This window comes from Streptomyces sp. NPDC014991 (genome assembly GCF_043080665.1).
Lineage (GTDB): Bacteria > Actinomycetota > Actinomycetes > Streptomycetales > Streptomycetaceae > Streptomyces.
Window position 1 is genome coordinate 112,065 of record NZ_JBIBVY010000008.1, and the last position, 57,355, is coordinate 169,419.

Consider the following 57,355-nt stretch of genomic DNA (forward strand, 5'->3'; position numbering starts at 1 on the left):
GGCGGACAGCAGGTACATCGACATCACCGGCCCGCCCGCGTTGGCGACCATGGTGGTGAACCCGCCGAGGACGCCGTACGAGCGTGCTTTGACGCGGCCCGCCCGGGTGGTGACCGCGTCCGGCGCCTCAGGGGTCCCGGCCGTCCGCCGGCGCCACACCGTCACCCCGGCCATGAGCAGCAGGATCGCGCCGATCGAGGTCCCCACCACCCGGTCGTCGGCCCACACCAGGAACAGGGTGCCCGCCACCACGCCCGCCGCGACGGCCGGGAACAGCCGCCACAGCGTGGGCCAGTGCGCGTGCCGCCGGTAGGTGGCGACGGCGAGCAGGTCGCCGGCGATCAGGACGGGCAGCAGGACGCCGGTGGAGGCCCGGGCGGGCAGGACCGCCGCGAAGACCGCGAGACTGACCGTGTTGGCCCCGCTGACGGCGGTCTTGGAGAAGCCGACGAGGAGGGCGGCGGCGGCGAGCGCGGCGAACTGCCAGGCTGAGAGGTGCCAGAGAGTCATCGTGTTCATGGAGGGACCGATGCTATGCACATGCATGCGTTCCGCGTAAACCGTGTCTCGCCGGCCGGTCCCCGGGCGGGGTGACCGTGCGCTACCGGCCCGTGTACCGCGCCCGCAGTTCCCGCTTGAGCACCTTCATGCTCGGTCCGAGCGGCAGCGCGTCCGTGAACTCCACGCGCCGCGGGTACTTGTGCCGCCCGAGGTGCTGCTTGGACCACTCGGTGAGCGCGGCGGCGTCGGGCGCGGTGCCCGGTGCCGGGACGACGACGGCGCACACCTCCTCGCCGTGCAGCTCGTCGGGGAGGCCGATGACGGCGGCCTGGGCGATCTCCGGGTGGCGCATCAGGACCTCCTCGACCTCGCGCGGGTAGACGTTGTAGCCGCCGCGGATGATGACGTCCTTCTTGCGGTCGACGATCCGCAGGAAGCCCTCGTCGTCCTTGGTGCCGAGGTCGCCGGTGCGGAACCAGCCGTCCACCACGGCCTCGGCGGTGGCCTCGGGGCGGCCGAGGTAGCCGGAGAAGACGTTGTGGCCGCGGATGACGACCTCGCCCAGCTCGCCGGGCGGCAGGAGTTCGATCCGGCCCTCCAGCTCGGCGCGGGCGATCTCCACGTCGATGCCCCACAGGGGATGGCCGATCGTGCCGGCCCTGGTGCCGAACACCGGCTGGTTGACGGTGGCGGTCGGTGAGGTCTCCGACAGGCCGTACCCCTCGTAGATCTTCGCGCCGAACGCGGCCTCGAACCGCTCCAGTACGGCGACCGGCAGCGAGGCCCCGCCGGAGACGCACACGCGCAGCTCGGGCAGCCGGCCGGCGTCGGCGGCCGCCGCGGCGAGGGCGACGAACATGGTGGGCACGCCGTGGAACGTGTTCACGCCCTCCCGCACCATCAGGGCGAGGGCGCGGGCGGCGTCGAAGCGGGGCAGCAGGACGAGCGTGGCGCCCGCGCGCCAGGTGGAGTTGAGCGACACCGTCTGGCCGAATGCGTGGAAGAGCGGCAGCGCGCCGAGCGCGATGTCGTCGGCCCGGATGTCGTTGGCGTCGAAGGCGTTGACGGTCGCGTTCATCACCAGGTTGAAGTGGCTCAGCACGGCGCCCTTGGGGACGCCGGTGGTGCCGCTGGTGTAGAAGACGACCGCCGGGTCGTCGGCGGCCCGGGTGACGTACGACGGCAGCGGTTCGGCGTCGGCCGCGAGCTTGCCGAACTCCTCGCCCAGGGTGAGGGCCCGGATTCCCGCGGTGCCGGCGGCGGCGCGGCCGGTGTCCGCCTGGGCCGGGTGGACGAGCAGCAGGGTGGCCCCGCTGTCCTTCAGAACGTGCTCGACCTCTTCCGCGGAGAGCAGCAGGTGCACGGGCACGACGACCCCGCCGGCCGCGGCGATCGCGTAGTAGGCGACGGGGAAGTCGGCGGTGTTGGGGGCCATCAGGGCCACCCGGTCGCCGGGCCGTACGCCGAGCCCGGCGAGGGCACCCGCCTGGGCGAGCGCCCGCTGCCACACCTCGGCGAAGGTGAGCCGCAGGTCGCCTTCGACGAGGGCGGTCTTGCCGGGGCGGCGCCGGGCGTTCTCGGCGAGGATGGCGGCGACGGACAGGGTTGCCATGGAGTGCTGCTCCGTTTCCTTGCGGCTCGTACGACCAATCCCCTTGCGGGGCCCCCGTTGCGGGCGGTTCAGTGCCTTTCGACCAGCACCGCGCTGCCCTGCCCCACTCCCACGCACATGGTCGCGAGCCCGCGCCGCGCGCCCGTGCGCCGCATGCGGTGCAGCAGGGTGGTGAGGATGCGGGCGCCCGAGCAGCCGAGGGGATGGCCGAGGGCGATGGCGCCGCCGGTGGGGTTCACCAGGTCCGGATCGATGCCGAGCTGGTCGACGCAGGCGAGGGCCTGCGCGGCGAACGCCTCGTTGAACTCGGCCTCCTGGAGGTCGCCGGTCTCCCAGCCGGCCCGGCCCAGCACCTTGCGGGTGGCGGGGACGGGGCCGAGGCCCATCACGTCCGGGTGGACGCCGGCGGAGGCGCCCGCGACGTAGCGCCCGAGGGACTCCAGGCCCAGCTCGTTCAGGGCCTCCTCACTGACCAGCAGCAGACCGGCGGCCCCGTCGTTCATGGGTGAGGCGTTGCCGGCGGTGACGGTGCCGTCCGCGCGGAAGACCGGCCTGAGCCGGGAGAGCTTCTCCAGCGAGGTGTCCTCGCGGACGCACTCGTCCTGCTCGACCAGGAGGCCGTCCGGGCGTTCGACGGGCAGGAGTTCGTCGTCGAAGTGGCCGTTCTTGCGTGCGGCGGCGGCGAGTTGGTGGCTGCGCAGGGCGAACTCGTCCTGGCGGGCGCGGGAGATGCCGTGGCGGGCGGCGACCTCCTCGGCGGTCTCGCCCATGGCCAGGAGGCCGTGCAGTTCCTTCATGGCGGGGTTCACCAGCCGCCAGCCGAGCCGCGTGTCGTGGGTCTCGATGCGCTGGGGCAGGGCCTCGTCGGGCCGGGGCAGGACGAAGGGGGCGCGGCTCATGGACTCCGAGCCGCCCGCGATCACCACATCGGCCTCGCCCGCGGCGATGCTCCGGGCGGCGGTGGTGACCGCTTCGAGTCCGGAGGCGCACAGCCGGTTGACGGTGGCGCCGGGCACGAAGTCGGGGAGCCCTGCGAGCAGGGCGGCCATCCGGGCGACGTTGCGGTTGTCCTCTCCTGCCTGGTTGGCGGCGCCCCAGTAGACGTCGTCGATACGGGCCGGATCGAGGGCGGGCACGCCGGCCACCAGGTGGCGGATCACGGTCGCCGCAAGGTCGTCGGGGCGGACGGAGGAGAGGGCTCCGCGCAGCTTGCCGATGGGGGTGCGGCGGGCGGCCGCGAAGTGGACGGGACGCACGGCTGGGACTCCTGACCTACGACGCTGTGGATCAGCACGGACGGGTTCAGTACGCGTTAATTAGCACTGCTAGTTTTTGACTATAGACCTCCGACCGCACCGCTGGGAAGATTGCCCCGGCCTTCACCGAGCCCGCTGGAGGAGACATGCCCCACGCCCGCGAGCACCTGCTCGACGGCACGCGCGGACCTCTCGCCGTACACGAGTGGCCGCACCCGGCGCCCCGCCGCCTCGTCCTCCTGTCCCACGGGTACGGCGAGCACGCCGGTCGTCACGCGGAACTCGCCGCCGTGCTCACCGGGCACGGCGCCGCCGTCTACGCACCCGACCACGCAGGCCACGGCAGGTCGGCCGGCGAGCGGGTGCTGATCGAGGACTTCGAGGACGTGGTCACGGACGTGCACCGGGTGGCGGACCTCGCCCGGGCCGCCCACCCCGGCCTGCCGCTCGTCCTGGTCGGTCACTCCATGGGCGGCCTCGTCGCGGCCCGGTACGCCCAGCGGTACGGTGACGAGCTGAGCGCGCTGGTCCTGTCCGGGCCCGTGATCGGCACCTGGGAACTGCCGGGGCGGCTGCTGGCCCTGGACGAGATCCCGGATCTGCCGGTCAGCCCGTCCGCGCTCTCCCGGGACCCGGCCGTGGGCGCCGCGTACGCGGCCGATCCGCTGGTCTGGCACGGGCCCATGAAGCGGCCGACGCTCCAGGCGTTCACCCGGACCCTGGAGACCGTCGCCCAGGGCGGTGACGTCGGCCGGCTGCCGCTGCTGTGGCTGCACGGGGACGACGACCGGCTGGTGCCGCTGCCCGGCAGCCGGCCCGGGGTGCGGCGGCTGAGCGGCGGCCGGCTGACCGAACGGATCTTCGCCGGGGCACGGCACGAGGTGTTCCACGAGACGTGCCAGGAGGCGGTCCGCGCGGAGACGCTGGACTTCCTGGACCGGGTACTGCCTCGCTGATCAGCGCGTTTGCCCCCGGAAGAGCCGGGGCACCCGCCCTTTCGGACGTGACCGGGAACGCTGACGAAAGGGGACCGAACCATCATGACCGTGGTCAGGAGCACGCTGCCCGAGGAGGCGCTCGGCGTCGCCGGAACCGCCCTGCAGGACACCCTGGTCGACCTGCTCGGACTGTCACTGATCGGGAAGCAGGCGCACTGGAACGTCGTCGGCCCGCGCTTCCGGTCGATCCACCTCCAGCTGGACGAGGTGGTCACCACCGCCCGCGAGCACTCGGACACGGTCGCCGAACGGGCCGCCGCGCTGGGCGTGTCGCCTGACGGCCGGCCGGAGACCATCGCCGCGGCCTTCGCGCTGCCCGGCACCAAGGACGGCTGGCTGCGCGACACGGCGGTCGTGGAGCTGATGGTCGAATCGCTGGGGACGGCCGTCGACCGGCTGCGCGAGCGGATCGAAGCGACCGAGAAGGCCGACCCGGTCACCCAGGATCTGCTGATCGCCATCACGGCCGACCTGGAGAAGCAGCGCTGGATGTTCCAGGCCGAGAACCAGTCGCCCGAGCAGGGCGCCGCCGGCTAGGGTCTTCGGTCCGGATCAGGCCCGCTCCCCGACCCGGCCTGATCCGGACGAGAGGGCCCAGGCCGGGTCGGGGACCATGGCCGACGCCCCGGAACTCGACACGCTGCGGGAGCACTGGGCCGCGGAACGTCCGGGTGATGCACCACGTCGTCGTCCGGGTCGATGCCCTGACGGACCTGGAGAAGGGCCCCGCACCCGGGACCACGCCGGAGGACGCCCGCCGCGGGCACCGGCTGATGACGCCGGGCCACGACCCGCTCGAGCCGTGGGCGGGCAGCCGCCCAAGGGTGTCCGGCCGCTCCGCCCCGAGCGCACCGGGAAGCCGGCCAGGGGACGCCGAACCGCCCGTGCCGCCCGCCGTGTTGGCGCGGGCGACACCCGGCGGGCAGGTGAGCGGGGCCTGTCTGCGCCGCGCCGCGTGATCGTGTCAGACTGCTCCCCGCACGTCCCGGAACGACCACCGGGACCGGAGCGCGGAGGAGCAGCACGTGACGGGGACCGAGCCGGACATCCAGCACATCGACACCACCCGGCCGCATCCGGCGCGGGTGTACGACTGGTTCCTCGGCGGCAAGGACAACTACCCGGTCGACGAGGAACTGGCACGCCGGATCACGGCCATCGACGGGGGCGCTCCGAAGGCCGCCCGCGCGAACCGGGCGTTCATGCGCCGGACCACCCGCGCGCTGGCCGCCGAGGCGGGGATCCGCCAGTTCCTTGACATCGGCACCGGCATACCGACCGAGCCGAACCTGCACCAGATCGCGCAATCCGTCACCCCGGACGCCCGGGTGGTCTACGTGGACAACGACCCCATCGTGCTGGCCCACGCGCACGCGCTGCTGCGCGGCACCCCCGCCGGTGTGACGGAGTACGTACAGGCCGACGCCCGCGATCCGCACACCATCCTCGAACAGGCCGGCCGCGTCCTGGACTTCGACCGTCCGGTGGCCCTCTCCCTCATCGCGCTGCTGCATTTCATCGCCGACGAGGACGGCGCCCACGACCTGGTGGCCGCCCTGGTCGACGTGCTGGCGCCGGGCAGCTTCCTGGTGCTGTCGAACATGACCGCCGACTTCGATCCGGAGAACGTCCGCACGGGCATCGCGGCCTACGCGGCGGGCGGTGTGACTCTGGTCGCCCGCTCGCACGCCGAGGTGGGCGCCTTCTTCCGGGGGCTGGACCTGCTGGAGCCCGGGATCGTGTCCGTGGCGGAGTGGCGCCCGGAGGAGGAACCCCAGGAGCGGATCTCGCTGTACGGCGGGGTCGCACGGAAGCCCTGACGGCCACGCACCGGCGCCCGGGCCCGGCGCTGCGCGTACGCGTGCCGGGCCGCGGGCCGGGGCTACAGTCCGAGGACGCGGGCGATGGTGCGCAGTACGCCGTCGTCGTTGTTGGACGGGGCCAGGTGGCGGGCCCGGCGGATCACCTCGGGGTGGGCTCCCGCCATGGCGAAGGACCAGTCGGCGGCGTCGAGCATCTCCAGGTCGTTGAGGTAGTCGCCGAACACCATGGTCTGCGCGGGGCTGATGCCGAGCGCGCGCTGGAGACCGCGCAGGGCCGTGCCCTTGTTGGCGGTGCGGTTCATGACGTCCACCCAGTGTTCGCCGGAGACGACGACCTGGTGGGTGGCGGCGAACCCGGCGAGGGCCGGGGCGGTGGTGTGCTCGGCGGGGCCGAAGTCGAACAGCGCCACCTTGATCAGGTCGTCGTCGACGGCGGTGACGTCGTCCACGATCCGGTGTTCGGCGTAGTACGTGCGCACCTCGGCGAGGAACGCCTCGTCGGTCCGCTCCACGTACGCCGCCCGCTTGCCGCAGACGACCGCGCCGACGTCCGCGCCGCCCGCGACCAGCCGCCGTACCGTCCGGGCGACCGCGGCGGCGACGGACCGGTCCAGCGGGTCGGAACTCAGCTCCACGCCGTCACGGACCACGTACGTGCCGTTCTCCGCGATGAACACCATGCCGTCGGCGACGTCGGCGAACTGCCGGGCCAGCGTCGCGTACTGACGGCCGCTGGCCGGGCTGAACAGCACGCCGCGGCGGCGCAGTTCGGCGAGCATCGGCCACAGCCCGCCGGGCATCCGCTTGGCGTCGTCCAGCAGCGTGCCGTCCATGTCGGTGACGATCAGCCGGATGTCGGCGGGGCCGGCGGGCGGGCCGGACGTGTCGTACAGGGGCGCGGGCGTGGCGGGCATGTCCTGCTTTCGGTCGGTGGCCGGGCTACCGGTCCAGTGTTCCTCATGCCCAGGGCACGCCCGGAGCCGGTAGGGACCGGGTCGCACCCGTGCCCGGAACCGCCCAAGGTGCCCGTTCCCCGGCACGGGTGATCAGCGGGCGGCACAATGACGACGGGAGACCGTACGGGAGAAGGGTGGACAGGTGAGCGAGGACCACGCCCCGCCGGCCGGCGCCCACGGTAACGCCGGGTCCGCCGCCCCTTCCGGCACCCCGGAGCCGGCCGCACCGGTGCCGGGGTCCGGCACGGCCGCCGTGCGACCCTGATCCCGGCCGCGTGCGCCGCCGAGCCCGCCGAGGAGGACGTATGACGACTTTCGCCGACCCTGTGCCCGGCGGCCGTCCCGCGGATCTGCGCCGGGTCGCCGCGCTGACCGCCGGCCTGGCCGCGCGGGGCGTGCACGGCATCGTGCTGGCCTACGTCGACACGGCGGGCGTCGGCCGGGTGAAGACGATCCCGACGGCCCGGCTGGAGGCGGCCGTGTCCTGGGGCGTCGGCATGTCCCCGGTGTTCGACACGTTCCTCGCCGGCGACTCCGTCGTCACCACCGACGTCCTCGGCTCCCCCGACGGCGACCTGCGGCTCTACCCGGACCTGGACCGGCTGGTGGCGTTGGCCGGTCAGCCCGGCTGGGCGTGGGCGCCGGTGGACCGCATCACCCAGGAAGGCACCCGGCACCCCGGCTGCACCCGGACCTTCCTGCGCCGGGTCGTCACCGACGCCGCCGACCGGCACGGCCTCGTCCTCAAGGCGGCGATCGAGATCGAATGGTCGGTGGGCGCCGGCTCGGCGCCCACCGGGGAGTTCGTGCCGGCGGTCAACGGACCGGCGTACGGCGCGATTCGGCAGGTCGAGCTGAGCGACTACACCGCCGACCTGCTGGCCGCGTGCGCCGCGCAGGACGTGGACGTCGACCAGCTGCATCCCGAGTACGCGGGCGGCCAGTTCGAGATCTCGGTGGGCGCGCAGGACCCGGTGGCCGCGGCCGACCGCAGCGTGCTGGTGCGCCAGACCATCCGGGCGGTGGCCCAGCGGCACGGCCTTCGGGTGTCGTTCGCGCCCGCGGTGACCGCCGAGGGTGTCGGCAACGGCGGCCATCTGCACCTGTCCTGCTGGCGCGGCGGGGTGAACCTGCACGCGGGCGGTGACCGCCGGTACGGCATGACGGCCGAAGCGGAGTCTTTCGTCGCCGGGGTGCTCGCCCGTCTCCCCGCGCTGACGGCGGTCACCGCCCCGAGCCCGGCCAGCTATCTGCGGCTCAGACCGTCCCGGTGGGCGGGGGTGTTCACCGCCTGGGGCCGCGAGACCCGGGAGGCCGCGCTGCGAGTGATCACGGGGACGGCGGGCCACCACGCCCAGGACGCCAACCTGGAGGTCAAGCCGGTCGACCTGGCCGCCAACCCGTATCTGGCTCTCGGCTGCGTGATCGCCGCCGGACTCGACGGCATGACGGCGGGCCGCGTCCTCCCTGAGGAGATCACCGGCGACCCGGCCCGCTACGGCCCGCAGGAGGCGGCGGCCCTCGGCGTACGGCGGCTGCCGCGGTCGCTGCCGGAGGCCGCCGGGGAGTTCCGCGCGGACCCGGTGCTGCGGGCGGCGCTGGGCCCCGTACTGGCGGACGCGGTGACCGCCGTACGGCTCGGCGAGGCGGCGGCCGTCGACGGCCTCGACGACGCCCAGGTGGCGGCGGCCTACCGCTGGAGGTACTGACCATGGCCGCACCAGGACCGGTCCACGAGGCCCTCGCCGCGCTGCCGCTGGTGGACCACCACTGCCACGGCGCGGTGACGGCCGACCTGAGCGCCGGGGACTTCGAGTCCCTGCTCACCGAGGGCGACGCCTGGCCCGGCGTCTCGTCCTTCGACAGCCCCGTCGGCGTGGCCGTCCGCCGCCACTGCGCGCCCCTGCTGGACCTGCCCCGGCACGCGCCGCCCGCCGACTACCTGACCCGGCGCTCGGAGCTGGGCTGGCAGGAGGTCAACCGGCGCTTCCTGACGGCGTCCGGGGCCGGAGTGTTCTGCGTGGACACCGGCTACGCCCCGCACCCGGTCACCAGCCCCGCCGAGCTGGCCGCGGCGGCCGGCGCCACCGCCTGCGAGGTCGTACGGCTGGAACAGCTCGCCGAATCGGTGGCCGCCCGGGGCGTGGAGGCCGGCGAGTACCCTGCCGTCCTGCGCGCCACCGCCGAGGAGGCCGTGCGCCGGCCGGGCGTGGTGGCGGTGAAGTCCATCGCCGCGTACCGCACCGGCTTCGCCCTGGACCCGGAGCGTCCGGCGGACGCCGAGGTCACGCGGGCGGCCAGGCGCTGGCTGGTGGGCGGCGGCCGGCTCACCGACCCGGTGCTGGTCCGGCACCTGTTGTGGGCCGCCGTCGATCTGGGGCTGCCGCTCCAGCTGCACACCGGTTTCGGTGACGCGGACGTACGGCTGCACCGCGCCGACCCCGCGCTGCTCGCCGACTGGCTGCACCTGACCGCCGGCACGATCCCGGTGCTGCTGCTGCACTGCTGGCCGTACCAGCGCCAAGCCGCCTGGCTGGCCGCGGTGTTCGAGCAGGTGTACCTGGACGTCGGTCTCGCCCTGCACCACACCGGCCCGGCCCGCTGCCGGGCCGTGCTGGAGGAGGCGCTGGAGATCACCCCGTTCCGCAAGCTCCTGTACAGCTCGGACGCCTACGGTGTGGCCGAGTTCCACCACCTGGGCGCCCTGTGTTTCCGGCAGGGGCTCGCCGGTCTGCTCCAGGACCGTGTGGACGCCGACGAGCTGAGCCTGGCCGACGCCCTGCGCATCGCGGACTGGACGGGCCGCGACAACGCCCGCCGGCTGTACGGACCGCCCGTATCCGAACCGGCCCGCGATCCCCGCGGGCGCCCCACCCGGAAAGTATGATCAAGCAATGTCTGACATGACCGAAACCACGCCCGGCTGGCTCACCACGGACGAGCTGGAGATGGCCCGGGCCCGGATGCCGATCCTGTACGTCGAGGCCGTTCCCGTGCGCGTGGACGACAGCGGTGAAGTCACCAGCATCGGGCTGCTGCTGCGCATCGGCCAGGACGGAACGGTCAGCCGGGCCCTGGTCTCCGGCCGCGTCCTGCACCACGAGCGGGTACGGGACGCGCTGTTGCGCCATCTGGAGAAGGACCTCGGCCCGGTGGCCCTCCCCCGCGTCCCGTCCTCGCTCCAGCCCTTCACCGTCGCCGAGTACTTCCCGACGGCCGGCGTGACCCCGTACCACGACCCGCGCCAGCACGCGGTCTCCCTGGCCTACGTCGTCCCGGTGACCGGCGACTGCCGGCCCCGCCAGGACGCGCTGGACCTCGTCTGGTTCAGTCCCCAGGAGGCCGCCTCGCCGGCGGTGCAGAACGAGATGCCGGGCGGGCACGGAGCCCTGCTGAAGCAGGCGCTCGCCCATGTGGGCGTCGTGTCCTGAATTCGATCGGTGGCGGCTTCGGGAGCGCCTCCGAAGCCGCCTCCGGCCTGCCAGTGACTCTCCTGCGAGCCCGTCAGTTCGGGTCCGCTTTCTGTCGGGCCCTCCGCACGTGGGTGGTCTCGCTGTCGAGCAGGGTGCCGTCGGCGCCGGTCGGTGCGGTCTCCGGCACCGGGGTGCCGTGCTGGTCGACGAGGACGGAGTGGGCCTCGCCAGGGGCGAAGGCGTGGCGCTCGCCCCACTGCCGCAGGGTGAGGATGACAGGGAAGAGGTCGCGGCCGGTGTCGGTGAGCACGTACTCCTGGCGGCGGCCCGATGGCGCGGTGCGCTGGACGAGGATTCCGTGAGCGGTGAGCTTGCGCAGGCGATCGGTGAGGATGTTGCGGGCGATACCGGTGCGTCGCTGGAACTCGGTGAACGATCGCGCGCCGTCCATCGCGTCACGGACGACGAGGAGACTCCACCTGTCGCCGACGAGGTCGAGCGTTCGGGCGACGGGGCAGTCCGGATCGGTCCAGCCAGGGTCCGCGGCGCGCGGGGTCTTGCCCGCCATGACACCTCCCGATGAGTTGCGCATTGAAACCATTATGTCGCATGGGCAATATGGTCGCGCTCCGCTGCTGCAGGCATGAGGCCACGGCCGGTGTCGGTGAACACACGTCTCTGGCGGCGGCCGGAGGGCACGGCGCGCCGGACGAGGAGCCGGTGAGCGCGGGGCCCGCCGAGGCGACCGAGGAGGATGCTGCCGGCGGTGCCGGTACGTCGCCGGAGCCCGCCGAACGACTAGGCCCCCCGTGGCGTGGCGACGAAGGGCCGGAGCCGGCGGGTCCCACCGCCTTCGGTGCATTCCCCCGGCACCGGCCCGTGCGGCAGTGTCATCGGTACTGCCTCTCCCGCCGCTGTCCCCGGAGCGCGTGTGGACGACCTCGCCGTCGGCGCCGGGGGATTCAGCCGACGGCGGCGTCCTTACGCGTGCCCGCCTCCTCGGACCGGAGGCTCGCGCCGCCGAGGGACGGTCGCCTGTCGATCGCCCAGACGGCCAGTGCGCAGGCCGCGAATACGGCCCCGAGGAGACTGGACCCCGCCCAGCCGTGGACGCTGAAGACGGCAGTGGTCGAGGCCGCGCCGAGGGCGGAGCCGAGCGAGTAGAAGACCATGTAGCCGCCGATGACGCTGCTGATGCGGTCCGGACGCGCGGTGGTGAGCAGGTGCTGGTTGCTCACATGGACGACCTGGACCGCGAAGTCGAGAAGCACGATCCCGGCGGTGAGGAGCCACAGCGACGACGGCAGCCGCGCGATCGCTGCCCACGAGACGATCACCAGGGTGAGCGCAAGCCCGGTGACCGGTACGGCCCGTCCCGCGTCCGCCCACCGTCCGGCGCGTGCCGCGCCGAGTGCGCCGGCGAGTCCCGCGATGCCGAACAGCCCGATCCGGCTCTCGCTCAGCTGCCACGGCGCGGCCGCCAGCGGCAGGGACAGTCCGCTCCACAGAGTCCCGAACGAGGCGAACAGGAAGAAGGCGATGAGGCCGCGCGTCAGGAGGACGCGCTGCCCGAACAGTCCGCCGATCGAGGCGACGGCTCGCCTGTATCCCGCGGGCCGGCTCGGGCGCTCCTGCGACGGCAGTACGACGAGGACGAGGGCCGCGAGCCCCAGTGACACCACCGCGAGCACGGCGTAGACGCTCCGCCAGCTCCACACCTCGGCGAGTGTGCCCGTGGCGACCCGGGCACCCAGGATGCCGACGACAACGCCCGAGGTCACGACTCCGATGTTCCGTCCGCGCTCGGCGGGCAGCGAGACCGACGCGGCGTAGGCCACCGTGGTCTGCACGACGACCGCGAACACCCCGGCCGTCGCGAGCCCCGCGAACGCCACCCATGCGGCTGACGCCGAGACCGTCAGCGTCATGCCCGCCCCGGTGACCGCCAGGTGCACGGCGATGAGCCGGCGCCTGTCGACCACATCGCCGAGCGGGACCAGCAGCACCAGCCCCGCCAGGTAGCCGAACTGGCCGGTCGCGACGATCCACCCGGCCGCTCCCGGCGACAGACCCAGATCGTGGCCCATCGGCTCCAGAATCGGCTGCGCGGCATAGATGCTCGCCACTGCGACACCGCACACCACCGCGAGCAGCAACCGCCGCCAGGCGTCCATCGCACTCCCGTCCGTATCAGTAGCAAATCGCAACTGTTTTGACCGTACGACATGTCGGTTGCGATTCGCAACTCATCGGGAGGTTGCCGCGGCCGCCGAAGCTCTTCGCGCACGCCGTCCGGGAGCCGCACCGTGCTGTCGCTCGCGACTTCTGCGGCGATTCCCACCACTGGACTTGGTCGGGCCGCATCGCGTCGACCCCCGCGTGGACACAGATAAAGAGCGCTATTTATGCTTGGTACGGCCTCGCCGCCGGGTGAATCCCCCGTCGCCGGCGGCGAGGTCGTCCGTACGCGCTTCGGGGTCAGCGTCGGGAGGGACCGTACCGATGGCACGGACCTGCCACGGGTGGACCAGCGCAGGTGGGCGGAGCTGTACTTCAGGGCACTGCTTCAGACACCCGGAAGGAAGCCGGAACGGCGGCTGGCGCGATCCGTCAGCGACTCCCCCGACGGCCTCTCAGGCCATGCACCAGTTCGTGAACGCCGGCCCCTGGGACCGGTCGGCAGCGCGCCGGGGTCCGCTTTCGCTGGGTGAAGCAGGCCAGCCCGGCGGTGACGGCCTGGACACTCGCGCCCGCCTTCATCCGAAAGCGCGGCGAGCACTCCGCCGGAGTGCACAGGAGGTTCGACCCCGAGCCGCGCGGCAGGTGACGTCCCAGTCGGCCAACTCGCCGGCGCTCACCGTCCGGCAGGTGCTCGCGGACCGCAGGACCGCGGAGGGGAGCGAGCGGCAGCACGTCCTGAGCCGCCCGGTGATTTTTCCCGGTCCCTCGACGGGACGCGTCCGGCTGCGGTTGCCGGCTCAGCGAGGGCCGTCGGCCTCGGCGCGGACATGGCTGACGGATCTGGTCGACAGGCCGCTGCCCGGCCTGCTGCCGCTGATGCGGCAGCCGCGGCTTGCGACGATCGTGGTCAGCACCCTGAGCGGGGACTTCGGGCTTACGCGACTTCGAGGGCCGGTCGTTCCCCGGCCGGCGTCACCACACAACACCGGTGTCCGCCGCCTTCCCCACGCCCAGGTGCGCGCCTCCTGCTGAAGAGGAGAGGGCGCCCGGCCCGGTGCGGTGCGTGCGACTACCGGGCGGTCCATCCTCCGTCGGCCGGAATGACGGCGCCCGTGGTGAACGACGAGCGGTCCGAGCAGAGCCAGGCGGCCGTCTGAGCGATCTCGACGGGATCCGCCAGGCGCTGCTGCATGGCGCGCTCGGTGAAGGGCCCGTAGAGCGAAGGGGTGTCGGAGAGCACCTGGTCCATCAGCTCGGTCCGGGTGCTGCCGACAGCGATGGCGTTGACGCGGATGTGCTGCTTCACGTACTCGTCGGCCGCGGCCCGGCTCAGGCCGATGACGGCGTGTTTGGCGGCTATGTACGGCGCCGAGGCGCCGGTCGCGCGGACTCCGGCGACGCTCGACGTGTTCACGATGGAGCCGCCGCCGTGTTCGAGCATCACGGCTGTCTGGGCCCGCATCGCGTTCCACACGCCTCGGGCATTGACGTCCATGATGCGGTCGTACTCCTCGTCGTCCATCAGATGCATCGGAGTTCCGGTGGAGGTCCACCCCGCGTTGTTGAAGGCGGCGTCGAGGCTGCCGAACGTATCGAGCGCCGTCCGTACGGCCGCGTGCATGTCGTCGGCGCGGGTCACGTCGGCCACCACGGCGGTGGCCTGCCCACCTGCCGCGCCGATCTTGTCCACGATCTCGAGCAGCCGGTCCTCACGGCGGGCGGTCAGCACCACGCGGGCCTCCTCCTGGGCGAAGAGTTCTGCCGCCGCGGCACCGATGCCGCTGCTCGCTCCGGTGATCATGACTGTCTTGCCGTGCAGCAGGCCCCGTGCGGGCATGGTTCTCCTCAACGTGGACGTCGCGTTTCCCCTACCTGGGACAGAGCGTGTGCTCCGGTGCCGCCTCGCGCTCGGCTTTCCCCTCCGCCGTACCCACTCGTCTCACGCGAAGCGGTCCTTGTGGCCGGCCGCCCACTCGGCGAAGGTGGTCGCGGGCCTCCCCGTGAGCTGCTCGACCGTGTTCGTGGTCCGGGCCTTGGCACCTGCCAACTGCCGCTCGGCGCCGTCGACCAGAGCGTCGGCCATCGCCGGCGAGTACCGGCGCGAGTAGCTCGCGTGTGCCTCCGCACGGGAAAGCTCCCGGCAGACGATGGGGCGCCCCAGCAGTTCGGCCAGGACTGCGGACTGTTCGTGGGCCGTGAGCGACTGCGGGCCGGTGAGCTGATAGGACTGGAAGTGGTGCTTCCCATCGCCGAGGACGCGGGCGGATGCCTCGGCGATGTCCTCCGGTGCGATGCACGCGTTGCGGCTATGAGGGTGCAACGCGTAGGTGACACCGGCTCTTCGGATACTGGATGCCCAGGCCAGGGCATGTGACATGAACAAGCGTGGCTGGATCATGGTCCACGGGATGCCGCTCGCCCTGATGCCCTCCTCGTTGCCGCGCTGCCACTGGGTGACCAGGTCCTGCGCCGCGCTGTCGTGCACCGCCGCCGCGGAGAGTTTGACGATGTGCCCCACCGAGGCCTCGGCAGCCGCCCGCACGATGTTCCGGTCGTGTTCGGGGCGCGTGGGGTCGTTCGTCACGACGAAGAGGGCGTCGGCGCCGACGAACGCGTCGACGAGGCTGTCGGGGGCGTCGTAGTCGCAGGCGACGTGCGTGACGCCGGGACGCTGCGTCGTCGTGCGAGCCGTGCGACTGGCGAGGGTGATGCGATGGTGCGCCGCGAGATGCCGGACCACCAGCGGGGCGATCTGTCCGGTGGCTCCGGTGAGGACGATGTGCCGGGACGTGGTCACGGTGGTGGTCATGAGGCGGGGACGCGCTCGGAGTCGACCTGGATCTCGCCGGCCACCGACTCGCAGGCGACGCTGGGCAGCAGCAGCTCCCACATGTCCTGGACGCGTTCCATGAGGTCGGCACGGTCGGTGGCGAGCTGCGAGTAGACCTGCATGCCGGTGCAGGCGCCGACGACGAACCGGGCCAGCTGGTCGGGGCTGACGGCCGCACGGAGTTCACCGTCGGACCGCGCCACGTCGAGGTGACCGCGCATGAGCGTCCGCCACTGCTCGAAGGAGGAGGCGTCGTTCATGCCGTGACTGCCCTGTTCGACGGCGAGGCGGACTCCCGCGCGCAGGATCGGGTCGCGTTTCATGCGGTCCGCCCACACCAGGGTGATGTCCACCACGCGCTGCAGCCCGGTCGACTCGAGGTGAGGTTCTATCGTCGTCGGCTGGGCGTTCATCAATGCTTCGGCCAGGCCCTGCTTCGAGCCGAAGTGGAAGTAGAGCGCGCCAAGGGTGAGCCCGGCTCGTTCCACGATCTGGGTCACTGCCGCCTTCTCGTAACCGGTCTCGTCGAAGACCTCGGCCGCGGCCAGCAGGATCCTCTGTCGGGTCCGGGCGGCTCGCTCCGCCTTCACACTTGGCACTCGTCACCGTCCTCCACAGACATAGATAACGCACTTTATGTCAGTTCCACCGCTACAGGCGGGCATCCGTTCAGAGCGAAAGTGCCGGTATGTCCAACGACTTCGGCTTCCAGGTCGCGCCGCCGGTTCCCGGCCGGCCCCCGAACGATCAAGGGCCGGTTTCGGATTACTCCGAAACCGGCCCTGATCTACGACTCTCACGAGTCGGGACGACAGGATTTGAACCTGCGACCCCTTGACCCCCAGTCAAGTGCGCTACCAAGCTGCGCCACGTCCCGATGCCGTTTGACCTGGGCTCACCCCCGGCCGAACGCGCAGGGAAACAATACCGCACTCGGATCGGTGGTCGTCGCCCCTTTCCCTGTTGACCTCAAGTCCGCTTGAGGTTGCACGATCGTCTGCATGACGATCACAACGGACGACAGCCGCACGCACGGCTACCAGGACCTGCCCCGCCTGATGGGGCTGATGACCGGCGACGAGAAGCACGGCCCGGCGGCCACCTCCACGCTCGACGTGCTGTGGGTGCTCTACGACCGCGTGCTCCGGGTCACTCCCGAGCGGCGGGACGACCCGGCCCGCGACCGCTTCCTGCTCAGCAAGGGGCACGGGCCCATGGCGTACTACGCCGTGCTGGCCGCGAAGGGGTTCGTGCCCGTGGCCTGGCTGCCGGGGTTCGGGTCGTACGACTCCCCGCTCGGGCATCACCCGGACCGGGTCCTGGTGCCCGGCGCCGAGATCGGCAGCGGGTCGCTGGGGCACGGGCTGCCCATCGCCGTGGGCACCGCACTGGGTCTGCGCGCGCAGGGCCTGCCCGGCCCGGCGGTCTGGGTGCTGATCGGGGACGCGGAGCTGGACGAGGGCAGCAACCACGAGGCGATCGCCTTCGCCGGGCCCGCCGGACTGGACCGGCTGCACACCGTGGTGATCGACAACTCCTCCGCGAGCCACGCACGGCCCGGCGGGATCGCCGCCCGGTTCGAGGCCGCGGGCTGGTCCGCGGTGAGTGTCGACGGGCGCGACCACGAGGCGCTGTACGCCGCGTTCACCGCACCGCATCCCGGCCGGCCGCACGTGGTCGTGGCCCGTGTCGAACCGAAGAACGCCTGACTTCCACCGCTCCCCCTCTTCGCCGCAAGGGAAAGGGTCCTCTGATGGACACCATGCGTGACCGTTTCGCCCCCGTCGTCTCCCGGCTGCTGGACGAGGACCCGCGGGTCGCCGTCGTCCTCGCCGAGATCGGTGCCGACGGCTTCCGGGAGACCATGCGCCGCCACCCCGACCGGGTGATCAACGTCGGCATCCGTGAACAGCTGCTGGTCGGTACGGCGGCGGGGCTGGCGCTCACCGGGCTGCGGCCCGTCGTGCACACCTTCGCGAGCTTTCTCGTGGAGCGTCCGTTCGAGCAGGTCAAGCTGGATCTTGGCCACCAGGACGTGGGGGCGGTGCTGGTGAGTGCCGCCGCCTCGTTCGACTGGCCGGCCGGAGGCTTCACGCACATGGCTCCGGGTGACGTGGCCCTCCTCGACACGCTGGACGGCTGGACCGTGCATGTTCCCGGCCATCCCGACGAGGCCGAGACGCTGCTGCGCCACGCGGTCGGCGCGGGCGACGACAAGGTGTACGTGCGCCTGTCCCTGCAGTCCAACCAGCAGGGGCGGGCCATCGACGGGCGGCACTTCCGCACCGTGCGCGAGGGGCGCTCCGGGGTGGTCGTCGCCGTCGGCCCGATGCTGGACGCCGTCCTCGCCGCCACCGAGGGCCTGGACGTGACCGTGCTCTACGCGACGACCGTACGGCCCTTCGACGCGGCCGGGCTGCGCCGGGCGACACAGGCCGCCGGCACGGACGTCGTGCTGGTCGAGCCGTACCTCGCGGGGACGTCGTCGGCAGCGGTGAGCGAGGCGCTGTCCGATGTCCCGCACCGGGTGCTCGGCCTCGGCGTGGGCCGCCGTGAACTGCGCCGCTACGGCACGGTCGAGGAGCACGTGGCCGCCCACGGGCTGGACCCGGCGAGCCTGCGCCGGCGGATCGCCGGCTACCTGGGCGCCGGCCGCACCACCGCCCGGGCCACCGGCGCGTGACGGCACGGGCGGAAGCCGCACGACCGGGCACCGGGGGCCGTCGTCTCAGCCGGCGGAGGTGTCCGCGTCGGCCCGGACCAGGTCGCGTATCGCCGGGACCGCGAGCAGGGCCGCCGCCACGACCAGGCTCACCGCGCCGGAGATCAGCAGGACGTGGCCGGCGCCCAGTGCTCCGGCCGCGGGGCCGGCGAGGGCCTGTCCGACCGGCATCATGGCGAGCGAGCCGGCCACGTCGTAGGCGTGGATGCGGTTGAGGACGTCCGCCGGGACCTGGGTCTGCACGCTGGTCGCCCACATGACACCCCAGAAGGACATCCCGGCACCGGCGACCGCGGCCCCGGCCGCCATGGCCGGTACGCCGAGTCCCGCCCCGACGGCCGCCGGGAAACCGAAGAAGGCGAACAGGGCGACTGCGCCCGCCCGGAGCATGCGGCGGGGCCGCAGCCGCAGGGCGATCAGGCCGCCGATCACCGTACCCCCGCCAAGGGCCGAGTTGACCAGGCCGTAGGCGCCCGGGCCGTGGTGCCGGACGACCTCCGTCGCCACCAGCGGGACGGCCGGACCCCATACGGCGATCATGTAGAGGCACCAGACGGCGATCACGCCCCACAGCCAGGCGCGGGCACGGAACTCCCGCCAGCCGTCGACGAGATCGGCGCGGAAGGCCCGCATGCCGGAGCCGGTGGCGGCGCGGGCGCCCGGGGGCAGCGGGGGCAGCCGGAGCAGCAGCAGGCACAGTGCGCTGACCGTGTAGGTGGCGGCGTGCGCGGCGAGGACCCCGCCGGGCGAGGCGAGGCCGACCAGGACGCCGGCGACGGCCGGACCGGCGAGCTGGGCGGTGGATTCGGCGATACGGATCGCGCCGTTCGCGCCCTGGATGTCGGCGGCGAGACGGGGCACCGTACTGGCCACGCCCGGCTGGAAGACGGCACCGGCCACGCCGTTGACGACTCCGATGGCGCAGATGTGCCACAGCACCACGTGCCCGGTGAGGAACAGGCCCGCGGCGAGCGACTGGGTGCCGAGCCGGACGAGGTCGGCACCGATCATCAGTTTCCTCGTGCTGAACCGGTCGGCGATGACCCCGCCGAAGACGACCAGTCCGGCGAACGCGGCTGTCGTGGCGGCCATGGCGAGACCGACCGCGCCCGCGCCGTAACCCTGCTCCAGCAGGCCGGTGGCGAGGGCGACGGGCAGCATGGTGTCGCCGAGGCGGGCTACGGCCCGGGCCACGAAGAACAGTGCGAAGTCCCGCGACCAGACGGCCGGGCCACCGGTCGCGGTGCCGTGCGCCTCCCGTACGGCAGCACTGCCGCGTCGTGCGTCCGTTCCCGTCATGCCCTGTGCTCCCCTCCCCCTCGTCGAGCCGTCCCGCCGTCCGGCGCCGGCGGCACCGCTCCCCCGCACCCCGGTGCCGCCCGCCCCGGTTCCGCCGCGCGGGATCACGTCGGGCCCCGGCCGCGCGCACCGGGATTCTCACTCCCCGGACAGGAGCAACTCGGGGTGGGCGTCGAGGAGTCGGGGCGGCGCGGCCTGGCGCCAGGAGTCGGCGAGGATGTCCCGCAGCTCGTCCTCGTCCTCCAGGGCGGCGAGTCTCGCTCTCACCCAGGCGAACTGCGCCTCATGGCCGGCGATCCAGAACTTCTCCGGTTCGGCCAGCACCAGTTCGGCGCGCTCCTCCTTGGGACAGCGCACGGCGATGGAGGTCTCCTCCTCGGGCAGGGTCGCGAACATCTTCCCCGCCACCCGGAAGGTGGGCATGTTCCAGGCGGTCTTCTCCGTGGTCTCCGGCAGGGACAGGGCAATGCGGCGTACGTCTTCTGCATCCGGCATGCCACGCACCGTAGCTCCTGCCACTGACAGTCACCCTCCGAGCCGCTTGTAGTACAGCGTCGTCGGCCGCAACCCGCCCGCCGGGGCGGCCGCGTAGTCGGGGATGGTGCCGGCCACCGTCCAGCCGGCCGAGCGGTACAGCTCCTCGGCGGGGCTGCCGGTCTCGGTGTCGAGGTGGAGCAGGGTGATCCCGCCGGCCACGGCCGCGTCCTCGGCGGTGGCGAGCAGCCGGCGGCCCAGTCCCCGCCCGCGCGCGGAGCGGTGCACCATCAGCTTGACGAGTTCCGCGCGGTGCCGGCTGTTCGGCTTGCCGGGGTAGGCGAGGCCGACCGTGCCGGTCACGCGGTCGGTGGGATCCACGGCCGCCCAGACGGCGAGGTGGCCCGCTTCCGTGGCGTCCGCCCGCTGCCGCCACCAGGTGACCGCCTCCGCGTGACCGAGCGGCGCGAGAAAGCCGACGGAGGCGCCGGAGGCCACGGCGTCGGCCAGCAGCGCCGCCAGATCGTCGGCCCGGTCGCGGACGCGGGCTCCGTCCCAGCGCTCCACCCTCACGGCCGCACCACCGCCAGCGCGTACCGCGCCGCGCCCGGCCCGGCGCAGCGGAACCGGGTAGCTCCGTGGACGCGCATGCGCAGGCAGTCCCCCGTGCCGAGCTGATGGACGTGGCCGCCGACGGTCACCTCCAGGGATCCCTCCAGCAGCCATAGGTGCTGTTCCAGGCCGGGGACGGGCGGGCGGTCGTACGCGATGTCCGCGCCCGCGCCGAGCCGGCCCTCGACCAGTTCGCCACGTAGTCCGGCGTGCGGCGGCGACACCGACCGGCGGACGAATGCGGAGGCGCGGTCCTCCCACACCTGCTGGTCCGCGGCCGGCACCAGTGCGGCCGGTTCCGCTTCCACCTCGCTGAGCAGCTGGGACATCGTGCGGCCGTAGACATGGCAGAGGCGGTTCAGGAGGGCGGCGGTGGGACTGGTCTCCGCCCGTTCGGCGCGGGACAGAGTGGACCGGCTCACTCCGCTGCGCTCCGCCAACTCGCCCAGTGTCCAGCCGTGTTGGGCGCGCAGCTCGGCCAGCCGGGCTCCGATGAGGTGATCGACGGCGTCCTCGGTTCTCATATCCGGGACGCTATCCCGGGAATGAGACGGGCGGGTTACGGAGTCCTCACGCCAGCGCGGCCTCGCCGAGGGCTTCCAGCACCGGGCGGATCAGCGGGTGTCCCTCGGCGCCACGGCGCACGGCGGCGAAGACCCTGCGGGTCGGGGCGACGCCGTCGACGGGCCGGACGACCACATCGGTGAGGTCCATGCCGCGCAGTGCGGAGCGCGGTACGAGGGCGACGCCGGCGTCGGCCGAGGCCAGGGCGACGACGGCACGGAAGTCGTCGGAGGAGTGTTCGAGGCGGGGCTGGAAACCGGCGCTCTCACAGGCGAGGACGACGACGTCGTGGCAGGGGTTGCCGGGGTAGGGGCCGATCCACGGGTCCTTGGCCAGGTCGGCGAGGGGAACCTCGCGGACGTCCGCCAGCCGGTGCCCCAGGGGGACGACCGCGTCGAACGGCTCGGCGTACAAAGGGACATGGGTCAGGCGGGGATCGCCGGCGGCCGGGGCGCCCCGGTACTCGACGGCGACCGCGACGTCGACCTGCCGGTCGAGGACCATGGGCAGGCTGGCGTCGCCCTCCGCGTCCTGGACCCGGATCCGGATGCCGGGTGCCGAGGCCGCGAGGCGGGCCACCGCGGGGGCCACGACCTGGGCGATGCCGGTCGCGAAGGCCGCCACGGTGACCGTGCCCGCCTCGCCCGAGCCGTAGGCGGCCAGCTCGGCCTCTGCGCGCTCCAGCTGGGCGAGGACGGCGTTGGTGTGGCTGAGCAGGATCTCACCGGCCGGGGTGAGCCGTACCCCCTTGGCGCCGCGCTCGACCAGCCGGTGGCCGGTCTCCTGCTCCAGCGCCGTCAGCTGCTGGGAGACGGCCGAGGGGGTGAGGTAGAGCGCGGCGGCCGCCGCGGTGACCGTGCGGTGGTCGGCCACCGCACGGAGGATGTGGAGCCGCCGTGCCTCGATCATGCCCCCGATTATCCCAGGGTGTCCGGCCCCCTCAGGCCTCCAGTTCGGCGCGCGCGGCGACGAACGCGTCGACCGCGCGGTCGACGTCCTGCGTGGAGTGCGCGGCGGACAGCTGGACGCGGATGCGCGCCTGGCCCTGCGGGACGACCGGGTAGGAGAAGCCGATCACGTAGACGCCGCGCTCCAGCAGCAGCTCGGCCATGCGGGCCGCCTTCGCCGCGTCACCGATCATGACGGGGGCGATGGCGTGGTCGCCGGGGAGGATGTCGAAGCCCTCCTCGGTCATCCGGCGGCGGAACAGCGCGGTGTTCTCGGCGAGGTGGACGCGCAGGTCGTCGGCCGACTCCAGGAGGTCGAGGACCTTCAGGGAGGCGGCGGCGATCACCGGGGCGAGGGTGTTGGAGAACAGGTACGGGCGGGAGCGCTGACGCAGCAGGGCGACGATCTCGGCGCGGGCGGCGACGTAACCGCCGGAGGCGCCGCCGAGGGCCTTGCCGAGGGTGCCGGTGATGATGTCGACGCGGTCCATGACGCCGTGCAGTTCTGGGGTGCCTCGGCCGGAGGGGCCGACGAAGCCGACGGCGTGCGAGTCGTCGACCATGACCATGGCGTCGTAGCGGTCGGCGAGGTCGCAGATCTCGCGCAGCGGGGCCACATAGCCGTCCATGGAGAAGACGCCGTCGGTGACGATCAGGCGGCGCCGGGCGTCGGACGCCTCCTTGAGCTTGGTCTCCAGGTCCGCGAGGTCGCGGTTGGCGTAGCGGAAGCGGCGGGCCTTAGACAGGCGGATGCCGTCGATGATGGAGGCATGGTTGAGGGCGTCGGAGATCACCGCGTCGTCCTCGCCGAGCAGGGTCTCGAAGACACCGCCGTTGGCGTCGAAGCAGGAGGAGTACAGGATCGTGTCCTCCTGGCCGAGGAACGCCGACAGCCGGGCCTCCAGCTCCTTGTGCACCTCCTGGGTGCCGCAGATGAAGCGGACGGAGGCCATGCCGTAGCCCCAGCGGTCCAGGGCCTCGTGGGCGGCGGCGATCACCTCGGGGTGGTCGGCCAGACCGAGGTAGTTGTTGGCGCAGAAGTTGAGGACCTCGCCGGGACGGCCGCCGGCGGTGACGCCGACGGTCGCGGACTGCGGGGTGCCGATGACCCGCTCGGGCTTGTGCAGCCCGGCGGCACGGATCTCGTCGAGGGTGGCGCGCAGGTCGTCGCGGACGGTGTCGAACATGGGATGCTCCTGAAGGCGCTGACGGAGAAGGGGAGTCGGGTCCTGTGCGGGCTACGCGGTCCAGTCGAGGACGACCTTGCCGCCCTTGCCGCCGGCGGCGTCGGCGAAGGCCGCCTCGAAGTCGCGGTACCCGTACCGGCCGGTGATGACGGGCGCGAGGTCCAGACCGCCCTCCAGCAGCACCGACATCGCGTACCAGGTCTCGAACATCTCCCGGCCGTAGATGCCCTTGATGGTGATCATCGAGGTGACGATCCGCGCCCAGTCGACCGGGAACTCCTGTGCGGGCAGGCCGAGCATGGCGATCCGGCCGCCGTGCGTCATGTTGGCGATCATGTCCCGCATGGCCTCGGGACGGCCGGACATCTCCAGGCCGACGTCGAAGCCCTCGCGCAGCCCAAGCTCCCGCTGTCCGTCGGCGATCGGGGTCTCGGCGACGTTCAGGGCGAGGCTGACGCCGATCTTGCGGGCCAGTTCCAGGCGCTCCTCGCTGACGTCGGTGATGACGACGTTGCGGGCGCCCGCGTGCCGGGCCACCGCGGCGGCCATCAGGCCGATGGGGCCGGCGCCGGTGATCAGGACATCCTCGCCGACCAGCGGGAAGGACAGCGCGGTGTGCACCGCGTTGCCGAACGGGTCGAAGATCGCGGCGACGTCGAGGTCGACCGGGACGCGGTGCACCCAGACGTTGGCCGCGGGCAGCGCCACGTACTCGGCGAACGCGCCGTCGCGGCCGACGCCGAGACCGACGGTGGCCCGGCACAGGTGGCGGCGTCCGGCCAGGCAGTTGCGGCACTTGCCGCACACCAGGTGGCCCTCGCCGCTGACCCGGTCGCCGATGCGGATGTCGGCCACGTCGCGCCCGGTCTCGACGACCTGCCCGACGAACTCGTGCCCGATCACGAGCGGCGTGCGGATCGCCTGCTGGGCCCAGCCGTCCCAGGCCCGGATGTGCAGGTCGGTGCCGCAGATACCGGTCCGCATGACCTTGATCAGTACGTCACCGGGGCCGATGACGGGCTCCGGTACGTCCGTCAGCCGGAGTCCCGGCTCCGCCTTCTCCTTGACCAGCGCCTTCAACGCTACGGCTCCTGTGGGTGAGGCCCGGACCGCGGGCATGCCGAAGCAGCCCGGCACCGGGTCAGAGGGGTGGAATCACCCTGCAATCTGCCGTATGTGCGGGCCGGGGTCCATCGAGCTTTTCTTAACCGCCGCCTCAGCTTTCCTTCAGGCCCCTCCCGCAACGCTTCGGATCAGAGGGGCAGGCCGTCCGCCGCGCTCCGTTCGAGGCGTACGACGAGATCGGCGGCCAGCCCCTTGATGGTCTCCAGGCCGGGCCTGCCCCAGGCGCGGGGCGCCATGTCGGCGGCGCACACGGTGCCCAGCGCCATACCGGAGCTGTCGATGAGCGGGGCTCCGAGATATGAGCGGATGCCGTACGCGTCGACGACCGGGTTGCCCGCGAACCGGGGATAGTCGCGGACGTCCTCCAGGACCAGTGCCTTGTGGCGTACCACCACATGGGGGCAGAACCCGTGGTCGCGCGGCAGCACCCGGCCGATGCGGGCCCTGCTGCCGTCCTCGCGCACCACCGGGGCGGTGGCCGGGGCGCTCAGGCCCGCGAAGAACTGGTGGTCCTGGCCGACGAAGTTCACCATGGCGTACGGCGCGCCGGTGAGCTGGGCGAGGTGCCCGGCGAAGGCGTCGAGCACAGGGTCGGGCCGGTCCCCCAGTCCGAGCCGGCGCAGGCGGTGGACGCGGGCGGGGGCCTCCTTGTCCTCGGGGGTGAGCAGCAGGCCCCGGACCGGCCGGGGCGGCTCGTAGCTCATGGCCGGGCTCCGTCGCTGTGGGCGTACCTCATATAGGGGCTCCGTAGGCGGTTGGGCGGGATCACCTGTGGGCGCCGTGGGTGGGCGCGGTCGCCGGGGCGTGGGCGAGGAGATGGCGTACGAGGGTGAGCAGGGTCTGGACGCCGGAGCTGGAGATCCGGGCGTCGCAGCGGACCACCGGCACCTGGGGGTCGAGGTCGATGGCGGAGCGCACCTCCTCGGCGTCGTAACGGAAGGAGCCGTCGAACTCGTTGACGGCGACGACGAAGGCGAGCCCGCGTTCCTCGAAGAAGTCCACGGCGGCGAAGCAGTCCTCGAGTCGCCGGGTGTCGGCGAGGACGACCGCGCCGAGCGCGCCCTCGGACAGCTCGTCCCACATGAACCAGAACCGCTCCTGGCCCGGCGTGCCGAACAGGTACAGCACGTGCTGCGGATCGAGGGTGATCCGGCCGAAGTCCATGGCGACGGTGGTCTCCATCTTGTTCTCGATGCCTTCGAGACTGTCCGTGCCGACGCTGACCGTGGTGAGCAGCTCCTCCGTGCTGAGCGGCGCGATCTCGCTGACCGCGCCCACGAAGGTCGTCTTGCCCACCCCGAACCCGCCTGCGACGAGGATCTTGAGCGCGGTGGGGAACGGGTCAGAGCTGTCGTCGTAGTCCATCGAGCACTGCCTCCAGCAGAGACCGGTCAGTGGGAGTGTGGTGGTAGGCGGGCGGCTTGGTGGTCAGCGCCCCGCAGTCGACCAGGTCCGCGAGGAGCACCTTGGTCACCACCGCGGGCAGCCGGAGCTGGGCGGCCAGCTCGGCGACCGAGACGGGTGCGCGGCACAGGTCGAGGGCCTGCGCGTGTTCGGGCCCGAGGTAGCCGAGCGGGGTGACGCCGGTGGACATCACCTGCGACATCAGGTCGAAGGCGACGCTGGGTCTGGTACGGCCGTTGCTGACCGTGAACGGCCGCACCAGGCGTCCGGCCGCGGCGTCCAGCCAGGGCCCGTCACCGGCCGCGGTCACGCTCAAGGCCTCGTCGCCGTGGGTTCGGCGGTGTGTTGCCGGGGCGCGGTCACCAGGTAGGGGCGGACGCTCTTGACCAGCATCGCCATCTCGTAGCCCAGCACCGCCGCGTCCGCCTCGCGGCCGGCGAGCACGGCGAGGCAGGTGCCGGAGCCGGCGGTGGTGACGAACAGCAGCGTGGAGTGGAGTTCGACGACGACCTGGCGGACGTCGCCGCCGTCGCCGAACCGGGCGCCCGCGCTGCGGCCGAGGGAGTACAGGCCGGAGGCCAGGGCCGCCATGTGGTCGGCGCTGTCGTGGTCGAGGCCGTGCACGGACTTCACCAGTCCGTCGCAGGACAGGAGCACCGCGCTGCTGGTGTGCGGTACGCGCTGCACGAGGCCGCTCAGCAGCCAGTCGAGGTCGGATGCTCGGGCGGTCGGCGCTTCGCTCGCCATGGTGGATCGACTCCTTGCGGTACGAAGGTGTGGGGGCGCGCTGGGGGCGGGGGTACGGCGTGCGGGGGCGGTCATCCGGCCGGCGCGCTCCCCCCGGTCCGGCCGGTGGCGCGGGTGCCGTCGGACCCGGGCACGTGGGCGTGCGGCTGAGGGGTGGGGGCCGAAGCCATGTTTTCTGACGCCACGTGCTCTGACGCCATGTGTCCTGACGCCATGTGTGCCGGGGCCAGGTGTTCGGGGACCGGGTGTTCCGGGCCTGTGTGGTGGGGGTCCGGGTGGTGCGGGCCCCGGAGTTCGGGAAGGGCGCGTGTGGGCCGGGTGGATGGCGGTGCTGGGGCCTGGGGTCGGCCGGCCGACATGGGCTCGGCATCCGGGTGGGCCGCCCCCGTGTGACCGGCACCGACGTGTCCAGCGCCTGTGTGACCGCCGCCCATGGGGCTGGCACCCACGTGGGGATCCGTACGGCGGGGACCCATGTGGCCTGACCCCATGTCGGAAGGCTCCATGGCCGGGGCCTCCACGGACGCCGGGCTCCCGTACCCCGGTCCTCTGTGACCCGGTTCCCGGTACGCCGAGTCCTCGCGCGCCGACTGCTCGTACGCCGAGTCCTCGCGCGCCGGCTCCAGGTGCTGCCGTGCCTCGGCGAGTCCGATTCCGCGCTGGAAGGCGGCCATCAGGCCGGGGTCGTGGCCGGTGACGGTGTCGGTGTCCTGGCGGGGCGCGGGGCCGCCGCGCAGCTGGGGCACGAGGTGTTCCTGGGCGCGGCGGCGGGGCAGTCGGGGTTTGCCCATGGTGCCGCGTACGGCGTCGGCGCGCGGGGTGGGCAGGATGCCGGCATGCGCCTCCACGACCGGCCGGTCCGCGGCGCCGACCCCGGGCTGGGCCTCGGCGGGAGTGGGCCGCGTCTCCTGGGCGCCGCGCACGGGAAGCGGTGCCGGGACACCGCCGTGCCGTCCGTGTCCGGCGCCCTCGGCCGTACGCCGCCCGGAACCGTTGTCGGCGTCGGACCGCCCGGCTCCGCTCTCCGCACCGCGCCGCCCGGGTCCGCGCTGGGCGTGCCGCCGCCGTCCGGTGGCCGGAGCCTGTCCGGCCCCCGCCCCGGCCCCGGACGCGCCCGCGACGGCGGAGCCACTCCCGGCGTCACCGTCCGGCCCGGCCGGGCTTCCCGCCGCGGCCGGACTTCCCGTGACGTGCGGGCTCCCTGCCCCGGCCGTGTTCCCGGCTCCGATCGCGTCCCCGGCGCCGGGCAGGGCCGCGGCAGCCGTCGTCGCCGTGCCCGCGTGTCCGGCACCGCCGTGGTCGGGAATCCCGCCACCCGGTTCGCCTCCCGGTGTCCGCACGGGCGGCTGCGGCTGTGACGGCGCTACGGCGGCCGCGCCCAGGACGGCCGGTGGGCTGCCCAGCAACGCCTGTGGGACGACGAGGACGGCCTGCACTCCGCCGTAGATGTTGGTCTGCAGCCGGACGTGGATGCCGTGCCTGCGGGCGAGTTGGGAGACGACGTAGAGGCCGATGCGGCCGTCGGCCAGCAGGCTCGCGACGTTGACCTGGTCGGGGTCGGCGAGCAGGGCGTTCATCCGGTTCTGCTCGGTGACGGGCATGCCGAGCCCACGGTCCTCGACCTCCACGGCGAGCCCGGAGGTGACGAGGTTGGCACGCAGCAGCACCTGGGTGTGCGGGGCCGAGAACACCGTGGCGTTCTCGATGAGTTCGGCGAGCAGGTGGATGACGTCGGCGACGACGTGGCCGCGCAGTTCGCCGGCGATCGGCGGGACCAGTTTCACCCGGGAGTACTGCTCGACCTCGGCGATGGCGGAGCGCAGCACCTCGGTCATGTCGACCGGGTTGCTCCACTGCCGCCGGGAGACCGCGCCGCCGAGCACGGCGAGGTTCTCGGCGTGCCGCCGGATGCGGGTGGCGAGGTGGTCGACGTGGAACAGGCCCTTGAGCAGGTCGGGATCCTCGATCTCGTTCTCGAGGTCGTCGAGGATCGAGATCTCGCGGTGCACGAGGGACTGGAGCCGGCGCGCGAGGTTGACGAAGACCTCGAGCTTCTGCTCGCTGCCCGCCTGGCTGGAGAGCTGGGCGGCGCGCACGACGGCGGTGACGGCGCCGTCGTGCGCGCGGGCCAGGTCGGCGGCGAGCAGCTCGAAGTCGTCGGCGTCCGCGGGCGGCCGGCGGCGCGGGCCGCGCTGGGGCGGGGTCTCCCCCTGGCGCAGTGCGTCGACCAGGTCGTGCAGGTCGGCCTCGCCGAGCGCAGCGGTGCGGCGCAGGGCGTCGACGCGGTCGGCGACCGAGCGGGCGGCGCGGTCGGCGGCCACGGCGGCGATGAGGATGGCGGCGACGGCCACGGTGACCGCTCCGGCGAGCACGGCCCACAGGGTGGGGCCGGTGTGCACGCCGGTGGAGCGGATGCTGAAGAGGACGGCGGCGGTGGCGCCGAGGGCGACGGCGAGGGGTGGCAGGACGGCGAGCCGCATGAGCTGGGGCCGTATGTGCGTTTCGGGCAGTGCGGGGGCGGGTCGGGCGACCGGTCGCCCGTGCCGGCCGCCCTCGCGGCGCTCGGCACGGGTGGCCGGTGCTCGGAGGTGAGACATCTGCGTCCTCGTACTGGTCCGTCGGGCTTGGGGGTGTCCTGCGGTGCGCGCTGCGGGCATGCGTCATCGCGCCGTCGGCGGCGGGACCGGGACCGGCCGCGCGTCGCCCGACGGACACTCACCGTAGTTGCCTGAGCATCATGTGCGGTGGGCAGTTGACGAAGTCCCCCGAGGAGCGTCCCGCTCTGGTATTAAGCGTCGTACGCAGGACCGATAACTCGACTGAACAACTGCCGCCGTTTCGGAAGTCGGCGAAAAGAGCCGGTCGAAAGCGGTCGGGAAAGGGAAGGTGCGGCGGAGTGGCCGCGGGGAATTTCTGCTGGGCGCGATCCGGCGGGCGCCCGCCGTCCGATGCGCTCCCCGCGCGCCGCGCGCGCTTGCGCGCAAGCGGTCTTCACCCCCACCCGATGCCACAGGCGGTGACATCATGGCCTTGGGCCGGCGGGGTGGGCCCGGACAAGCGGTTCGGGCCCCGCGGCGCACGGCCGGACGGCTGCCGCTCGGGGCCCTGGACGATGTCGCCGCTGTCTCGGGTGGATGCCTCGGCCTCGTAGCGGTACGCCGGGCTCAGCCGGTGAGTTGCCGCCGCTTGGGGGCGGATGCAGTCGACCCACGCACCACCAGCTCCGGCATGAACACGAACTCGCTGTGCGGCGCGGGCGTCCCGCCCACCTCCTCCAGCAGCGCGCGTACCGCGGCCTGGCCCATCGCGGGCACCGGCTTGCGGATCGTGGTCAGGGGCGGGTCGGTGAAGGCGATCAGGGGCGAGTCGTCGAAGCCGACGACGGAGAAGTCCCGGGGTACCTCCAGGCCGCGCTGCCGGGCGGCCCGTATCGCTCCGAGCGCCATCATGTCGCTGGCACAGACCACCGCCGTGCAGTCCCGCTCGATGAGGGCCGCAGCGGCGGCCTGGCCCCCCTCCAGGGTGTACAGCGAGTGCTGGATCAGCGTCGACTCGATCACGTCCGGCGGCAGGTTCAGCTGGTCCTCCAGCGCCCGTACGAAGCCCTCGATCTTGCGCTGCACGGGGACGAAGCGCTTGGGGCCCACGGCCAGTCCGATGCGGGTGTGGCCCAAGGAGACCAGGTGGGCCACCGCCAGTGTCGTCGCCGCACGGTCGTCGGGCGAGATGAACGGCGCCTGCACCTTCGCCGAGAAGCCGTCCACGAGGACGAACGGCACGCCCTGAGCGCGCAGGTGCCCGTAGCGCCGCATCTCGGCGGTGGTGTCCGCGTGCAGCCCGGAGACATAGATGATGCCCGCCACTGCGCGTTCCACCAGCATCTCGGTCAGTTCGTCCTCCGTGGAACCGCCGGGTGTCTGGGTGGCGAGCACCGGGGTGTAGCCCTGCCTGGTCAGCGCCTGCCCGATGACCTGCGCGAGCGCCGGGAAGATGGGGTTGTCCAGCTCCGGGGTGATGAGGCCGACCAGGCCCTCGCTGCGCTGCCGCAGCCGCAGCGGGCGCTCGTAGCCCAGCACGTCGAGGGCGGCCAGTACGCACTGCCGGGTGCCGGCGGCGACGCTCGGTTTTCCGTTGAGGACCCGGCTGACGGTCGCTTCGCTCACCCCCGCCTGCGCGGCGATGTCGGCGAGCCGTACGGTCACGGGGATGGTCTGTACCGGACGCATGTCAGGCTGCCCACCAGAGGGCACACTCCCCGGGCAGTACTGTCGTCTCGGCACCCGGTTCGACATCGGCGCTGGCCAGCAGCAGTGCGCCGGGGGTGGTCAGCGTGACGGGAGCGGCGGTGAGGTTGGCCGTGCAGACGAAGGAGCCTCGCTCGCTGTCACGACGGAAGGCCAGCACGCCCTCCGGGCTGTCCAGCCAGGTGATCTGACGGCCCGCGCCCAGTGCCGGGTACTCGCGGCGGACGGCGAGTGCGCGACGGTAGAACTCCAGGGTGGAGGCCGCGTCCCCCTCCTGGGCCTCGACGGTCAGGTGTTTCCAGTCCGCCGGCTGTGGCAGCCAGCTCGGCCCGCCGTCGACGGTGCCGAAGCCGAACGGCGGCACCTGGCCCGACCACGGGATCGGCACCCTGCAGCCGTCGCGGGTACCGTCCTGGCCCGTGTCGCGGAAGAACGCGGGGTCCTGCCGCACCTCGTCGGGCAGGTCGACGACCTCGGGCAGGCCGAGTTCCTCGCCCTGGTAGAGGTAGACCGAGCCGGGCAGCGCCAGCATCAGCAGGGTGGCCGAGCGTGCCCGCCGCAGGCCGCGCGCCGCGTCCCCTTCCGCGAGACGTGTGGTGTGGCGCACGACGTCGTGGTTGGACAGCACCCAGGTCGCCGGCGCGTGTACGGCGTTCATGGCGCGCAGCGAGCGGTCGATGACGTCACGCAGTTCGGCCGCGTTCCAACCGGTGCCCAGGAAGGCGAAGTTGAAGGCCTGGTGAAGTTCGTCCGGACGCAGGTACAGGGCGCTGCGCTCTACGGTCGGTGTCCATGCCTCGGCGACGGCGATACGCTCGCCGGCGTACTCGTCGAGGATGCGCCGCCAACTGCGGTAGACGTCGTGCACGCCGTCCTGGTCGAAGTACGGCATGGCCTGCGTGCCGAGCAGTCGGACCTGCCCGTCATGACCGACGTCCGGCAGGCCGGCGGCCTTGACCAGGCCGTGCGCCACGTCGACGCGGAAGCCGTCGACGCCGAGGTCCAGCCAGAACCGCAGGATGGAGCGGAACTCGTCGTGGACGGCGGGGTGGTCCCAGTTGAAGTCGGGCTGCTCGGGTGCGAAGAGGTGCAGGTACCACTCGCCGGGGGTGCCGTCCGGCTCGGTGACCCGGGTCCAGGCGGGGCCGCCGAAGACCGACTCCCAGTCGTTGGGAGGCAGTTCACCACCGGTGCCCTTGCCCGGACGGAAGTGGAAGCGCTCCCGGAGCGGGGAGCCGGGGCCCTCGCGCAGCGCCTGCCTGAACCACTCGTGCTGGTCGGAGCAGTGGTTGGGCACCAGGTCGACGATGACCCGCAGGCCCAGCGTGTGCGCGTCGTGGACCAGGTCGTCGGCGTCGGAGAGGGTGCCGAACATGGGGTCCACGGCCCGGTAGTCCGCGACGTCGTAGCCCCCGTCCGCCTGCGGGGACGCGTAGAACGGCGAGAGCCAGACGGCGTCCACACCGAGCTTCTTCAGGTAGGGAAGGCGTGCGCGGATGCCGGGCAGGTCGCCGATTCCGTCACCGTTGCTGTCGGCGAAACTGCGCGGATAGACCTGGTAGATCACCGCATCACGCCACCACTCCCCGCGGCGGGAGGCGGCGGTGGGGGTTTCGATCGTGACCGGGTCGGTGACGTGCTGGGTCATGGCTTCCCTTAAGGGGTGCGAGGGTAACGATGAAGGCGCTTGCCCGGTGGACAGGAGCCGGGGTCCGGCCGGTGTGCCGCCGGTCATGACTTGGTGCCGCCGGCCGTCAGGCCGGAGACGAGGCTGCGCTGCACCAGCATGAACACGAGGGCGGCCGGGATGGTGATGATGACCGCGGTGGCCGAGGTCCATGCCCAGTCGGGCCGCTGGTCCTGGGCGAAGGTGCGGATGCCGACGGCGAGCGTGTAGTGGTCGGACTGCATGAACTGCGTGGCGTAGGCGACCTCGCCCCACGCGGTGAGGAAGCTGTAGAAGGCCGTCACCGCGAGGCCCGGCTTGGCCAGCGGCACGATCAGTCGCCAGAAGGTGCCGAGGGGGGTGAGGCCGTCCACCCTGCCCGCCTCGTCTATCTCCTTGGGGATGGTGTCGAAGTAGCCCTTCATCATCCAGGCGCAGAACGGCACCGCGGTGGTCGCGTAGGCCAGGATCAGTCCGAGGTAGTTGTCGAGCAGGTGCAGCTCGGACATGAGCAGGTACAGCGGCACGATCAGCACGATGCTGGGGAACATCTGGGTGACCAGGAAGGTCCACATCAGCTGCCGGCTGCCGGGGAACCTCATCCGGGACACGGCATAGCCGGCGGTCGCGGCGAGGAAGACGCCGAGCGCCGTGGTCCCGGCCGCCACGATGACGGTGTTCAGGAACCACTGGCCCAGGTCCGAATGCGCCAGCACGTCGCCGTAGTTGTGGAGGCTGAGGTTCTTCAGCACCTCGCTCGGCTGCTGCCAGGCGTTCTTCGGGCCCAGGGAGATGAACAGGATCCACACCACGGGGAAGGCCGCGATCACGGTGGCGAGGATCAGCGTGCCGTGCAGGGCGACGGAGGCTCCGAGGCCGCGCTCCTCCCGGCCGCGCACCCTGCGGGAGCGCGAGGGCGCGGCGGCGGGGAGCGGGGCGGTGCCGCTGGGCGTGGCGGCGGTCTCATGCGTTGCTGCGGTCATGGCGATGGCTCCTTCACGCCTGCTCGGACTTCAGGGTGCTGCGGCGGTAGAAGGTCGAGAAGGCCAGCAGGAGAGCGAGGATGATGATCCCGTAGGTCGCCGCCCCCGCGTAGTCCGAGACCCCGTTGAACGCCTTGTGGAAGGCGAAGGTGACGAGGATGTCGGTGTCGCCGGTGGTGTTGTTGCCCAGCAGCAGGAAGATGACGTTGAACATGTTGAACGTCCAGATGCAGCCCAGAAGGACCACGGTGTTCGACACCGGCCGCAGTCCGGGCAGCGTGACGTTGACGAAGCGCTGCCAGGGTGAGGCGCCGTCCGTCTCGGCCGCTTCGTACAGCTCCTTGGGGATCGACTGCAGGCCACCGAGCAGGGCGACCATGTTGAAGGGGATGCCGATCCAGACGTTGACCATGATGACGGCGATCTTCTGGGACAGGGGGGTGCCGAGCCAGTTCTGCGCGGGCATGCCGAACGCCTGGATGATCTCGTTGAACACGCCGTACTGGGAGTTGAGCATCAGCCGCCACGCGAAGACGCCGATGAACGACGGTACGGCCCACGGCAGGATCAGCATCGCGCGGTAGAAGCCGCGCAGCCGCATCTTGCGGTTGAGCAGCACCGCGAGCGCCATGCCCAGACCGACTTGCAGCACGACGCAGGACACCGTCCACAAGACCGTCCACCACAGCCGCGGGTAGAAGTCGCCGTCCGCGCCGGACAGGACGTGCCAGTAGTTGTCGAGACCGACGAAGTCGTACGTGGCCGGGCGGTGGAAGGCGCCGATGGTGGTGGCGACGTTGGACTCGGTCGCGTCGGTCAGCGACTGGTAGAAGCCGTACCCCAGCGGATACAGCACCAGCAGGGTGATGACGATGGCGACCGGGGCCACCATGGCCCAGGCGTACCAGTACTTGTCCCACGCACGCCTGAGCGTCGTAACACGTGCGCGGCGTGGCTTCCGGTAGCCGCGTGCTGTCTCGTCGGGCTTTCCGGTGCTCGTTGCGGTCGTCATACTGATCGGCTCTTTCGCGGACGAAGTCGGGTGGTTCCGCAGCCCCGGGGGGAGCCCCGGTCGGGGCGGCAGCGGGGAAATCGGTCCCCCGGGGCTGCGTGTCCTTCGGTTACCGTCGGGCTGGGGTCTTTCGTTCGGATCAGGCCGGACCCGCGAGCCCGGCATCATCCGAACGAGAGGGCCTAGTGCACGCCGCGGGTCAGCCGACGGAGTAGCCGGGCAGGAGCTTCTGGAACTCCTTGGCGGTGGCGTCGAGGCCGCCCTTGACCGACTCGTCCCCCTGAAGGATCTTCACGTAGTTCTGCGCGAGGGGGGTGAAGAGCGAACCGACCTGCGGGAGAGCCACGCGCGCCCGCGCCGTCTGCTCCAGGATCGGCTTGAAGCCGGCGATCTTGGCGTCCGCGGTGACCTCACCGGTGTAGGCCGACTTGCGGGTCGGCAGGGTGCCGGTGCCCTTGGCGATCTCGATCTGGCTCTGCGTGGACGTCATGAACTGCGTGAACAGGTAGCCGGCGTCCAGGTTCCGGGAGCCCTGGTAGACCGTGAGGTTGTGACCACCGGTCGGGGCCTGCGCCTTGCCGCCGGCGCCGGCCGGGACGGAGGCGAAGCCGAGGTTGCCCTTGTCGCCCTTGAACGCCGTGCCGGTCAGGTCCTCACCCACCGACCAGGGGCCCTGGATCAGCATGGCGACCTTGCCGTCCTTGAAGGCGGCCTGCATGTTCTGGTAGGCGTTCGCGAAGTCGACCTTCATCGACGCTTCGTCGTTGATCGTCTTCGCGAGGGTGAGCGCCTTGACGGCGGCGTCGTCGCTGATGGTGATCTTCTTGGCCGACGGCTCGGCCAGGTCCGCGCCGTTGCTGTAGAGCAGCGGGAGCAGGAAGTAGGAGTCGGGGTTCAGGTAGGTACCGTAGGCCCCCGTTCTGCGCTTGATGGTCTTGGAGTCGGCGATGAACTCGTCCCAGGTGGCCGGCGGCTCGGCGATACCGGCCTTCTCCAGGAGCTTCTTGTTGTAGAGCAGGCCCAGGGTGTCGGTGACCGACGGCACGCCGTAGGTCTTGCCCTTGTACTTGGACGTGTTCAGCGGGACGGAGTTGAAGTCAGCGGTGTCCTTGAGCGCCGGGGTGCCGTCGAGCGGGGCGATGTAGCCCAGCTCGGCGTACTCGGCCATGAGGCCCACGTCGGTGCGTACGACGTCAGGGGCGCCCTTGCCGCTCTTGGCAGCCGACTTGAACTTCTGCTCGACATCGGTGAAGGGGACGTTCTGGTAGTCCACCTTGATCTTCGGGTACTTGGACTCGAACTGCTTGACCAGGGCCTTGTACGTCGGGGCTTCGGTCGCAGCGTCCGAGGTGTCCCAGTACGTGATCGTCCCGGAGATGTCCTTGGGGTCCTTGGGCTTGCTCGACGAGTCGCCGTCCGAGCCGCCGCAGGCCGAGGCGGTGAGGGCGACCAGAGTGACCGCGGCGGCGATCGACATGCCACGTCGCATATGAACTCCTTGGTATGGATGCCCGGACCATGCCTCGAGGGGGCCGGGGGGCTGTCTCTCCCAACCAGCGGCCGCCGGGCGCGAGTTGAACATAACAAGCTTGCAATCTCTTGCGAAAGACGTTGCAGGGAGATTCCCTCATGATTCCGCGAGCGTGACAATCTCGTTATCTGTGAGGACAGTTGCCGCGTCGAAGACTGCAACAGCGTGTGCACACCGGCCAGTTGATGCCCAAAGCCCCTACCTGCGGCCCTCGTACCACCTCACGGCGAGGTGATCCCTCACCGCGCGATCCCAGCCCGTCGGCAGCGGCCAGTCGGCACGCCTACCCGCAAGACGGTGGAACTGACGTACCGTCCGGCCAACGAATGAAGCTTCTTGCTGCGACTTTCAGGAGCCTTGCGGTTCCTCACGCCCTGACCTGGTCGCTTCCTCGCCCGGGAGCCGGGCATCGTCCGTCAGCGGGTGCCCCTCGCAGGGGCGAGGGGCACCCGCTGGACGCCGGTCAGGGAAGGCGGACCCCGGTGGCGGCGAGCAGCGCGCCGTCGGCGGACCGCTGCGTCGCGATGACCTGTGCGCACAGTGCGGCCGGGACACGGTCGCGGTCGCGGGGGTCGATGGTGAACGCCGGCTCGTCCGCCAGCTCCGGGTGCGCCGCTTTCTGGGCGTCCGTCAGCCTCGACGGGATCAGCCGGAGCCAGTACCCCTCGTCGGACAGCGCGCCGTCCTTGATGGTGAGGCCTCCGTGGGGGGCGTACACGAGTTGCCGGCTGGTGGAGTCCGTGGCCTTCACCTTCCACACGACCGTGTCCGTGTCGATCCACCGCGCCTTCGCCGTGCCGAGGTCCAGGTCGGGTGCGCTGCCCACCGTCGGCAGCAGGTAGTCGCTGTCACCGCTGATCAGCCAGGCCTCCTTGTCGTAGGTGCCGAAGTCCAGCGACCGGTCGGCTGCGATGTCCTTCGCGTCGTCCCTGTGGATGATGTAGCTGAGTGAGGTCGCACCGTCGGCGAGCGGCACCTCGAAGGTCACGCCGAAGGCGTCCTTCCTGGCCGGCGCGAGCGGGACCGCCCAGTCGGTGGGGTTCCTGGCGCCGGTCCAGGTGTGCAGACCCCAGCCCTCGTAGTCGCCGTCGGCGCGGTGGTAGTGGAGCACCACCTTGGTCGGGTCGGAGGGCGGATACGTGCCTTCCGGTGCCGTGTCCGCTTCGCCGTCGTCGCCCTGCCGGATCCACACCTCGCCCGTCTTCACCAGGTCGACGGTGCGCTGCGGGCCGTCCGCCGTGCCGTTCCTGGTGACCGTGTACGTCAGGCTCTTCGCGCCGTCCTCCAGCCTGACCCAGGCGAACGCGCCGTAGGCGTCCCGCCCGGTGAACTCGGCCGACCGGCCGGTGGAATCGAGCCTCCAGCCGGTGTAGTCGCCGTCCGTGCGCAGGTAGTGCACCACGGCGTAGTCGCGGTGCACGGCGCTGGGCGGCTGCGGCACCGCTGCCCGGCCCGCCGTGGTCGTGGTGAGGTCACTCGCGAGGCGGCCCGCGAGGTCGACGGCCACCGCCTTGTAGCGAAGCCGGGTGCCTTGCTGCACCGTGTCGGGCAGGTGCTGTGTGACCCGGTAAGGGGCGTGGTCGGCGGTGCCGAGGGTGTGCCACGGGCCGTTGCCGACCTGGGCGGCGAAGACGACGCGGTTCAGGCCGCCGCCGCTCACGTCCGCGGAGATGTCGACGTCCCCGGTCGCGCCCGGCGCCGGGGCCCGAAGCGTCAGGGACGGCCGGGTGGCCGGGGTTGCGAGCCGCTTCGCCGACTTCAGGACCACGGACGACAGTGGCGGGACGGTGACGGTCACCCGGGTGTCGGTGCCGCTGGTCACCGTCGCGGTGGTGCCGTACAGGCCCCGGTAGGTCATCCCGGCGGAGCCCGTGGGGATCCGCACGGTCCTCGCCCGGGTGGCGTTGTTGCACGCGACCAGGTAGTCGCGTCCGCGGCGGACGTCGGTGCGGGAGAAGGCGTACACGGAGTCCTGGGCGTAGCGCTCGGTCTGGACACCGTCGCGCAGGGCGGGGTTCTCCTTGGTGAGCCGGGAGAGCGCGGCTATCGCGCGGTACAGGGGGTGGGAGGTGTCGTACGCGTCCGAGGCGGCCGTGCGGTCGGTGCCGATCTCGTCGTCGTCCAGGTAGTCCGCGACCTTCGAGGCGAACATCGTCTGACGGGCGTCCTTGTCGCCGCCGGCTCCGGTGAACCCTTGTTCGTCACCGGCGTAGACGACCGGGTTGCCCCGCGAGAAGAACATCAGTTCGTCGGCGAAGCGGTCCCGGCGGAGTAGTTCGGCGTCACCGGCCTTCGGGTTGTCCTTGAGCAGGAAGCCGCCGAAGCGGCCCATGTCGTGGTTGCCGAGGAAGGTCACCTGCTCGTAGGCGTTCGCCTTGTCGGTGGTGTATCGGTAGTCCTGCGCGAAGACGCCGGCGAGCCGGTCGGCCGCCCGGCCCTGGGAGGCGTACTGGCGGATCGCGTCCTGCAAGGGGAAGTCGAGCGTCGCGTCGAGCCGGCCCTGCCGTACGTACGGCGAGGTGACGGACGGGTCGGAGGAGAGCGTCTCACCGAAGACGAAGAAGTTCTTCCGGCCCTTCTTCGCGGCGTACGCGTCGAGTGCCGTCGCCCACCGCGTCCAGAAGGCCATGTCGACGTTGCGGACGGTGTCGACGCGAAAGCCGTCGACACGGAAGTCCCTGACCCACTTCTCGTAGATCTTCTCCATGCCGTGCACGACTTCGGGGCGTTCGGTCCACAGGTCGTCCAGACCGGTGTGGTCGCCGTAGAGGGTGCTCTCGCCGACGAAGGTGGAGTCACCGCGGTTGTGGTACATGGCCGGGTCGTTCAGCCACGCCGGAACCTTGGCGTCCTGTTCGGCCGGGCCGACCTGCGGGGTGTAGGGGAGGCCGCGGGCGTCGACCTTCCGCATGCCCTTGCTGTCGTCGAAGGGGCGGCCCTCGGTGTCCAGGTAGGGGTAGGCGCCCTTGCTGCGGTATTCGTACGTCTTCTCGGCGTTGGTGACGGTGTCGGCCGTGTGGTTGGTGATGACGTCGAAGAAGACCTTCATCCCCTTGGCGTGGGCCTTGCGGATGAGTTCCGCGAGGTCCGCGTTGGTACCGAAGTGCGGGTCGACCCGGGTGAAGTCGGTGATCCAGTAGCCGTGGTAGCCGGCGCTCTCGCCGTTGCCCTGCACCGGTTTGTTCTTGAAGATCGGGGCCAGCCAGATCGCGGTGGTGCCGAGCCCCTTGACGTAGTCGAGTCCGTCGATCAGCCCTTTCAGGTCCCCGCCCTGGTAGAAGCCCTTGTCCGTGGGGTCGTAACCGGTGGTCGTACGATCGCCGGTCATCCCTCCCCGGTCGTCGGCGGTGGAGCCGTTGGCGAACCGGTCGGGGAGGAGGAAGTAGAACTGCTCGCGGGTCATGTCGTGCCGGGCCGGCTCCGCGGCCAGTCGGGCGTCGGACGGTGGGGCGGGTGATCGCTCCGTGGCGCTCGCCGGCTGGGCGGTGTGCAGGGCCGTGCCCAGCAGTGCGGCGGTGACGGCCACGGCGGCGGAGCGGGTGACGGTTCCCGGGAGGCGTCGGCGACGGGAGCACGCCGGTCGTCCGCCCGGGTTCGCGCGGGTGGTGGGTGATGCGGTCACAGTGCGGCTCTTTCCTTTCGTTCGGTGCGCTTCGGAGGTCGGTCGGGAGGCAGCCGCACGGTCGTCGCGCCGAGCAGAGCCCCGTCCTCTCCTCGTTGTGTGGCGATCACCTGGCGGCTCGCCCGCGCGTCGGCGACCCGGTCCCGGTCCCGCGGATCGACGGTGAAGGCCTGGTCGTCCGAGAACCGCGGAGAGGCGGCCCGTTGCGCGTCGGTCAGGTGCGCGGGAACCAGGCGCAGCCAGTGCCCCTCGTCCGACAGCGCGCCGTCCTTGACGCTGATGCCGCCGTCGGGTGCGTACACGAGCTGCTGGCTGGCGACTCCGGCACCGGTCCCCCGCCATACGACGGTGGTGTCGTCCAGCCAGGTCGCGGCCGAGACGCCGAGGTCCAGGCCGAAGGCGCCGCCGAGGGTGGGGGTGAGGTAGGCGGGATCCCCGGCCACGCGCCACACTTCGTGCCCGTAGAGCGAGAAGTCGAGGGCCTCGTCGGAGGGGACGTCCTTCTCCTCCTTCTTGTGCAGGATGTAGCTGAGCGAGTCCGTGTGACCGCTCAGCGGGACTTCGAAGAGCAGGCCGAAGGAGTCCCGGCCCGCCGGACGGATCGGGTCGTTCCACTCCGGCGGGTCCGCCGCTCCCGTCCAGGCGTGCAGGCCCCAGCCGTCGTAGTCGCCGTCGGGACGGTGGTAGTGGATGATCGCCTTCCTCGGGTCCTGCGCCGGGTACGCGTCCCCGGGCCGGGTTCCCGTCACCGCGTCACCGCCCTGCTCGGTCCACACCTCCGGCGTCGCGGTGAAGTCCAGCGTGCGCTCGGGGCCGTCGGTGACGCCGTCCTTCTCCACGGTGAAGGGGATCTCGGTGGCGCCCTTCGAGGGGGCCAGCCAGGCGAACGCTCCGTAGGCGTCCCGGCCCGTGAAGTCGGCGGTCCGGCCGTCGGCCGTCCGCAGCCGCAGACCCGCGTAGTCGCCGTCGGGCCGCCGGTAGTGGACGACGGCCCAGTGGCGTGCCGCCGTCGGTCCCGGAGCCGTGGGCGTCCGGCCGGCGGTCGTCGCGGCCAGGGCGTCGGCGGTCCGGCCGGTGCTGTCGACGACGACCGCCTTGTATCTGAGGGGCGTTCCGGCGGCGACGTCGGCGGCGATGTTCTGGGTGACCCGGTAGGGCGCGTGGTCGGCGGTGCCCAGCGTGTGCCAGGGGCCGTTGCCCACCTGGGCGGCGAACACGACCCGCTGATATCCGGGGCCGGGGACATCGGCCGAGAGCTCCACGGTTCCGTGGGCGCCCGCCGCGGGGGCATGGAGCCCGAGTGAGGGCTGGGCCGTCGGCGGGTGCGGCGGCCGTGTCGCCTCGTACACGACGGACGACAGGGCCGGGACGGTCACGGTGATCTTCCCGCCGCCATCACCGCGTAACCTCCCCGCGGCGCCGTAGAGCGCCTGGTACGGCGTGGACGCCGGGCCGGTGGTGAGGGTGACGGTCCTGTCCTCGGTGGCGTTGTTGAACGCGACCAGGTAGTCGCGTCCGCGGCGGACGTCGGTGCGGGAGAAGGCGTACACGGAGTCCTGGGCGTAGCGCTCGGTCTGGACACCGTCGCGCAGGGCGGGGTTCTCCTTGGTGAGCCGGGAGAGCGCGGCTATGGCCCGGTACAGGGGGTGGGAGGTGTCGTACGCGTCCGAGGCGGCCGTGCGGTCGGTGCCGATCTCGTCGTCGTCCAGGTAGTCCGCGACCTTCGAGGCGAACATCGTCTGACGGGCTTCCACGTCCCCGCCGGCTCCGGTGAAGCCCTGCTCGTCACCGGAGTAGACGACCGGGTTGCCCCGGGAGAGGAACATCAGCTCGTGGGCCAGGCGGTCGCGCCGCAGCAGCTCGGCGTCGTTCGCGCCGGGGTTGTCCTGGGCCAGGAAGCTGCCGATGCGCCCCATGTCGTGGCTGCCCAGGAAGGTGACCTGACTGTAGGCGTTGGTCTTGTCCGTGCTGTACCGGTAGTCCTGCGCGAAGACGTGGGCGAGGTCGTCCGCGGGCCCGCCGCGCGAGGCGAAGTTGCGGGCGGCGGCCTGGAACGGGAAGTCGAGCGTCGCGTCGAGCCGGCCCTGGGTGACATAGGGGGCGGTGATGGACGCGTCCGCCGAGAACGCCTCGGCGAAGAGGAAGAAGTGCCGGCGTCCGTGGTGCGCCGCGTACCGGCCGAGCGCGGTGGCCCACCGGGTCCAGAAGTCCATGTCGACGTTCTTGGCCGTGTCGACCCGGAAGCCGTCCACACCGAAGTCCCCGACCCACTTCTCGTAGATCTTCTCCATGCCCGCGACGACCTCGGGCCGTTCGGTCCACAGGTCGTCCATGCCCATGAAGTCGCCGTACAGGGCGCTTTCCCCGGCGAAGGTGGAGTTGCCGCGGTTGTGGTACATGGACGGGTCGTTCAGCCAGTCGGGCACCTTGCGGTCCTGCGGGTCGGTGGAGACCTGCGGGGTGTAGGGGGCGCCGGCCGCGTCCGTGCGGTGGCGGCCGGTGCTGTCGTCGAAGGGGCGGCCCTCGGTGTCCAGATACGGGTAGGCGCCCTTGCTGCGGTAGCCGTAGCGCTTCTCCGCGTAGTCGACGGTGTCCGCGGTGTGGTTGGTGATGACGTCGAAGAAGACCTTCATCCCCTTGGCGTGGGCCTTGTGGATCAGCTCCGACAGGTCGGTCTCGGTACCGAAGTGGGGGTCGACCCGGGTGAAGTCGGTGATGGCGTAGCCGTGGTAGTTGGCGGTCGCCCTGCCGTCGCGGACCGTCACCGGCTTGTTCCTGAACACCGGTGCGAGCCAGATGGCGGTGGTGCCGAGACCCTTGATGTAGTCCAGGTGGCCGATGACGCCTCTGAGGTCGCCGCCCTGGAAGAAGTCCTTGTCGGTGGGGTCGTATCCGGTGACGGTGCGGTCGCCGGTCAGGCCTCCCCGGTCGTCGGCCGTCCAGCCGTCGGCGAACCGGTCGGGCAGCAGCAGGTAGAACTGTTCCCTGCTCGCGGCCGGACGGGCCGGCTGTCGCGCGAGCCAGGTGTCCGACGGCGGTGGAGGCGGTCCGCCGGCCGCCGCCGAGGGCGCCAGTGGTGGCAGGACCGCGGTGAACAGCGCGACGGCCAGGGCGGTTGCGTGGTGTCTGGGTCTGCCGGCCACGTGAGGCGTCTCCTCGGCATCTCGGTTGCGGGCAAGGGCGGGCACCACCGTGCGGTGGGGCGCGGGACCGCCCGGCACCGGTGGGACGGGCCGGGCGGTCCTTGTCGGTGATCACCGTTCGCCGGTGATCAGGGTTCGTCGCCGGGGACGGCGGTCAGCTGCGCCAGGTGTCGTTCAGCGTGATCACACCGCTGGACGGGACGGTGGCCGTGCGGTTGGCGCCGCTCTCCCAGGTGACGTTGCCGCCGGCGTCCTTGCGGAGGTACTTGTACGCGAAGGAGGTGCCGGCGGGCAGGGACAGATCGAGCTTCCAGACGGGGTAGTTCGTGGGGTCGAGCTTGAGGGCGCTGGAGGTGTTCCAGTTACCGAGGGCGGAGTTGTCGCCGACGACGTAGATGTTCTGGCCCATCTGGGTGGTGGCGTCGACGTGGAACGACGCTCCGGTGGCCGTGTTGCCGCCGCCGTCGCTGCCGCCGTTGTCCGCGCCGCCGCTCCCGCAGGTCTTCGCCCCCAGGTGCAGGGCGAGGGCCGTGTTGGCGCCGAGGGTGGCCGTGAACTGGCCGGACGAGTTCACCGTCACTCCCTTGCCGCTCTGCACGTCGCAGTAACCGCCGGCGGGCAGGGAGGTCTGGAAGGTGCGGGTCAGTGCGGAGCCCTCGTGGTTGATGACGACGTACGCCTTGTCGCCGCGGCCGAAGGCGATCTGGTTGCCGCCGTTGTCCCACCAGTTGGTCACCGCGGTACCGGCGGCCGTGTTGCGGAACCCGACCATGCCCGCGATCTCGTCCCAGGCGTGCTGGCACTTCCAGCCGTCGCTGTAACAGGCTTTCACCTGGCCGTTGTTCGGCCCGCCGGCGTTGGTGTCGCTGAACTCGTACCCGGAGTGCACGTCGGGTGAGCCGTAGGGCCAGGCCAGCATGAAGACGTGGGCGAGGGTGTAGTTGGGGCCGTCCTTGTAGGTGAGGGTGCCGCCGTTGCGTTCGGTGTCGTGGTTGGTGACGAAGACGGACGCCTTGCCGCTGGAGACGTAGCCCCATGACTCGCCGAGGTTCTTCAGCTCGGCGAGCTTCTCGTTGTTGAAGACCCGCTTCAGGTCGTAGGCGTAGTGGAACTCCTGGACGTCGCCCGTGTTGTAGAACTCGAGCGGCTGGACCGCCTCACCCGCGGCCCCGATCGTCTCCTGCTTCCAGTACACGCCGGGGTTGGTGAGCCGGGACTTGATGTCGGCGAGGTCCTCCTCGGCGATGTGCTTGGCGCCGTCGATCCGGAAACCGTCGACGCCGAGGGAGAGCAGGTCGTTCAGGTAGCCCGCGACGGTCTTGCGGACGTACTCCTCGCCGGTGTCGAGGTCGGGCAGGCCGCCCATCTCGCAGTGCTGCACCTGCCAGCGGTTCGTGTAGTCGGTGACGGTCGTCCTGCAGTCGTCCATGTCGGCCGCGGAGTAGGTGCCGGGATAGTCGTACTTGCTGAACGCCGACCCGGCGGTGCCCGTACCGGAGGCGTTCGCCATGTGGTTGATCACGGTGTCGGCGACCACCTTGACCCCTGCCGCGTGACAGGTGTCCACCATGTTCTTGAAGGCCGAGCGGTCGCCCAGCTTGGTGCCGATCTTGTAGCTGACCGGCTGGTAGGCCGTCCACCAGGAGCTTCCCTGGATGTGTTCGTTCGGCGGGGAGACCTGGACGTACCCGTACCCGTCCGGGCCCAGCTCGTCCGTGCAGGCCGTCGCGACGGACGCGAAGTTCCATTCGAACATCACCGCGGTGACGTCCTTGCCGCCGGGCGCACTGGCCTGCGCCGGCGTCGGTGCCGTGACGGCCACAGCGGCTCCCGCCACGAGGGCGAGTGCAGCGGCCACGGTCTTTCTGGCCATGGTGTCTCCAGTTGGGGAGTGGGGTGATACCGGAGGACAGCCTCGGTTGACAACGCGCCATGCCAGGGAAGGCCGTTCGTTGATTCTTGCTGCAAGAAATTGCGGTCGAGACCGTACGACGCCGCTTGCCGCAGGTCAACCCTTCGCGGAGAAGAGGCAGTTCAACAGGCAATTGTTGAGCAGGCTCTGTGAAAATCCTTTCGCAACGACTTTCAGGGTGTTACGTTCAACGAACTCCGGCGCCCGGCCGCGGGGTTCACGCGGAACGCGTCCCCGACGCGCCCGGCCGAGCGAGCCGGAGTGTCCGCGCGGCCCCGGCAGCAATGGGCACCCCGACCGGGTGCACAGCCGGGCCGTGCGGTCGCAGGCACGGGCGTCGCGGTCGTCCCCGGACGCGTCTCGCCGGCTTCAGAGGGATTGCAGCAGCTGCTTCCACCACGACCGGTGGGTGCGGTACCAGTCCACCGTGGCGGCCAGCGCCGGCTCGAAGTCGGCCCGCGGCCGGTACCCCAGCTCCGCGGTGATCTTGCCGTGGTCCACCGCGTAACGCCGGTCATGGCCCTTGCGGTCCTCGACGTGCGTGATGCGCTCCGGCCCGGCGCCGCACCACCGGAGCAGCCGGTGCGCGAGTTCCAGATTGGTCAGCGAGGTGCCGCCGCCGATGTTGTAGATCTGCCCCGGCCGTCCCGCCGTGCGCACCAGCTCCACCGCCCTGACGTGGTCGTCCACGTGCAACCAGTCGCGCACCTGTCCGCCGTCGCCGTACACCGGCAGGTCACCGCCGGTCAGCAGGGTGGCCACGAAGCGGGGAACGACCTTCTCGGGATGCTGGTAGGGGCCGAAGTTGTTGGAACAGCGGGTCACCCGGACGTCCAGGCCGTGGGTGTGGTGGTGGGCCAGCGCGACGAGGTCGGCCGCGGCCTTCGACGCCGCGTACGGCGAGCTGGGCCTGAGCCGGTCCTCCTCTCGTGCGGCGCCCTCGGGAATCGAGCCGTAGACCTCGTCGGTGGAGATCTGGACGAACGTCCGCACCCCGTGCCGCAGCGCCGCGTCCAGCAGGGTCTGGGTGCCCACCACATTGGTGAGGGTGAACCCCGAGCCGTCCTCGATGGAGCGGTCCACGTGCGACTCCGCCGCGAAGTGGACGATCTCGTCATGCCCGGCCGCCAGCCGTCGTACCGTCGCGGCGTCGCAGACGTCACCGTGCACGAAGGTCAGGCCGGGATGACCGCCCACCGGGTCGAGGCGGGCGAGGCTGCCCGCGTAGGTGAGCTTGTCCAGAACGGTGACCGCGACGCCGGGCGGTCCCCAGGGGCCGAGCAGCGCGCGGACGTAGGCGGAACCGATGAAGCCGGCTCCGCCGGTGACGAGGATGCGTGACGTCATGAGGTGAGCTGCACCTTGCTGTGGTCGCCGATGACAAGACGATGGGCCTGGGGCGGACGGGGCGCCGCGGACACGACCGCTTCACGGCCGATGAGTGACCGCTCGATACGTGAGGCGCCCTCCACGCACGCGCCCTGGAGGAGCACCGAGAACTCGACCGCGCTGTCCTCGACCCGGCAGTCCTCGGCGATGGCCGTGTACGGGCCGACGTAGGAGTTGCTGATGACGGCACCCGCGCCGACCACCGCGGGTCCGACGATCCGCGACCCTCTGATCACGGCGCCCTCGGCGACGCGGACCCTGCCCACCAGGACACTGTGCGGATCGACCTTGCCGTCGACGCGTCCCTCCATCCTGTCCAGGACGTGCCGGTTCGCCTCCAGCAGGTCGTCCGCGCTGCCGGTGTCGCGCCACGGCCTGGTGGTGGTCTCCGCGCGCACGCGCAGACCGCGGTCGATCATCCACTGCACCGCGTGGGTGATCTCCAGCTCACCCCGCCCCGAGGGGCGGACGGCCCGTACCGCCTCGTGCACGGCGGGGGTGAAGACGTAGACGCCGACCAGGGCGAGGGCGCTGCGGGGCCGCTCGGGTTTCTCCTCCAGCCGCCGCACCACTCCTTCGTCGTCCACTTCCGCGACGCCGAAAGCGGTGGGGTCGGGCACCGGGGTGAGCAGCAACCGGGCGGCATCACCGCGGGCGGCGGCGCGCCGGACGAACCCCGTCACGCCGTCCTCCAGGTGGTTGTCCCCGAGGTACAGCAGGAAGTCGTCGTCCCCCAGGAAGTCCCGGGCGATGGCCACCGCGTGTGCCAGGCCGAGGGGTTCGGGCTGGTCCAGGTAGGTGATGCGCAGCCCGAAGGCGGATCCGCCCCCGACCGCGCGGCGGATGTCGGCGCCGTGGTGACCGACCACGACGCCCGCCTCCTCGATGCCGGCGTCGGCTATCGCCTGAAGGGCGTAGTGCACCACCGGCCGGTTGGCGATGGGGAGGAGCTGTTTGGCGCACGTGTGGGTGAACGGCCGCAGCCGGCTGCCGGTGCCACCCGCCAGGACCAGGGCTTTCATCGTGTCCGCCGCTGTCGCGGAAGGGACTGGGTCTGTGGTCTCACGGATGTCTCCTCGAGCGAAAGTCGCGGTGTCACCGGTGGAACTGATCACGACTCAAGCAGAAGCCGCAGGAGACACGCAAGGTGATTCCGCAATTTTCAGCAACTTCTTGCACACGGCGCGACGTTGGTGTTTGACTCACTCCCGGCAGCGCTCAACAGCACTGTCCGACAACGCAGTTCGCACGGAAGGGTGTGAGCAGCAGTGACAGCTCGACACCAGCGGGAACGGCTTGACCGGGAGGCTCGCCACCTGGCTCCGGGCGCCTCCGAGGAAGCGGCCGTCGGGCGCCGGGTCTTCGCCGAGGGACACGGCCCGGTCCTCACCGACCTCGACGGCAACCAGTACCTGGACTTCGCGGCAGGCACCCTGACCCAGTCCCTGGGGCACGGGCACCCCGAGGTCGTGGAGGCGTTGACCGAGCAGGCGCGCCGACTGTGGAACGTGCACGACTCGGCGACGCCCGACCGTGCCGCGCTCCTGGAGCTGCTGGCCAGGCTGCTGCCCGAACGACTGGACACCTATGCCCTGTTCTCCACCGGGGCGGAGGTCGTCGAGGCCGCGCTGCGCGTGGTGCAGGCGACCGCCGAGCCGGGCCGCAACCGGATCGGTGCCCTGCGCGGGGGTTTCCACGGCAAGACGATGGGTGCGCGCATGCTCGTGCACTGGGACGTCGGCCATCAGGCCTTCGCCGGCAACTCCGTCCTCGGGTACTCGGCCTACTGCTACCGCTGCCCGCTGGACCTCACCCATCCCTCCTGCGGGCTGCGGTGCGCCTCCCTGGTGCGCAAACACATCGCCGACAAACCGAACGTCTCGGCGCTGGTGTTCGAACCCGTCCTCGGCGCCGCCGGCGTCGTCGTGCCGCCCCCGGGCTACTGGGAGCAGATCGCCGAGGCCTGCCGGTCCAACGGGGTGCTGCTCGTCGCCGACGAGGTGCTGACCGGCGGCGGCCGGACGGGGACGTTCCTGGCGAGTGAGCAGTTCGGCATCGAGCCCGACCTCGTCGCCCTGTCGAAGGGGCTGGCCGGCGGATTCCCGTTCGCCGTCCTGGCCGGACGGGCCGACCTGATGCACCATCCGGCGGCCTCCGGGGCGGGTGCCTACGCGTCGACGTACGCGGGCAACCCGCTCGGGATCGCGGCTGCCCGAGCCACGCTGGAGGTCGTCGAGCGCGACCACCTGGTCGAGCGCGTGCGCGTCCTGGGCGAACTGCTGCACGAGCGGCTGTCCGCCCTCCCGGCCCGCTTCGAGAACCTCGGGGACGTGCGCGGCCTGGGCCTGTTGTACGGCCTGGAGTTCGTCACGGACCGGCAGAGCCGTACACCCGCGCCGCACATCGCGCGGGCCGTGTACTCGACCGCCCTCGACCTGGGTCTCAGAGTGGCCCTGGGCGGACACATCCTGCGCCTGGCACCCCCGTTCACCATCGACGAGTCCCTCCTGGACGAAGGTGCCGGGCTCCTCGAACGGGCCCTGGAGCAGGTGCTGTCGTGATCGTCGCGGAGAACCTCGTCAAGGAGTTCCGGCTCACCGAGCGCAAGCCGGGCCTGGCCGGCGCTCTGTCCACCCTCTTCACCCGCGAGCGCCGGATCGTCCGCGCGGTCGACGGCGTGTCCTTCACGATCCCGGCCGGCTCGAAGACGGCGTACATCGGCGCCAACGGGGCCGGCAAGTCCACCACGATCAAGATGCTCACCGGCATCATGACGCCCACCAGCGGGCGCTGCCTGGTCGGCGGCATCGAGCCCTACCGGCACCGGCAGGCCAACGCACGTGGCATCGGGGTGGTCTTCGGCCAGCGCAGCCAGCTGTGGTGGGACCTGTCCGTGCCCGACTCGTTCCGCATCCTGCGCCGCGTCTACGACATCCCCGACCCCGTGTACCACCGCAACCTCGCCCTGTACCGGGAGCTGCTGGACATCGACGCCCTCGGCACCACGCCCGTACGCCAGTTGAGCCTGGGGCAGCGGATGCGGGCCGAGATCGCGGCGAGTCTGCTGCACGATCCGGCGGTCGTCTTCTGGGACGAGCCGACCATCGGCCTCGACATGGTGCTCAAGGACGCGGTACGGCACCTGGTCAACCGCGTCCACGAGCAGCTGGGGACGACCGTCGTGCTCACCAGCCACGACATCTCCGACATCGCCGCGATCTGCGACAGCGCGCTGGTCGTGGACCGGGGACGGGTGGTGCACCAGGGCAGCATCCGGGACCTGCTGCGCACCGCCGACCGGCGCTCCGTCGTGTTCGACCACCGGGGCGGGCCCGATCCCGGGCGCGCCTGCGCCGAGATCGAGCGGGGGCTGCCCGGGGTGAGCGCCTCGTCCGCCGAGGACGGCCGTATCAGGGTCGGCTACCCGGCGGACCGGTTCACCTCCCGGCAGGTGCTCGGCTTCCTGCTCGAACGCTTCGACCTGGCGGACTGCTACGCGCCCGAACCCGACCTGGAGGACGTCCTGCGGAGGATCTACGGCAGGGGGCACCGCGAGACGGCCCCGCCCGAGGTGGCGGGCCCGCGCCAGGAGGGCGCGGCATGAGCCGATCCACCCACCGGAAGCGGGAGGACCTCGCGCCCCGCGCCCTCTCCGCACGCGCCCGGCACTATCTGCCGTTCGCCACCGGAGGACTGCAGTCCCTGCTCCAGTACCGCTCGACGTTCGTCACCACCGGGATCACGGCCGCCGCCGGCGCGGCGGTCACCGTCTTCCTGTGGCGGGCGGTGTACGCGGGCACCCCGCCCGGCGGTGGCCCGGGCGGCTTCACCTCCGAGAGCATCACCACCTACCTCCTGGTGGCGCAGGTGCTGCAGATCCTGCACGCCAACCGGGTGGACGACGAGGTCGCCGCCGAGGTCTACCGCGGTGACGTCGCCGTCATGCTGGTCCGGCCCGTCAGCTATCCGGTGGTGCGGTTCTTCGCCTGCCTGCCCGTGGTGGCGGCCAACGCCGTCCTGGTCGGCGTACCCGTACTCGGCCTGTTCGCGCTGATCGTGCCGCTCACCGTGCCGCGGCCCGTGGACGCCCTGCTGTTCCTGGTGTCCACCGCCCTGTCCGTCCTGCTCGCCTTCCTCGTGAACCTGCTGACCGGGATGACGGGCTTCGTCACCACGAACACGTGGGGGGTGCGGATGGTGAAGCAGAGCGTGGTCGCCTTCTTCGCCGGGCAGCTGGTGCCCCTCGCGCTGATGCCGGGACCGCTGGCGGCCCTGGCGTCCGCGCTGCCCTTCCGGGGCATGGTCGACGGACCGCTCACCCTGCTGCTCGGCCGCTACGGCGGCGCGGCCGGCGCGGCCGACGTGCTGGCCCGGCAGACCGGCTGGGTGGCCGGTCTGACGCTGCTCGGCGGCGTCCTGTGGCGGGCCTCGCTGAACCGTCTGGAGGTGCTCGGCGGATGACCGGCACCGTGGGGCGCCATGTGCGCCTGGCCTTCTTCCTCGGCGGGGTCGGGCTGCACCGGCTGAGCATGTACCGCATGGACTTCGCCCTGGGGGCGGGGGCCTTCCTCATCCGCGTGGGCCTCCAGACGGCGGTGGTGGGCCTGGTCTTCCGGCAGGTTCCCGCGGTGGACGGCTGGAGCTGTGACGAAGTGCTGTTCCTCCTCGGCTTCTCGCTGCTGCCCCGCGGCCTGGACCACCTCTTCACCGACCAGCTGTGGGAGCTGGGCCGCAAACTGGTCCAGCGCGGCGAGTTCTACCGCTACCTGATCCGCCCCGTGAACCCACTGTTCTCCCTGCTGTCGGAACGCTTCTTCCACCCCGACGCAGTCGGTGAACTGGTCGTCGGCGGCGTCCTGGTCGGCTGGTCCGGTCATGAACTCGGCCTCGATCCGACTTCGTTGCAGTGGTGCGTCGCCCCGTTGCTCGTGGTGTGCGGCGCCCTGATCCACACCTCGGTGAAACTGCTGTTCGCCTCGCTGTCCTTCTGGACCGTGACCAGCCTGCCGTCGATGTACGCGGCGAACCAGGTCTCCGAGTTCGCCGGCTATCCCCTGGACATCTACCACCCTTCGCTGCGCGCCGTGCTGACCTGGGTGCTTCCCTTCGCCTTCACCTCGTACGTGCCGTGCGTCTACCTGCTGACCGGCGCCACGGGGCTGGTGGTCTGGCTGCCGGTGGTGACAGCCGGCGCCGTCGCCGTCGCCCTGACCGTCTGGCGGCGCGGCGTCGACGCCTACGAAATGACCGGGAGTTGATGACGGAAGTGATCCGCGACGAAGACCTCGGACGCCTGCTGCGCACCGCGTCCTGGATGCCCCGCGACCTGCGCGCCGCCCACCGCTACGAAGCGGTCGACCACGCCGAGCTGGGCTGCGGCGAACTGCTGCTGGTCGTGGCCGCCGTCGGCGGCCCCGCCTCGGGCGAGCGGATGTTCGTCACCGCGCGCAGGGAACCGTCGGGCTCGGTGACCGAGGCCCGCGACGACGGATCCCGCGGACTCGCAGCCGTGCGCCGTGTGCTCACCGGCGCACGACTGCGCACCACGCGCGGCGGGGACGTGCACTTCCGCCGGGCGCCCTCGGGCCCGGCCGGCGAAGTGCGGGGGCTGCCCTTCGACCAGGGCTGGTCCTCCAACTCCCTGTCCCTGGTGGAGACAGCCGGTTCCGCGTACATCCACAAGACCTACCGGCGTCTGACCGAGGCGATCCACGAACCCGAACTCCTGCGGCTCATGAGCGGTACCGGGCACACGCCCGAATGGGCCGGGGACTACACCTACACGGACCCCGTCCGCGGGACCCGGCATCCCGTGGGCGTCCTCTACCGCCATGTACCGGGACACGGCATCGACGCGCCGCTGCGCGAGAACCTGCGCTCACTGTGGCCGCGGCTCACGGACGGCACCTCGCCGGACCGGCTCGTACGCTCCCATCTGCTGCCGCTGGAAGAGAAGCTGCACACCACCGGGCGTTTCCTGCGCGCCTTCCACCGGGACCTGTCGGCACGCCTCGGCACACCCGCCACGGGTTATCCCGTGGCCGACGCCCTGGCGCGGTCCTCGGCCCGGCTGGCCGGACTGGCCCGGGCCGACGCTCCCCTCCCCCGGACCGCCCGGAGCGCCGCCTTCGACGCCCTCTCAGCCGAACTCAACGCTCTGGAAGTCGAGTTCGCCGGCCGGGCGACGGCTGACGGGGCCGGCCCCTGTCACGGCGACCTGCACCTGTCGCACCTGCTGTGTTCCGGGGCGGCCGACGGTACGTGGCGCATGAGCGTCATCGACCTCTCCACGCCCGCCCTGTCCCCGGACGACCCCGGCTACGCCGCCCAGTCGCCCCTCCAGGACCTCGTCGCCGTGCAGCGCGCCCTGGAGTACTTCGCCGCCGACGAGGCCGCCTTCGAGAGCGCCCGACGCCTGGGCATCGACTCGACCGAGACCATGAACGGTTCCCTGGACGGGGCACCCGGTCTGCCGCCCGCGGGCCGAGCCGTACTGCGAAGCGTCTTCCGCACCGCCGACATCTGGCGCGAGCACGTTCTGCGCCTGCTGCTCGGCCCCGCCTCCGGCAGTGCGCTGCGGCGGCTGCTGTACCTGCGCCGGCTCCTGCACGAGCTGGGCTACAACCACGACCACGCCCGCCCCTACCACGCCGCGATCGACCTGCGCCACGCGCTCGCGCTGGCCTCCCCCGCCCCGACGACCTACGCGAGGACATGACCGTCGTGAACGCGCCCCGGATGCACATCATCGAGACGTATTTCGAGTGCTGCGGATTCGACCACACCTTCCTGCAGGGCGGCACGTCCGTGTACCTGTGGAACCTGTCCAGGACGTTCGCCGCCCGGGGCCACCGGGTCTCCATCGTCACGCCCGCCCACGGCCGGCTCGACGACCTGCGGCAGCGTTACGACGTGGAGGACCTGCCCTACGAGGACACCTACACACTGCCGGTGGCACTCGACCCCCGCGTGTGGCGGGAGTTCCCGGCGCAGGTGGACCTGGCACTGCGCACCACGGCCCACCGGATCCGCCTGGAGGGCGTGGACCTGTACTTCCTCGCCAACGAGTACCTGGACCAGCTGCCGGACACCTTCTACCCTCCGTACTCCGCCAAGGGCCGGGACCTGGTGTTCTTCAAGCCGCTGGTGTTCCAGACGGACAGTGTGCGCTTCCTGCGCGGCTGGTTCGGCGGTGAGAGGGCCGTCGTCCACGCGCACGAGCCGTACTACCACTACCTGCTGCCGGCCGCCCTGCGCGACGACCCGACGAAGCTGGTCGTCAGCAACGTGCAGAGCAACATGCCGATCGCCAAGAAGGTGTACGCGCCGGAGGTGCGGCGCCTCTTCGAGTTGCTCGGCGTGGACGTGGCGCTCCCCGGCCCCCGGCCCGAACCCGAGGCGCCCGCGGCGGTCGTGCAGTACCAGCAGCTCACACACCTGCACTACACCTACCCGCCGGACCACGTGGCGATCTACGAGCTGACCGCCGAACACGCCGACCTGATCGACTTCCTGTCACCCGGCCAGCTGGACTTCTACGCGGGCTTCAGGGACACCCCGTTCGAACAGCTCTTCCGGCAGCTGCCCATCGCCGACGTGGTACGCCGCAACGCCCACAAGATGTTCGTCGGCGGCTGCGCCATCTCCGACCAGTGGCTGGCCCGGGACCCCGCCGGCGTGGACCGGGCGGAGGTGCTCGGCGGCCTCGGCCTCGACCCGGTGCTGCCGACGTTCTTCCACAACGCCCGCTACGCCGTCCACCACAAGGGCCAGATCGAGCTGATGCGGGCCGTGGACCGGGTGTTGAGCGAGGGCCTGGAGGCCAACTTCGTCATCCGCTGCATATCCGGGAACGGCATCGACGACCCGTTCTTCCACGAGGTGGCCGCCCGCCATCCGGGCCGGCTGCACCTGGAGTGGGAGCGCGTGGAGGAGGCACGGGTCTTCTCCTACGCCGCCGCCTGCGACTTCGCCCTGTTCCCGTCGAAGTTCGAGATGGACACCTTTCTGATCGCCCAGGGCGAGGCCATGGCCGTGGGCACGGTGCCGATCGCCACGGACCAGCGCGGCATGGAACACTTCCGGCACGCCGACGGGCCGGAGACGGCCACCGGCTTCGCGGTGAACCGCTCCTTCGCGGAGGACGACGAACTGCTCACCGCCTCGCTCGCGGAGCGCATCCGGCAGGCGGCGGCGCTGTGGTCGGACGAACCCGGCCGCTACCGGGAGCTGTCCGAGCGCGCCGCGGCCGTCGCCCGGGGCTTCACCTGGGACCACTGCGCCGACCTGCACCTGGCGGCGTTCACCCGGCTGTGGGAAGGCCGGCCTGCCGTCCTGTCCACTCAACTCGCGCTGCGGCACGGCTGGTTCGACCTGCTCGCCGATGACCTGGTCACCGCCGCGGCCGCGATCGAGCACGGCGACATCGAGGCCTACGAGCGCCGTACCCCGCTCGACGCCGACGCGGCGCTGAGCATCTTCCGTGCCGCGTGGCAGCGGGCCGACTTCGCCGCCTGCGAGCGGGTCCTCGACCGGATCCCCGAGGCGGTGCCCACGGCGGAGACCGCCCGGCTGCGTACACGGTCCCGCATCCTGGCCGACGGACGTCTGGAGTACCGGCTCCCGCACGCCGAACGGGTCGAAGTCGTCGAGGCGCGGCGGGGCTCGGCCAGGACCCTGCCGGACGTACGCACATTGGAACGCACGGAGCCGGGAGTCTTCGCGGGCGAGGCTCCGGGCGCCGACGGCCGGCTGCTGCTCACCCTGTCCTCCGGTCGGGTGACCTGGGACGAGGTGCGTCATGACTGATCTGCGGACGGTACGCACGGTGCTGCTCGCGGGCGGTGAGGGACGTCGGATGGGCCCGCTCGGCACGGGGCGGCTCAAGCCGCTGGTCCCCTACGGCGGCACCTGCCGGCTGATCGACTTCAGCCTGTCCAACGCCCGCGCCTCGGGCCTGCCGGAGGTTCTCCTCCTCTCCCAGTACGAGGAGCGGCTGCTGATGGACGACCTGCACCGGGTGTGGAACACCGGGCCGGACTTCCGGGTGCACTTCGGGCCCTACGACGCCGCCTACCGCGGCCGGGAGCTGCCCGCCGAGCTGCCGAGGCGCACCTGGCCACTGGAACGGGGCACCGCCGACGCCCTGATCCGCAAGGCCGAGTACGTCTTCGCCGACGGCACCGAGGACGTCCTCGTCCTGCACGCCGACCACGTCTACCGCTACGACTACGGCCCGCTGGTGCAGGCGCACCGGGCCTCGGGCGCGGCGCTGACCATCGCCTACCAGCGCATCGACATGCGCTGGGTGCACCTGTTCGGCATGGTCCGGTTCGACGGCGGCGGCCGGCTCACCGAGTTCACGGAGAAGCCCGAGAACCCCACCTCGGACCTGGTCTTCGCCGCCTTCTGCGTCTTCGACGCCACCGTACTGCGCCGGTATCTGACCGAGCTGGACGGCGGCGACTGGCAGCACGACATCAGCCGTGACGTGATTCCCGCGATGCTCGCGGCGGGGGAGCACATCCGCGGCCACGAGGTGCACGGGCACTGGGAGGACATCGGGACCGTCGAGCGCTACCACCGGGCGCACCTGGCCCTCGCCTCGGGGCGGGCGCCCCTGCCCGTCGGACGGATGCCCCGGACGGTGCGGCCGGAGACCGGGCGGCGCTGGGTCCTCGACGCCCCCGGAGTGCGCTCGTCGGTGATCCCGTCGGACCTCGTCAACGCCGGGCTCGTGGAGGACAGCGTGCTGTTCCCCGGGGCCCGGGTCGGCGCGGGCGCCCGGGTGCGGCGCAGCGTGGTGCTGCCCGGCGCGGTGATACCGGCCGACGCCGACATCGACGGGGCGGTCGTCCTGGAGGACGGACGCATTCAGCACGTCGCCGAAGGAGTGAACGCATGACCCTGCCCGAAGCCCACAACCGTGAACAGCGTCCGAGCGACTACGACGTCCTGGTGGTCGGCGGTGTCGGCGTGGACACCATCGTGCGCGTGGACGAGCTGCGCGTGCCGCCGGGCGACTCGGTCTTCGTGGAGCCGCTGAAGGACTACGTCGGACACACCGGCAACGGCGTGGCACTCGGCTGGCACACGCTCGGCCTGCGCACCAAGTTCATCGACTTCCTCGGTGACGATCCGCAGGGCCGTATGGTGCTGGACCACTACGCCCGTCACGGCCTCGACTTCAGCCACCTCCACTCACCCCACGGCACCCCGCGTTCGGCGAACCTCGTGGACCCGCGGGGCCGCCGCTTCTCCTTCTACGACGGCCGCCACCCCGCCGACCTCAGACTGCCGCGCGACTTCTACCTGCCCTTCCTGGAGCGGTCGGCCCACGTCCACCTGTCGATCATCGGCCACAACCAGGACATGTACGAGGACATCCACCGCCTCGGCGTGACCAGCTCCACCGACCTGCACGACTGGGACGGACGCAACCCGCACCACCGCCACTACGCCCTCAACTCCGACTACGTCTTCCTGAGTGCCGCGGCCGTGCCCGACCGGCTGCACACCGTGCTGCGGACCGTCATCGACGAGGGCCGGGCCCGGTTCGTGATCGCGACCGACGGCGCCGACGGCTGCTACCTGCTCGAGCGCGGCGACGACACGATCCGCCACTTCCCCGCCGTACGCCCCGAGCGTCCGGTGGTGGACAGCAACGGCGCCGGCGACGCGTTCGTCACCGCGTTCCTGCACTCCTACTTCGAGGGCGACGCGCTGGAGGACTGCGTGCTGAGCGGTTCGGTGGCCGGGGCGTTCGTGTGCGGAAGCGTCGGCACCCACACCGAGTTCATCGACCTGCCGGGTCTGCGCGCGGCCAGTGCGCGGGCCGCGGTGAACCGGTGAGGCGCGGGCGCATGCACATCATCCACTTCGCCTTCGAGTGCGGCGGGTTCGACAACCGTCTGATGCGCGGCGGGCTGTCCCCGCTGGTGTGGAACCTGTCGCGGGAGTACGCCGCACGCGGTCACCGCGTCTCGCTGGTCACTCCCGCGCACGGACTCCTCGACACGCTGCGCCGCGACCATCCGATCGAGGATCTCCCCTACCTCCACGAACACCGCGTGCCGCTGGTGCTGGACCCCAAGGTGTGGCCGGACCACCCGGCCGAGATCACCCTGGAGCTGACCACCCGGGCCCACCGGCTCCGACGGGACGGCGTGGACGTGTACTTCCTCTCCGACTCCTACCTGGACC

48 protein-coding genes, 1 tRNA gene and 1 pseudogene (2 of these 50 only partly in view) are annotated in these 57,355 nt (G+C 71.7%); 18 read left to right on the forward strand and 32 right to left on the reverse strand.

From position 1 onward, the window contains the following. The 3 genes from ACF1BE_RS15255 to ACF1BE_RS15265 all read right to left on the reverse strand — a co-directional run. On the reverse strand, positions 1-519 hold the 5' portion of the coding sequence (locus ACF1BE_RS15255; protein WP_392199489.1) for a sulfite exporter TauE/SafE family protein. The gene continues 255 nt to the left of window position 1, outside the view; the window shows 519 of its 774 coding nt (coding positions 1-519); its start codon is at positions 517-519; its stop codon lies beyond the left edge, outside the window. 82 nt (positions 520-601) lie between these two features. Then, on the reverse strand, positions 602-2,113 hold the full coding sequence (locus tag ACF1BE_RS15260) for a long-chain fatty acid--CoA ligase (RefSeq protein WP_392199490.1): 1,512 nt from the start codon (positions 2,111-2,113) through the stop codon (positions 602-604). Between the two features lie 68 nt (positions 2,114-2,181). After that, complete coding sequence (locus ACF1BE_RS15265; RefSeq protein ID WP_392199491.1) at positions 2,182-3,369, reverse strand: thiolase family protein; 1,188 nt, start codon at positions 3,367-3,369, stop codon at positions 2,182-2,184. 146 nt (positions 3,370-3,515) lie between these two features. Between ACF1BE_RS15265 and ACF1BE_RS15270 the strand changes: the two genes are divergently transcribed. From ACF1BE_RS15270 to ACF1BE_RS15285, 4 genes are all read left to right on the forward strand, one after another. After that, positions 3,516-4,325 carry an alpha/beta hydrolase gene (locus ACF1BE_RS15270; protein ID WP_392199492.1) on the forward strand — a complete coding sequence of 270 codons (810 nt, stop codon included), beginning with the start codon at positions 3,516-3,518 and terminating at the stop codon, positions 4,323-4,325. 84 nt (positions 4,326-4,409) lie between these two features. After that, positions 4,410-4,904 (forward strand): DNA starvation/stationary phase protection protein, encoded by a 495-nt coding sequence (locus tag ACF1BE_RS15275; RefSeq protein WP_392199493.1) that lies wholly within the window; start codon positions 4,410-4,412, stop codon positions 4,902-4,904. 137 nt (positions 4,905-5,041) lie between these two features. Then, entirely contained in the window at positions 5,042-5,326 is a 285-nt protein-coding gene (locus tag ACF1BE_RS15280; protein WP_392199494.1) for a hypothetical protein, read from the forward strand. Positions 5,327-5,392: 66 nt separating this feature from the next. After that, positions 5,393-6,187, forward strand: coding sequence for an SAM-dependent methyltransferase (locus ACF1BE_RS15285; RefSeq protein WP_392199495.1), 795 nt, complete (start codon positions 5,393-5,395; stop codon positions 6,185-6,187). A gap of 62 nt (positions 6,188-6,249) precedes the next feature. On the opposite strand, the gene ACF1BE_RS15290 is transcribed toward ACF1BE_RS15285, so the two are convergent. Continuing rightward, positions 6,250-7,104: a Cof-type HAD-IIB family hydrolase gene (locus tag ACF1BE_RS15290; protein WP_392199496.1), complete on the reverse strand. Its 855-nt coding sequence runs from the start codon at positions 7,102-7,104 to the stop codon at positions 6,250-6,252. A gap of 347 nt (positions 7,105-7,451) precedes the next feature. On the opposite strand from ACF1BE_RS15290, the gene ACF1BE_RS15295 reads away from it, so the two are divergent. Genes ACF1BE_RS15295 through ACF1BE_RS15305 form a run of 3 tightly spaced genes read left to right on the forward strand, consistent with a single transcriptional unit; the run spans position 7,452 to position 10,577 of the window. Next, positions 7,452-8,855: a glutamine synthetase family protein gene (locus ACF1BE_RS15295; protein WP_392199497.1), complete on the forward strand. Its 1,404-nt coding sequence runs from the start codon at positions 7,452-7,454 to the stop codon at positions 8,853-8,855. Positions 8,856-8,857: 2 nt separating this feature from the next. Continuing rightward, positions 8,858-10,033, forward strand: a complete 1,176-nt coding sequence (locus ACF1BE_RS15300) for an amidohydrolase family protein (protein WP_392199498.1) — start codon at positions 8,858-8,860, stop codon at positions 10,031-10,033. A gap of 16 nt (positions 10,034-10,049) precedes the next feature. Then, complete coding sequence (locus ACF1BE_RS15305) at positions 10,050-10,577, forward strand: NUDIX hydrolase family protein (RefSeq protein ID WP_392199644.1); 528 nt, start codon at positions 10,050-10,052, stop codon at positions 10,575-10,577. A gap of 73 nt (positions 10,578-10,650) precedes the next feature. Here the strand turns inward: ACF1BE_RS15305 and ACF1BE_RS15310 are convergent, their stop codons facing one another. The 6 genes from ACF1BE_RS15310 to ACF1BE_RS15335 form a co-directional block, all read right to left on the reverse strand. After that, entirely contained in the window at positions 10,651-11,151 is a 501-nt protein-coding gene (locus tag ACF1BE_RS15310; RefSeq protein ID WP_392199499.1) for a winged helix-turn-helix transcriptional regulator, read from the reverse strand. Between the two features lie 370 nt (positions 11,152-11,521). Then, positions 11,522-12,733, reverse strand: a complete 1,212-nt coding sequence (locus ACF1BE_RS15315; protein ID WP_392199500.1) for an MFS transporter — start codon at positions 12,731-12,733, stop codon at positions 11,522-11,524. Between the two features lie 1,076 nt (positions 12,734-13,809). Then, complete coding sequence (locus tag ACF1BE_RS15320; protein WP_392199501.1) at positions 13,810-14,577, reverse strand: SDR family NAD(P)-dependent oxidoreductase; 768 nt, start codon at positions 14,575-14,577, stop codon at positions 13,810-13,812. Positions 14,578-14,679: 102 nt separating this feature from the next. After that, positions 14,680-15,549, reverse strand: a complete 870-nt coding sequence (locus tag ACF1BE_RS15325) for an NAD(P)H-binding protein (RefSeq protein ID WP_392199502.1) — start codon at positions 15,547-15,549, stop codon at positions 14,680-14,682. Then, on the reverse strand, positions 15,546-16,169 hold the full coding sequence (locus tag ACF1BE_RS15330; protein ID WP_392199503.1) for a ScbR family autoregulator-binding transcription factor: 624 nt from the start codon (positions 16,167-16,169) through the stop codon (positions 15,546-15,548). The genes ACF1BE_RS15325 and ACF1BE_RS15330 overlap by 4 nt, the downstream gene beginning before the upstream one ends. Positions 16,170-16,373: 204 nt before the next feature. Beyond that, positions 16,374-16,447 (reverse strand) — tRNA-Pro (locus ACF1BE_RS15335). 124 nt (positions 16,448-16,571) lie between these two features. Between ACF1BE_RS15335 and ACF1BE_RS15340 the strand changes: the two genes are divergently transcribed. Together ACF1BE_RS15340 and ACF1BE_RS15345 are read left to right on the forward strand one after the other, a co-directional pair. Then, positions 16,572-17,279 carry a transketolase gene (locus ACF1BE_RS15340; RefSeq protein WP_392199504.1) on the forward strand — a complete coding sequence of 236 codons (708 nt, stop codon included), beginning with the start codon at positions 16,572-16,574 and terminating at the stop codon, positions 17,277-17,279. Positions 17,280-17,323: 44 nt separating this feature from the next. Further along, positions 17,324-18,253: a transketolase family protein gene (locus ACF1BE_RS15345; RefSeq protein WP_392199505.1), complete on the forward strand. Its 930-nt coding sequence runs from the start codon at positions 17,324-17,326 to the stop codon at positions 18,251-18,253. A gap of 45 nt (positions 18,254-18,298) precedes the next feature. Here ACF1BE_RS15345 and ACF1BE_RS15350 read toward each other — a convergent pair whose 3' ends face one another. From ACF1BE_RS15350 to ACF1BE_RS15455, 22 genes and pseudogenes are all read right to left on the reverse strand, one after another. Beyond that, complete coding sequence (locus tag ACF1BE_RS15350; protein ID WP_392199506.1) at positions 18,299-19,591, reverse strand: MFS transporter; 1,293 nt, start codon at positions 19,589-19,591, stop codon at positions 18,299-18,301. 138 nt (positions 19,592-19,729) lie between these two features. Further along, positions 19,730-20,086 carry an MmcQ/YjbR family DNA-binding protein gene (locus tag ACF1BE_RS15355; RefSeq protein ID WP_392199507.1) on the reverse strand — a complete coding sequence of 119 codons (357 nt, stop codon included), beginning with the start codon at positions 20,084-20,086 and terminating at the stop codon, positions 19,730-19,732. 30 nt (positions 20,087-20,116) lie between these two features. After that, positions 20,117-20,638, reverse strand: a complete 522-nt coding sequence (locus tag ACF1BE_RS15360; RefSeq protein WP_392199508.1) for a GNAT family N-acetyltransferase — start codon at positions 20,636-20,638, stop codon at positions 20,117-20,119. Then, on the reverse strand, positions 20,635-21,201 hold the full coding sequence (locus ACF1BE_RS15365; protein WP_392199509.1) for a helix-turn-helix domain-containing protein: 567 nt from the start codon (positions 21,199-21,201) through the stop codon (positions 20,635-20,637). The genes ACF1BE_RS15360 and ACF1BE_RS15365 overlap by 4 nt, the downstream gene beginning before the upstream one ends. Before the next feature lie 46 nt (positions 21,202-21,247). Continuing rightward, positions 21,248-22,150, reverse strand: a complete 903-nt coding sequence (locus tag ACF1BE_RS15370) for a LysR family transcriptional regulator (RefSeq protein WP_392199510.1) — start codon at positions 22,148-22,150, stop codon at positions 21,248-21,250. A gap of 31 nt (positions 22,151-22,181) precedes the next feature. Beyond that, positions 22,182-23,375 (reverse strand): glycine C-acetyltransferase, encoded by a 1,194-nt coding sequence (locus ACF1BE_RS15375; protein WP_392199511.1) that lies wholly within the window; start codon positions 23,373-23,375, stop codon positions 22,182-22,184. A gap of 51 nt (positions 23,376-23,426) precedes the next feature. Further along, on the reverse strand, positions 23,427-24,455 hold the full coding sequence (gene tdh / locus ACF1BE_RS15380; protein ID WP_392199512.1) for an L-threonine 3-dehydrogenase: 1,029 nt from the start codon (positions 24,453-24,455) through the stop codon (positions 23,427-23,429). Positions 24,456-24,628: 173 nt separating this feature from the next. Next, positions 24,629-25,204 (reverse strand): GAF domain-containing protein, encoded by a 576-nt coding sequence (locus ACF1BE_RS15385; RefSeq protein WP_392199513.1) that lies wholly within the window; start codon positions 25,202-25,204, stop codon positions 24,629-24,631. Between the two features lie 61 nt (positions 25,205-25,265). Next, entirely contained in the window at positions 25,266-25,865 is a 600-nt protein-coding gene (locus ACF1BE_RS15390; RefSeq protein WP_392199514.1) for an ATP/GTP-binding protein, read from the reverse strand. Then, the gene (locus ACF1BE_RS15395; protein ID WP_392199645.1) at positions 25,843-26,214 is read right to left on the reverse strand and encodes a DUF742 domain-containing protein; all 372 of its coding nucleotides are present in this window, start codon (positions 26,212-26,214) and stop codon (positions 25,843-25,845) included. Before ACF1BE_RS15395 ends, ACF1BE_RS15390 begins: the two co-directional genes overlap by 23 nt. 2 nt (positions 26,215-26,216) lie before the next feature. Beyond that, positions 26,217-26,651, reverse strand: coding sequence for a roadblock/LC7 domain-containing protein (locus tag ACF1BE_RS15400; RefSeq protein ID WP_392199515.1), 435 nt, complete (start codon positions 26,649-26,651; stop codon positions 26,217-26,219). Positions 26,652-26,722: 71 nt separating this feature from the next. Beyond that, the gene (locus ACF1BE_RS15405) at positions 26,723-29,248 is read right to left on the reverse strand and encodes an ATP-binding protein (protein ID WP_392199516.1); all 2,526 of its coding nucleotides are present in this window, start codon (positions 29,246-29,248) and stop codon (positions 26,723-26,725) included. Positions 29,249-29,815: 567 nt separating this feature from the next. Continuing rightward, on the reverse strand, positions 29,816-30,853 hold the full coding sequence (locus ACF1BE_RS15410; protein WP_392199646.1) for a LacI family DNA-binding transcriptional regulator: 1,038 nt from the start codon (positions 30,851-30,853) through the stop codon (positions 29,816-29,818). 25 nt (positions 30,854-30,878) lie between these two features. Further along, complete coding sequence (locus ACF1BE_RS15415; RefSeq protein ID WP_392199517.1) at positions 30,879-32,543, reverse strand: glycoside hydrolase family 13 protein; 1,665 nt, start codon at positions 32,541-32,543, stop codon at positions 30,879-30,881. 83 nt (positions 32,544-32,626) lie between these two features. Continuing rightward, entirely contained in the window at positions 32,627-33,544 is a 918-nt protein-coding gene (locus ACF1BE_RS15420) for a sugar ABC transporter permease (RefSeq protein WP_392199518.1), read from the reverse strand. 13 nt (positions 33,545-33,557) lie between these two features. Further along, positions 33,558-34,556 carry a carbohydrate ABC transporter permease gene (locus ACF1BE_RS15425; protein WP_392199519.1) on the reverse strand — a complete coding sequence of 333 codons (999 nt, stop codon included), beginning with the start codon at positions 34,554-34,556 and terminating at the stop codon, positions 33,558-33,560. A gap of 199 nt (positions 34,557-34,755) precedes the next feature. After that, a complete protein-coding gene (locus tag ACF1BE_RS15430) occupies positions 34,756-36,045 on the reverse strand; it encodes an extracellular solute-binding protein (protein WP_392199520.1) in 1,290 nt (429 codons plus the stop codon). A 514-nt stretch (positions 36,046-36,559) separates the two neighbouring features. Then, positions 36,560-39,613: pseudogene (locus tag ACF1BE_RS15435) on the reverse strand (alpha-amylase family glycosyl hydrolase); the annotation flags it as partial. Positions 39,614-39,705: 92 nt separating this feature from the next. Further along, the gene (locus ACF1BE_RS15440; protein WP_392199521.1) at positions 39,706-42,852 is read right to left on the reverse strand and encodes an alpha-amylase family glycosyl hydrolase; all 3,147 of its coding nucleotides are present in this window, start codon (positions 42,850-42,852) and stop codon (positions 39,706-39,708) included. A gap of 154 nt (positions 42,853-43,006) precedes the next feature. Then, the gene (locus tag ACF1BE_RS15445) at positions 43,007-44,725 is read right to left on the reverse strand and encodes a carbohydrate-binding module family 20 domain-containing protein (protein WP_392199522.1); all 1,719 of its coding nucleotides are present in this window, start codon (positions 44,723-44,725) and stop codon (positions 43,007-43,009) included. Positions 44,726-45,133: 408 nt separating this feature from the next. Next, positions 45,134-46,111 carry a dTDP-glucose 4,6-dehydratase gene (rfbB, locus tag ACF1BE_RS15450; RefSeq protein ID WP_392199523.1) on the reverse strand — a complete coding sequence of 326 codons (978 nt, stop codon included), beginning with the start codon at positions 46,109-46,111 and terminating at the stop codon, positions 45,134-45,136. Beyond that, entirely contained in the window at positions 46,108-47,175 is a 1,068-nt protein-coding gene (locus ACF1BE_RS15455) for a glucose-1-phosphate thymidylyltransferase (RefSeq protein WP_392199524.1), read from the reverse strand. Before ACF1BE_RS15455 ends, rfbB begins: the two co-directional genes overlap by 4 nt. Before the next feature lie 246 nt (positions 47,176-47,421). On the opposite strand from ACF1BE_RS15455, the gene ACF1BE_RS15460 reads away from it, so the two are divergent. The 9 genes in view from ACF1BE_RS15460 to ACF1BE_RS15500 are tightly spaced (at most 11 nt apart) and all read left to right on the forward strand, a layout consistent with a single transcriptional unit that may run on beyond the window. Beyond that, positions 47,422-48,714: an aspartate aminotransferase family protein gene (locus ACF1BE_RS15460; RefSeq protein WP_392199525.1), complete on the forward strand. Its 1,293-nt coding sequence runs from the start codon at positions 47,422-47,424 to the stop codon at positions 48,712-48,714. Continuing rightward, entirely contained in the window at positions 48,711-49,757 is a 1,047-nt protein-coding gene (locus ACF1BE_RS15465; protein ID WP_392199526.1) for an ATP-binding cassette domain-containing protein, read from the forward strand. The genes ACF1BE_RS15460 and ACF1BE_RS15465 overlap by 4 nt, the downstream gene beginning before the upstream one ends. Continuing rightward, on the forward strand, positions 49,754-50,614 hold the full coding sequence (locus tag ACF1BE_RS15470) for an ABC transporter permease (RefSeq protein ID WP_392199527.1): 861 nt from the start codon (positions 49,754-49,756) through the stop codon (positions 50,612-50,614). Before ACF1BE_RS15465 ends, ACF1BE_RS15470 begins: the two co-directional genes overlap by 4 nt. Then, positions 50,611-51,411 (forward strand): ABC transporter permease, encoded by an 801-nt coding sequence (locus tag ACF1BE_RS15475; RefSeq protein ID WP_392199528.1) that lies wholly within the window; start codon positions 50,611-50,613, stop codon positions 51,409-51,411. The genes ACF1BE_RS15470 and ACF1BE_RS15475 overlap by 4 nt, the downstream gene beginning before the upstream one ends. Next, positions 51,411-52,871 (forward strand): hypothetical protein, encoded by a 1,461-nt coding sequence (locus tag ACF1BE_RS15480; RefSeq protein WP_392199529.1) that lies wholly within the window; start codon positions 51,411-51,413, stop codon positions 52,869-52,871. The genes ACF1BE_RS15475 and ACF1BE_RS15480 overlap by 1 nt, the downstream gene beginning before the upstream one ends. Then, positions 52,868-54,961 carry a glycosyltransferase gene (locus ACF1BE_RS15485; protein WP_392199530.1) on the forward strand — a complete coding sequence of 698 codons (2,094 nt, stop codon included), beginning with the start codon at positions 52,868-52,870 and terminating at the stop codon, positions 54,959-54,961. The genes ACF1BE_RS15480 and ACF1BE_RS15485 overlap by 4 nt, the downstream gene beginning before the upstream one ends. Further along, positions 54,954-56,057, forward strand: a complete 1,104-nt coding sequence (locus ACF1BE_RS15490; RefSeq protein ID WP_392199531.1) for a sugar phosphate nucleotidyltransferase — start codon at positions 54,954-54,956, stop codon at positions 56,055-56,057. Before ACF1BE_RS15485 ends, ACF1BE_RS15490 begins: the two co-directional genes overlap by 8 nt. Beyond that, positions 56,054-57,004, forward strand: coding sequence for a carbohydrate kinase family protein (locus tag ACF1BE_RS15495; RefSeq protein WP_392199532.1), 951 nt, complete (start codon positions 56,054-56,056; stop codon positions 57,002-57,004). Before ACF1BE_RS15490 ends, ACF1BE_RS15495 begins: the two co-directional genes overlap by 4 nt. 11 nt (positions 57,005-57,015) lie before the next feature. After that, positions 57,016-57,355: the 5' portion of a Cof-type HAD-IIB family hydrolase gene (locus ACF1BE_RS15500; protein ID WP_392199533.1), read on the forward strand. The gene runs 2,675 nt beyond the window's last position; 340 of the gene's 3,015 nt are visible here — the first part of the coding sequence; it begins with the start codon at positions 57,016-57,018; its stop codon lies beyond the right edge, outside the window.

Excerpts from the sequence above, each read along its gene's own strand:
- ACF1BE_RS15260 (WP_392199490.1), bottom strand. The coding sequence starts at position 2,113 with ATGGCAACCCTGTCCGTCGCCGCCATCCTCGCCGAGAACGCCCGGCGC.
- ACF1BE_RS15270 (WP_392199492.1), top strand. The coding sequence starts at position 3,516 with ATGCCCCACGCCCGCGAGCACCTGCTCGACGGCACGCGCGGACCTCTC.
- ACF1BE_RS15275 (WP_392199493.1), top strand. The coding sequence starts at position 4,410 with ATGACCGTGGTCAGGAGCACGCTGCCCGAGGAGGCGCTCGGCGTCGCC.
- ACF1BE_RS15280 (WP_392199494.1), top strand. The coding sequence starts at position 5,042 with ATGCACCACGTCGTCGTCCGGGTCGATGCCCTGACGGACCTGGAGAAG.
- ACF1BE_RS15290 (WP_392199496.1), bottom strand. The coding sequence starts at position 7,104 with ATGCCCGCCACGCCCGCGCCCCTGTACGACACGTCCGGCCCGCCCGCC.
- ACF1BE_RS15295 (WP_392199497.1), top strand. The coding sequence starts at position 7,452 with ATGACGACTTTCGCCGACCCTGTGCCCGGCGGCCGTCCCGCGGATCTG.
- ACF1BE_RS15300 (WP_392199498.1), top strand. The coding sequence starts at position 8,858 with ATGGCCGCACCAGGACCGGTCCACGAGGCCCTCGCCGCGCTGCCGCTG.
- ACF1BE_RS15305 (WP_392199644.1), top strand. The coding sequence starts at position 10,050 with ATGACCGAAACCACGCCCGGCTGGCTCACCACGGACGAGCTGGAGATG.
- ACF1BE_RS15310 (WP_392199499.1), bottom strand. The coding sequence starts at position 11,151 with ATGCGCAACTCATCGGGAGGTGTCATGGCGGGCAAGACCCCGCGCGCC.
- ACF1BE_RS15315 (WP_392199500.1), bottom strand. The coding sequence starts at position 12,733 with ATGGACGCCTGGCGGCGGTTGCTGCTCGCGGTGGTGTGCGGTGTCGCA.
- ACF1BE_RS15320 (WP_392199501.1), bottom strand. The coding sequence starts at position 14,577 with ATGCCCGCACGGGGCCTGCTGCACGGCAAGACAGTCATGATCACCGGA.
- ACF1BE_RS15325 (WP_392199502.1), bottom strand. The coding sequence starts at position 15,549 with ATGACCACCACCGTGACCACGTCCCGGCACATCGTCCTCACCGGAGCC.
- ACF1BE_RS15340 (WP_392199504.1), top strand. The coding sequence starts at position 16,572 with ATGACGATCACAACGGACGACAGCCGCACGCACGGCTACCAGGACCTG.
- ACF1BE_RS15345 (WP_392199505.1), top strand. The coding sequence starts at position 17,324 with ATGGACACCATGCGTGACCGTTTCGCCCCCGTCGTCTCCCGGCTGCTG.
- ACF1BE_RS15350 (WP_392199506.1), bottom strand. The coding sequence starts at position 19,591 with ATGACGGGAACGGACGCACGACGCGGCAGTGCTGCCGTACGGGAGGCG.
- ACF1BE_RS15355 (WP_392199507.1), bottom strand. The coding sequence starts at position 20,086 with ATGCCGGATGCAGAAGACGTACGCCGCATTGCCCTGTCCCTGCCGGAG.
- ACF1BE_RS15365 (WP_392199509.1), bottom strand. The coding sequence starts at position 21,201 with ATGAGAACCGAGGACGCCGTCGATCACCTCATCGGAGCCCGGCTGGCC.
- ACF1BE_RS15370 (WP_392199510.1), bottom strand. The coding sequence starts at position 22,150 with ATGATCGAGGCACGGCGGCTCCACATCCTCCGTGCGGTGGCCGACCAC.
- ACF1BE_RS15375 (WP_392199511.1), bottom strand. The coding sequence starts at position 23,375 with ATGTTCGACACCGTCCGCGACGACCTGCGCGCCACCCTCGACGAGATC.
- ACF1BE_RS15385 (WP_392199513.1), bottom strand. The coding sequence starts at position 25,204 with ATGAGCTACGAGCCGCCCCGGCCGGTCCGGGGCCTGCTGCTCACCCCC.
- ACF1BE_RS15390 (WP_392199514.1), bottom strand. The coding sequence starts at position 25,865 with ATGGACTACGACGACAGCTCTGACCCGTTCCCCACCGCGCTCAAGATC.
- ACF1BE_RS15400 (WP_392199515.1), bottom strand. The coding sequence starts at position 26,651 with ATGGCGAGCGAAGCGCCGACCGCCCGAGCATCCGACCTCGACTGGCTG.
- ACF1BE_RS15405 (WP_392199516.1), bottom strand. The coding sequence starts at position 29,248 with ATGTCTCACCTCCGAGCACCGGCCACCCGTGCCGAGCGCCGCGAGGGC.
- ACF1BE_RS15415 (WP_392199517.1), bottom strand. The coding sequence starts at position 32,543 with ATGACCCAGCACGTCACCGACCCGGTCACGATCGAAACCCCCACCGCC.
- ACF1BE_RS15420 (WP_392199518.1), bottom strand. The coding sequence starts at position 33,544 with ATGACCGCAGCAACGCATGAGACCGCCGCCACGCCCAGCGGCACCGCC.
- ACF1BE_RS15425 (WP_392199519.1), bottom strand. The coding sequence starts at position 34,556 with ATGACGACCGCAACGAGCACCGGAAAGCCCGACGAGACAGCACGCGGC.
- ACF1BE_RS15430 (WP_392199520.1), bottom strand. The coding sequence starts at position 36,045 with ATGCGACGTGGCATGTCGATCGCCGCCGCGGTCACTCTGGTCGCCCTC.
- ACF1BE_RS15445 (WP_392199522.1), bottom strand. The coding sequence starts at position 44,725 with ATGGCCAGAAAGACCGTGGCCGCTGCACTCGCCCTCGTGGCGGGAGCC.
- rfbB (WP_392199523.1), bottom strand. The coding sequence starts at position 46,111 with ATGACGTCACGCATCCTCGTCACCGGCGGAGCCGGCTTCATCGGTTCC.
- ACF1BE_RS15455 (WP_392199524.1), bottom strand. The coding sequence starts at position 47,175 with ATGAAAGCCCTGGTCCTGGCGGGTGGCACCGGCAGCCGGCTGCGGCCG.
- ACF1BE_RS15470 (WP_392199527.1), top strand. The coding sequence starts at position 49,754 with ATGAGCCGATCCACCCACCGGAAGCGGGAGGACCTCGCGCCCCGCGCC.
- ACF1BE_RS15475 (WP_392199528.1), top strand. The coding sequence starts at position 50,611 with ATGACCGGCACCGTGGGGCGCCATGTGCGCCTGGCCTTCTTCCTCGGC.
- ACF1BE_RS15480 (WP_392199529.1), top strand. The coding sequence starts at position 51,411 with ATGACGGAAGTGATCCGCGACGAAGACCTCGGACGCCTGCTGCGCACC.
- ACF1BE_RS15485 (WP_392199530.1), top strand. The coding sequence starts at position 52,868 with ATGACCGTCGTGAACGCGCCCCGGATGCACATCATCGAGACGTATTTC.
- ACF1BE_RS15490 (WP_392199531.1), top strand. The coding sequence starts at position 54,954 with ATGACTGATCTGCGGACGGTACGCACGGTGCTGCTCGCGGGCGGTGAG.
- ACF1BE_RS15495 (WP_392199532.1), top strand. The coding sequence starts at position 56,054 with ATGACCCTGCCCGAAGCCCACAACCGTGAACAGCGTCCGAGCGACTAC.